The sequence below is a fragment of the Cellulosimicrobium sp. MI9406 genome (assembly GCF_040595865.1).
GTDB lineage: Bacteria > Actinomycetota > Actinomycetes > Actinomycetales > Cellulomonadaceae > Cellulosimicrobium > Cellulosimicrobium funkei.
Map to the genome: position 1 here is coordinate 511,915 of NZ_JALIZI010000003.1, position 54,472 is coordinate 566,386.

General features: G+C 74.6%; 41 protein-coding genes and 4 tRNA genes (1 of these 45 cut by a window edge). 14 read left to right on the forward strand and 31 right to left on the reverse strand.

Annotation, left to right across the window (positions count from 1 at the left end; all coding sequences use genetic code 11):
• The 3 genes from MT994_RS07920 to clpB all read right to left on the reverse strand — a co-directional run.
• Positions 1-144 carry the start of a UdgX family uracil-DNA binding protein gene (locus MT994_RS07920; protein ID WP_354805812.1) on the reverse strand. The gene continues 612 nt to the left of window position 1, outside the view, so the window shows 144 of its 756 coding nt (coding positions 1-144); the start codon lies at positions 142-144; its stop codon lies off the left edge, out of view.
• Positions 145-206: 62 nt separating this feature from the next.
• Complete coding sequence (locus tag MT994_RS07925) at positions 207-1,190, reverse strand: diacylglycerol kinase family protein (RefSeq protein ID WP_354805813.1); 984 nt, start codon at positions 1,188-1,190, stop codon at positions 207-209.
• A gap of 122 nt (positions 1,191-1,312) precedes the next feature.
• On the reverse strand, positions 1,313-3,934 hold the full coding sequence (gene clpB, locus MT994_RS07930; RefSeq protein ID WP_085386655.1) for an ATP-dependent chaperone ClpB: 2,622 nt from the start codon (positions 3,932-3,934) through the stop codon (positions 1,313-1,315).
• Positions 3,935-4,229: 295 nt separating this feature from the next.
• Here clpB and MT994_RS07935 point away from each other — a divergent pair, with 295 nt between their 5' ends.
• Complete coding sequence (locus tag MT994_RS07935; protein WP_354805814.1) at positions 4,230-5,597, forward strand: hypothetical protein; 1,368 nt, start codon at positions 4,230-4,232, stop codon at positions 5,595-5,597.
• A 73-nt stretch (positions 5,598-5,670) separates the two neighbouring features.
• Here the strand turns inward: MT994_RS07935 and MT994_RS07940 are convergent, their stop codons facing one another.
• Positions 5,671-7,002 carry an enoyl-CoA hydratase/isomerase family protein gene (locus MT994_RS07940; RefSeq protein WP_354805815.1) on the reverse strand — a complete coding sequence of 444 codons (1,332 nt, stop codon included), beginning with the start codon at positions 7,000-7,002 and terminating at the stop codon, positions 5,671-5,673.
• 106 nt (positions 7,003-7,108) lie between these two features.
• Here MT994_RS07940 and MT994_RS07945 point away from each other — a divergent pair, with 106 nt between their 5' ends.
• The 3 genes from MT994_RS07945 (at position 7,109) to MT994_RS07955 (ending at position 10,334) form a co-directional block, all read left to right on the forward strand.
• Positions 7,109-8,086, forward strand: coding sequence for an alpha/beta hydrolase (locus MT994_RS07945; protein WP_194521850.1), 978 nt, complete (start codon positions 7,109-7,111; stop codon positions 8,084-8,086).
• Positions 8,087-8,151: 65 nt separating this feature from the next.
• The gene (locus MT994_RS07950; protein WP_354805816.1) at positions 8,152-9,756 is read left to right on the forward strand and encodes an AlkA N-terminal domain-containing protein; all 1,605 of its coding nucleotides are present in this window, start codon (positions 8,152-8,154) and stop codon (positions 9,754-9,756) included.
• On the forward strand, positions 9,753-10,334 hold the full coding sequence (locus MT994_RS07955; protein ID WP_168944755.1) for a methylated-DNA--[protein]-cysteine S-methyltransferase: 582 nt from the start codon (positions 9,753-9,755) through the stop codon (positions 10,332-10,334). Before MT994_RS07950 ends, MT994_RS07955 begins: the two co-directional genes overlap by 4 nt.
• 27 nt (positions 10,335-10,361) lie before the next feature.
• Here MT994_RS07955 and MT994_RS07960 read toward each other — a convergent pair whose 3' ends face one another.
• The 12 genes from MT994_RS07960 to MT994_RS08015 all read right to left on the reverse strand — a co-directional run bounded on the left by MT994_RS07960 (position 10,362) and on the right by MT994_RS08015 (position 22,634).
• Positions 10,362-10,904 (reverse strand): DoxX family membrane protein, encoded by a 543-nt coding sequence (locus MT994_RS07960; RefSeq protein WP_354805817.1) that lies wholly within the window; start codon positions 10,902-10,904, stop codon positions 10,362-10,364.
• A gap of 135 nt (positions 10,905-11,039) precedes the next feature.
• Positions 11,040-12,065, reverse strand: coding sequence for a CAP domain-containing protein (locus MT994_RS07965; protein ID WP_354805818.1), 1,026 nt, complete (start codon positions 12,063-12,065; stop codon positions 11,040-11,042).
• A 74-nt stretch (positions 12,066-12,139) separates the two neighbouring features.
• Positions 12,140-13,132, reverse strand: coding sequence for a cation diffusion facilitator family transporter (locus MT994_RS07970; protein ID WP_354805820.1), 993 nt, complete (start codon positions 13,130-13,132; stop codon positions 12,140-12,142).
• Positions 13,133-13,190: 58 nt separating this feature from the next.
• On the reverse strand, positions 13,191-13,694 hold the full coding sequence (gene mnhG / locus MT994_RS07975) for a monovalent cation/H(+) antiporter subunit G (RefSeq protein ID WP_081895835.1): 504 nt from the start codon (positions 13,692-13,694) through the stop codon (positions 13,191-13,193).
• On the reverse strand, positions 13,694-14,101 hold the full coding sequence (locus MT994_RS07980; RefSeq protein ID WP_043653007.1) for a monovalent cation/H+ antiporter complex subunit F: 408 nt from the start codon (positions 14,099-14,101) through the stop codon (positions 13,694-13,696). Before MT994_RS07980 ends, mnhG begins: the two co-directional genes overlap by 1 nt.
• Entirely contained in the window at positions 14,098-14,697 is a 600-nt protein-coding gene (locus MT994_RS07985; RefSeq protein ID WP_021482449.1) for a Na+/H+ antiporter subunit E, read from the reverse strand. The genes MT994_RS07980 and MT994_RS07985 overlap by 4 nt, the downstream gene beginning before the upstream one ends.
• Entirely contained in the window at positions 14,694-16,322 is a 1,629-nt protein-coding gene (locus tag MT994_RS07990) for a Na+/H+ antiporter subunit D (protein WP_194521844.1), read from the reverse strand. Before MT994_RS07990 ends, MT994_RS07985 begins: the two co-directional genes overlap by 4 nt.
• Positions 16,319-16,924: a Na(+)/H(+) antiporter subunit C gene (locus MT994_RS07995; protein ID WP_081599867.1), complete on the reverse strand. Its 606-nt coding sequence runs from the start codon at positions 16,922-16,924 to the stop codon at positions 16,319-16,321. Before MT994_RS07995 ends, MT994_RS07990 begins: the two co-directional genes overlap by 4 nt.
• Positions 16,925-16,935: 11 nt before the next feature.
• Positions 16,936-19,995: a Na+/H+ antiporter subunit A gene (locus tag MT994_RS08000; protein WP_354805822.1), complete on the reverse strand. Its 3,060-nt coding sequence runs from the start codon at positions 19,993-19,995 to the stop codon at positions 16,936-16,938.
• Between the two features lie 195 nt (positions 19,996-20,190).
• Positions 20,191-21,261: a hypothetical protein gene (locus MT994_RS08005; protein ID WP_354805824.1), complete on the reverse strand. Its 1,071-nt coding sequence runs from the start codon at positions 21,259-21,261 to the stop codon at positions 20,191-20,193.
• A 65-nt stretch (positions 21,262-21,326) separates the two neighbouring features.
• Positions 21,327-21,902, reverse strand: a complete 576-nt coding sequence (gene dcd, locus MT994_RS08010) for a dCTP deaminase (protein WP_034652708.1) — start codon at positions 21,900-21,902, stop codon at positions 21,327-21,329.
• Between the two features lie 174 nt (positions 21,903-22,076).
• Positions 22,077-22,634 carry a TM2 domain-containing protein gene (locus tag MT994_RS08015; protein WP_354805825.1) on the reverse strand — a complete coding sequence of 186 codons (558 nt, stop codon included), beginning with the start codon at positions 22,632-22,634 and terminating at the stop codon, positions 22,077-22,079.
• 154 nt (positions 22,635-22,788) lie between these two features.
• Between MT994_RS08015 and MT994_RS08020 the strand changes: the two genes are divergently transcribed.
• Positions 22,789-22,859: transfer RNA gene (locus MT994_RS08020), tRNA-Gly, on the forward strand.
• Between the two features lie 318 nt (positions 22,860-23,177).
• On the opposite strand, the gene MT994_RS08025 is transcribed toward MT994_RS08020, so the two are convergent.
• The 7 genes from MT994_RS08025 to MT994_RS08055 all read right to left on the reverse strand — a co-directional run bounded on the left by MT994_RS08025 (position 23,178) and on the right by MT994_RS08055 (position 35,722).
• Positions 23,178-24,458 (reverse strand): AGE family epimerase/isomerase, encoded by a 1,281-nt coding sequence (locus tag MT994_RS08025; protein ID WP_354805826.1) that lies wholly within the window; start codon positions 24,456-24,458, stop codon positions 23,178-23,180.
• Between the two features lie 148 nt (positions 24,459-24,606).
• Complete coding sequence (locus MT994_RS08030; RefSeq protein WP_354805827.1) at positions 24,607-30,042, reverse strand: GH92 family glycosyl hydrolase; 5,436 nt, start codon at positions 30,040-30,042, stop codon at positions 24,607-24,609.
• A gap of 285 nt (positions 30,043-30,327) precedes the next feature.
• Positions 30,328-31,455, reverse strand: a complete 1,128-nt coding sequence (locus tag MT994_RS08035) for a LacI family DNA-binding transcriptional regulator (protein WP_206158449.1) — start codon at positions 31,453-31,455, stop codon at positions 30,328-30,330.
• Position 31,456: 1 nt separating this feature from the next.
• Positions 31,457-32,671, reverse strand: coding sequence for an ABC transporter permease (locus MT994_RS08040; RefSeq protein ID WP_076403700.1), 1,215 nt, complete (start codon positions 32,669-32,671; stop codon positions 31,457-31,459).
• Complete coding sequence (locus tag MT994_RS08045) at positions 32,668-33,480, reverse strand: ATP-binding cassette domain-containing protein (protein ID WP_354805829.1); 813 nt, start codon at positions 33,478-33,480, stop codon at positions 32,668-32,670. Before MT994_RS08045 ends, MT994_RS08040 begins: the two co-directional genes overlap by 4 nt.
• Positions 33,477-34,607 carry a substrate-binding domain-containing protein gene (locus MT994_RS08050; RefSeq protein ID WP_354805830.1) on the reverse strand — a complete coding sequence of 377 codons (1,131 nt, stop codon included), beginning with the start codon at positions 34,605-34,607 and terminating at the stop codon, positions 33,477-33,479. The genes MT994_RS08045 and MT994_RS08050 overlap by 4 nt, the downstream gene beginning before the upstream one ends.
• Positions 34,604-35,722 (reverse strand): ROK family transcriptional regulator, encoded by a 1,119-nt coding sequence (locus tag MT994_RS08055; protein WP_081599862.1) that lies wholly within the window; start codon positions 35,720-35,722, stop codon positions 34,604-34,606. Before MT994_RS08055 ends, MT994_RS08050 begins: the two co-directional genes overlap by 4 nt.
• 371 nt (positions 35,723-36,093) lie before the next feature.
• On the opposite strand from MT994_RS08055, the gene MT994_RS08060 reads away from it, so the two are divergent.
• The 5 genes from MT994_RS08060 (at position 36,094) to MT994_RS08080 (ending at position 44,544) form a co-directional block, all read left to right on the forward strand.
• Positions 36,094-37,395 carry an ABC transporter substrate-binding protein gene (locus tag MT994_RS08060; protein ID WP_021482622.1) on the forward strand — a complete coding sequence of 434 codons (1,302 nt, stop codon included), beginning with the start codon at positions 36,094-36,096 and terminating at the stop codon, positions 37,393-37,395.
• Positions 37,396-37,535: 140 nt separating this feature from the next.
• Positions 37,536-38,438: a sugar ABC transporter permease gene (locus MT994_RS08065; RefSeq protein ID WP_354805831.1), complete on the forward strand. Its 903-nt coding sequence runs from the start codon at positions 37,536-37,538 to the stop codon at positions 38,436-38,438.
• Entirely contained in the window at positions 38,435-39,337 is a 903-nt protein-coding gene (locus MT994_RS08070; protein WP_074805223.1) for a carbohydrate ABC transporter permease, read from the forward strand. The genes MT994_RS08065 and MT994_RS08070 overlap by 4 nt, the downstream gene beginning before the upstream one ends.
• Before the next feature lie 257 nt (positions 39,338-39,594).
• Positions 39,595-43,572: a discoidin domain-containing protein gene (locus MT994_RS08075; RefSeq protein ID WP_354805832.1), complete on the forward strand. Its 3,978-nt coding sequence runs from the start codon at positions 39,595-39,597 to the stop codon at positions 43,570-43,572.
• Positions 43,573-43,830: 258 nt separating this feature from the next.
• Positions 43,831-44,544 (forward strand): anaerobic ribonucleoside-triphosphate reductase activating protein, encoded by a 714-nt coding sequence (locus MT994_RS08080; RefSeq protein WP_043657556.1) that lies wholly within the window; start codon positions 43,831-43,833, stop codon positions 44,542-44,544.
• Between the two features lie 81 nt (positions 44,545-44,625).
• On the opposite strand, the gene MT994_RS08085 is transcribed toward MT994_RS08080, so the two are convergent.
• Positions 44,626-45,249 (reverse strand): GyrI-like domain-containing protein, encoded by a 624-nt coding sequence (locus tag MT994_RS08085; protein ID WP_354805833.1) that lies wholly within the window; start codon positions 45,247-45,249, stop codon positions 44,626-44,628.
• 86 nt (positions 45,250-45,335) lie between these two features.
• Between MT994_RS08085 and MT994_RS08090 the strand changes: the two genes are divergently transcribed.
• Entirely contained in the window at positions 45,336-45,803 is a 468-nt protein-coding gene (locus MT994_RS08090; RefSeq protein WP_354805834.1) for a hypothetical protein, read from the forward strand.
• Here MT994_RS08090 and MT994_RS08095 read toward each other — a convergent pair.
• From MT994_RS08095 to MT994_RS08105, 3 genes are all read right to left on the reverse strand, one after another.
• Entirely contained in the window at positions 45,778-46,704 is a 927-nt protein-coding gene (locus MT994_RS08095) for an alpha/beta fold hydrolase (RefSeq protein ID WP_354805835.1), read from the reverse strand. The genes MT994_RS08090 and MT994_RS08095 overlap by 26 nt on opposite strands.
• A gap of 136 nt (positions 46,705-46,840) precedes the next feature.
• A complete protein-coding gene (locus MT994_RS08100; RefSeq protein ID WP_031316900.1) occupies positions 46,841-47,443 on the reverse strand; it encodes a TetR/AcrR family transcriptional regulator in 603 nt (200 codons plus the stop codon).
• Positions 47,444-47,560: 117 nt separating this feature from the next.
• Positions 47,561-47,633 (reverse strand) — tRNA-Arg (locus tag MT994_RS08105).
• Between the two features lie 230 nt (positions 47,634-47,863).
• Here MT994_RS08105 and MT994_RS08110 point away from each other — a divergent pair.
• Together MT994_RS08110 and MT994_RS08115 are read left to right on the forward strand one after the other, a co-directional pair.
• Positions 47,864-48,631, forward strand: a complete 768-nt coding sequence (locus tag MT994_RS08110; RefSeq protein WP_168946263.1) for an ABC transporter ATP-binding protein — start codon at positions 47,864-47,866, stop codon at positions 48,629-48,631.
• Positions 48,628-50,001 carry a hypothetical protein gene (locus tag MT994_RS08115; protein WP_354805837.1) on the forward strand — a complete coding sequence of 458 codons (1,374 nt, stop codon included), beginning with the start codon at positions 48,628-48,630 and terminating at the stop codon, positions 49,999-50,001. The genes MT994_RS08110 and MT994_RS08115 overlap by 4 nt, the downstream gene beginning before the upstream one ends.
• A 179-nt stretch (positions 50,002-50,180) precedes the next feature.
• Here MT994_RS08115 and MT994_RS08120 read toward each other — a convergent pair.
• Positions 50,181-50,269 (reverse strand) — tRNA-Ser (locus MT994_RS08120).
• A gap of 86 nt (positions 50,270-50,355) precedes the next feature.
• Positions 50,356-51,633 carry a threonine/serine exporter family protein gene (locus MT994_RS08125; RefSeq protein ID WP_144681633.1) on the reverse strand — a complete coding sequence of 426 codons (1,278 nt, stop codon included), beginning with the start codon at positions 51,631-51,633 and terminating at the stop codon, positions 50,356-50,358.
• Positions 51,634-51,729: 96 nt separating this feature from the next.
• Here MT994_RS08125 and MT994_RS08130 point away from each other — a divergent pair, with 96 nt between their 5' ends.
• Entirely contained in the window at positions 51,730-53,544 is a 1,815-nt protein-coding gene (locus MT994_RS08130; protein WP_354805839.1) for a GMC family oxidoreductase, read from the forward strand.
• 9 nt (positions 53,545-53,553) lie between these two features.
• Here MT994_RS08130 and MT994_RS08135 read toward each other — a convergent pair.
• Both MT994_RS08135 and MT994_RS08140 read right to left on the reverse strand, forming a co-directional pair.
• Positions 53,554-53,641 (reverse strand) — tRNA-Ser (locus MT994_RS08135).
• Between the two features lie 100 nt (positions 53,642-53,741).
• The gene (locus MT994_RS08140; RefSeq protein WP_194522867.1) at positions 53,742-54,350 is read right to left on the reverse strand and encodes an ATP/GTP-binding protein; all 609 of its coding nucleotides are present in this window, start codon (positions 54,348-54,350) and stop codon (positions 53,742-53,744) included.
• Between the last annotated feature and the right edge of the window lie 122 nt (positions 54,351-54,472).

Sequence of the window (54,472 nt, forward strand, 5' to 3'; positions counted from 1 at the left end):
GAACACGACCTGCGTCGCGTCCGCCCAGAGCTCGCACCCGTGGCAGTCGTGCGCCGCCCGGTCGAGCGCCTCGACGTCGTGCACGGCGCGGCCGCGGGGCAGCCACTCCTGCGCGCCGGGACGCTCGGGCGGTCGTGGGCTCATGGCCCTACGGTGCTCCCGCGCGCCCGCCCTCGCACGAGGTCGGCGCACCGGTCAGAACAGGCTCAGCGGTTGCCCGGAGCGCCGCGCGTGAGGTCCTCGGACTCCTCGGGGTGGTAGACGCACACGTGCAGGGCGTCCGGCCGCACGCTGACGTCGAGGCGCTCGTCCGGATCGATGACGTCGCCGTCGAGCTGGCGGGGCTGCGGCCGGTCGGACACGACGGACACCTCACGCCCCCGCACGACCTCGCGGCTCGGCACCCGGCTCTTGCCGCGCACCACGCCCCACAGGAGCTGGACCCAGTGCTTGAGGTTCCGGGGCGCGAAGACCGCGACCTCGAGCTGGCCGTTGTCGGGTTCCGCGTCCGGGAGGAGGTTCGTCCCGGCCTGGAGCCGCCCGACGTTCCCGATGACCACGGTGCGTGCCCGGCGCCGACGCGTCCGCCCGTCGACGGTGACCTCGACGTGCATCTCGTCGTCGGCGAGGTGCTTGAGCGCGGAGAAGACGTACGCGATCGAGCCCGCGCGGGCCTTGAGCGCCGTCGGCGCGTCCTGCATCATCGCGGCGTCGAGGCCCATGCCCGCCATGATCGCGAACGTCTGCCCGTCGGCCACCCCGACGTCGATCGTGCGCCGGCCGCCGCGCAGCACGAGCCGGATGCCCTCCTCGGCGTCCGACGGGACCCCGAGGTTGGCGGCGAGCAGGTTCCCCGTGCCGCCCGGCAGGATCGCCAGCGCGGCGTCGGTGCCCGCGAGCCCCTCGACGACGGCGCGGACCGTGCCGTCGCCGCCGCTCACGAAGACCACCTCGGCGCCGTCCTCGACGGCCTGGCGCGCCTGCCCCGTCCCCGGGTCCTCGGCCGTCGTCTCGAGCCACGCGGGCTCGGGCCACCCGGCGTCCGTGAGGCGCGCGACGATGAGCTCGCGCAGCGCGTCGAGCCCCTCGACGCGGTTCGGGTTGACGATGACCGCGGAGCGGCGCGGGACGTCGTCGGGCCGCCGCTGCGCGGAGGTGGTCGCGGAAGAGGTCGTCTCGTCGGTCGGCACGGACCGAGTATGTCCCGGTCGCCGCGAGGACGCGCGGCCGAGGACCGCCGAGGCGCGAAGACGCCACGGCCCGTGCCGCGCCCGCCCGCGGGGGCAGGGCGCGGCACGGGCCGCAGGTCGCGTCAGGCCGTGAGGATCTCCGTGCCGAGAGCGAGGCCGTCGCCCTCGGGGTCGCGGTCGACCCGCACGACGTCGCCGTCGGCGACGTCGCCCGAGAGCAGCATCCGCGCGAGGCGGTCGCCGATCTCGCGCTGCACGAGGCGGCGCAGCGGGCGCGCCCCGTACGCCGGGTCGAAGCCCTCGAGCGCGAGCCACTCGCGGGCGGCCGTCGTCACGTCGAGCGTGATGCGCCGGTCCGCGAGGCGCCGGCCGAGCGCGGCGACCTGGATGTCGACGATCCGGCCGAGCTCCTCGATCGTCAGCGGCTCGAACACGATGACGTCGTCGAGCCGGTTGAGGAACTCGGGCTTGAAGGACGCCCGCACCGTGCTCATGACGGCCTCGCGCTTCTCCGCGTCGTCGAGCATCGGGTCCACGAGGAACTGCGAGCCGAGGTTCGACGTCAGCACGAGGATGACGTTGCGGAAGTCGACCGTGCGGCCCTGGCCGTCGGTGAGACGGCCGTCGTCGAGCACCTGCAGGAGGATGTCGAAGACCTCGGGGTGCGCCTTCTCGACCTCGTCGAGCAGCACGACCGAGTACGGCCGACGCCGGACGGCCTCGGTGAGCTGGCCGCCCTCCTCGTAGCCGACGTACCCCGGGGGCGCGCCGACGAGCCGGGCGACCGAGTGCTTCTCGGAGTACTCGGACATGTCGATGCGCACCATGGCGCGCTCGTCGTCGAAGAGGAAGTCGGCGAGCGACTTCGCGAGCTCCGTCTTGCCGACGCCCGTGGGGCCGAGGAAGAGGAACGAGCCCGTGGGGCGGTCCGGGTCGGCGACGCCCGCGCGCGAGCGGCGGACGGCGTCGGACACCGAGCGGACGGCGGCCTGCTGGCCGATCAGGCGCTCCCCGATGACCTCCTCCATGTGCAGGAGCTTCTCGCTCTCGCCCTGGAGCATGCGGCCGGCGGGGATGCCCGTCCACGCGGACACGACCTCCGCGATCTCGTCGGCGCCGACCTTGTCCGCGATCATCGGCGCTGCCTCGGGGCCGGACGCGGCGAACGCGTCGTCGGCCTGCTCGGCCGCCTCGGCCTCGTCGAGCTCGCGCTGCACCTGCGGGATCTCGCCGTACTGCAGGCGGCCCGCGGTCTCGAGGTCGCCCTCGCGGATCGCGCGCTCGACCTGGACGCGCAGCTCGTCGAGCTTCGCGCGCAGGTCGCCGACGCGGTTGTGGCCCGCCTTCTCGGCCTCCCACCGCGCGGTGAGGGCCGCGAGCTCCTCGCGACGGTCCGCGAGGTCGGCGCGCAGCTTCTCGAGGCGTTCGAGCGACGCGGGGTCGGTCGACTCGGACAGCACGACCTCCTCCATCTCGAGGCGCGTGACGGCGCGCTGCAGCTCGTCGATCTCGATCGGCGAGGAGTCGAGCTCCATGCGCAGGCGCGACGCCGCCTCGTCGACGAGGTCGATCGCCTTGTCCGGGAGCTGGCGCCCGGTGATGTACCGGTCGGAGAGCGACGCCGCCGCGACGAGCGCGGAGTCGGCGATCGTCACCTTGTGGTGGGCCTCGTACCGCTCCTTGAGCCCGCGCAGGATCGCGACCGTGTCCTCCACCGAGGGCTCGCCGACGAACACCTGCTGGAACCGGCGCTCGAGCGCCGGGTCCTTCTCGATGTACTCGCGGTACTCGTCGAGCGTGGTCGCGCCGACGAGGCGCAGCTCGCCGCGCGCGAGCATGGGCTTGAGCATGTTGCCCGCGTCCATGGCGCCCTCGCCGCCCGCGCCCGCCCCGACGACCGTGTGCAGCTCGTCGATGAACGTGACGACCTCGCCGTCGGAGGACTTGATCTCCTCCAGGACGGCCTTGAGGCGCTCCTCGAACTCGCCGCGGTACTTCGCGCCCGCGACCATGCTCGCGAGGTCGAGCGACACGAGGCGCTTGCCCTGGAGCGAGGTCGGGACGTCGCCCGCGACGATGCGCTGGGCGAGGCCCTCGACGACGGCGGTCTTGCCGACGCCCGGCTCGCCGATGAGCACCGGGTTGTTCTTGGTGCGGCGGCTGAGCACCTGCACGACGCGCCGGATCTCGGAGTCGCGCCCGATGACGGGGTCGAGCTTGCCCTCGGCGGCGCGCGCCGTGAGGTCGGTCCCGTACTGCTCGAGCGCCTTGTAGGTGCCCTCGGGGTTGGGGCTCGTCACGCGCGCGCTCCCGCGGACGGCGGGCAGCGCGGAGCGCAGGGCCTCGGCGGTCGCGCCGGCCTGCTGGAGGATCGTCGCGGCCTGCGACGACCCGGCGGCGATGCCGAGGAGCAGGTGCTCCGTCGAGACGTACTCGTCGCCGAGCGCCTGGGCCTCCTTCGCGGCGGCGTCGAGCGCCGCGGACGTGGCGCGCGACGGCGTCGGCTGCGCGACGGCCGAGCCGCTCGCGGTGGGCAGCGCGACGAGCGCCGCGCGCACCTTCTGCCCGACGGCCTGCTTGTCGGCGCCGACGGCGTCCAGGAGCCCGACGGCGACGCCGCCCTCCTGTGTGAGCAGCGCGGCCAGGAGGTGGGTCGGCTCGAGCTGGGGGTTGCCGGCGGCCGACGCGGTCTGGATCGCCTCGCCGATCGCCTGCTGCGACATCGTGGTGAACTTCGTTTCCATAGGTGCTCCGTGTGCTGCTCGAAAAGATGGTCTGACCAGTGGAACGACTCCTAAGTTGAGTGTATTCCGCTCAACTTCGATCGGCACCCCCGTGCGGCCTCTCCTCGCTCGCCCGCGTCCCCGGAGCGGATGAAGTCCGGCCGCATTCCGTCTCAAAACGGCATCGACCCTCGCCCCGGGCGACGATCCGCGACATGCTGGGCGGGTGAACTCCTCACCCTTGCGCAGACGACTCGGCCTCGGTGCCCTCCTCGCCACCCTCGCACTGTTCCTCACGGGGTGCATGAGGATGGACATGGCCATCACCCTCAACGAGGACGACACGTTCGACGGCAGCGTCGTCATGGCGTTCTCGGACGAGGTCGCCGAGTCGATGGGCTCGGACCCCCAGGAGCTCTGGGACCAGATGGGCTCCGAGATGGAGTCCGAGATGCCGGAGGGCGCGACGCAGGAGCCGTACGCGCAGGACGGCTACACCGGCACCAAGATCACCTACGCCGACCAGCCGATCGCGCAGCTCGACACCGGCGCCGCCGACTCGATCTCCGTCACCCGCGAGGGCGACGAGTACGTCGTGAGCGGCTCGATGGACATGACGGGCGAGGAGTTCAACCCGGACACGGGTGACGCGGCGACCGACGAGATGTCGCGGCAGATGATGGAGGGTCTCGACATCAAGATCGCCATCACGTTCCCCGGCGAGGTGGCCGAGTCCAACGGCGAGGTCGACGGCAACACCGTGACGTGGACCCCGGTGGTCGGCGAGGTCAACGAGATGACGGCGCGCGGCTCGGCCGTGCCCGGCGGCTCCGCGGGCTCGGGCTCCGACGAGGGCACGGACGAGGGGACCGACGACGGCGCGACCGCGCCCGACACCGACAGCTCCGACGGGTCCGGCTCGTCGGCGTGGATCTGGTTCCTGGTCGGCGGCCTCGTGCTGCTCGGCATCATCGGCCTCGTGCTGTGGCTCGTGCTCCGCTCGAAGCCCGGCACGCAGGACGGCCAGGGCACGGGCTTCCCGCAGGGCGGGTACCCCGGCCAGCCCGGACAGCAGGGCGTCTACGGCGCGCCGGGCCAGTACCCGGGCCAGCCCGGCCAGCAGGGTCAGTACCCCGGCCAGCAGCCGTACCCGGGCCAGCAGGGCCAGTACCCCGGGCAGGGCCAGCAGGGCCAGTACCCCGGCCAGTACGGCCAGCCCGGCGCGCACCCCGGCCAGCAGGGCCAGTACCCCGGTCAGCCCCAGCACCCCGGCCAGCAGGGCCAGTACCCCGGCCAGCCCGGCCAGTACCCCGGCCAGCAGGGCCAGTACCCGGGCCAGCCCGGTCAGCCGCAGGGCTACGGGACGCCGTCCGGCCCGGGTCAGCAGGGCGGCCCGTACGGCGGCCAGCCGCCGGCGCCGCAGCAGCAGGGCGGCTACCCGGGCGCCGCGCCGTTCGCGCCCCCCGGCGCGCCGCACCCGCAGTCGTCCCCGACGACGCCGCTGCCCGCCCAGCCGCCCGTCCCGCCGGGAGCGACCCAGCCGCTCCCGCCGCACCAGCCGCCGGCACCGACCCAGCCGCTCCCGCCGCAGCCGGGCCCCGCGGGCCAGGACGGCCCGGGCGCGCAGGCCGGTCCCGACGACGAGATCGACGACGCGACGCGCCTGCGCCCGCCGACCGACTGAGCGGTCCGCACCCCGCACGACACGACGGCCCGCCCCGGGAGACCGGGGCGGGCCGTCGTGCGTCCGGGACCGCTCAGGACTCGACGGTGACCTCGACGACGTCGCCGACGGCGTCGAGCCGCACCGCGGGCCAGTAGCCGTCGAGGAAGTGCTCGCCGCACGTGTCGGCGAGGTGCACGACGGCGCTCCCGTCCTCGCGCCGCTCCACGAGCTCGACGACGAGGTCGTCGTGCGCCGCGGCGAGCTCGTCGGGCGTCGGCTCCCCCTCGCTGAAGCGGCGCACCACGGCGTCGACCGCGCGGCGCGCGAGCCGCGGGCCGAGGGCGTCGTCCCACAGCGCCTCCGCGGGCACGTAGGCGAGCGCCTCGGCGCCGAGCGCGGGGTCGACCTCCGCGAGCGTCGCGGGGCGCCACGACGGGTCGCGGTCCTTGTCGACCACCTGCGCGCGGATCCCCTCGACGAGGTCGGACTGCGTGTCGACGAACCAGCAGACGAGCCCGTACTCCTGGGCGAGCGCTGCCCGGAGGTCGGGCAGGTCGCGCGCGCTGCGGACGGCCGCGAGCGCGACGGTGACCGCCGTGGGCGACAGCCGTTCGAGCTCGTCCGCCTCGGCGCCCCCACGCTCGTCGCCGTCCGCGGCGGCCGCGCGCAGGCGGGCCACGATCTCCGGCACCGTGTCCGCGGCGTACGCGGCGTCGATCGCGGCGCGGCGCGCGACGAGCCCGGACACCGGCGCCGGGAGGGCGTGCCGCCGCACGACGTCGCGCACGGCCTCGACGTCGAGCGGGTCGACGCCCGCGCTCGCGAGCGCGGCGAGGTCCGCGCCGAGCACGGGCAGCCGCTCGCTCGGCACGTAGTGGTCGGCGAACCCGGCGTGGATCGCGTCGGCGGCGTCCATCGTCACCGCACCGAGCGCGAGCATCTCCCCCAGCCGCCCGGGCGCGCGGGCGAGGAGCCACGACCCGCCGACGTCGGGCGTGAAGCCGATCCGCGTCTCGGGCATCGCGACGCGCGAGCGCTCGGTGACGACGCGGACCGGCGCGTGGGCCGCGAGGCCGACGCCGCCGCCCATGGTGATGCCGTCCATGATCGTCACGACGGGCACGGGCAGCTCCGCGAGCGCCGCGTCGACCGCGTACTCGCGCCGGAAGTACCGGCGCGCGTCGGCCTGCCGCCCGGCGACGACCGACGCGTGGAGCTCGCGGATGTCGCCGCCCGCGCACAGGCCGCGGTCGCCCGCGCCGTCGAGCAGCACGAGCCGCACGGTCGGGTCGACGCACCACTCGTCCAGCACGTCGGCGATCTCGCCGAGCATCGTGTACCCGAGCGCGTTGAGCGCGCGGGGCCGGTCCAGGGTGAGGTGCCCGACGCCGTCGTCGACGCGGGCGAGGATCTCGCTCGTCATCCGCGTCACGCTACCGCCCGTCGGCGGCCGCGGGCACGCACGACGTGGGACCCTGGCACGGCAGAGGGGTCGGGCCGGCGGTGCCGGCGGCAGCGAGGAGGCGGCGGTGGACGAGGCGACGCGGACGGACGGGCCCTGGCGGCCCGACGTGCTGGGCGGGGACTGGGTCGCGCGCGACCTCGATCTCCCGGACGGCGCGGTGGCGACCCTGGTGCGGCGCGACGCCGCGGCGCCGGCGGGCGACCGGCCCGCGGTGCTGTACGTGCACGGGTTCATCGACTACTTCTTCCAGACGCACGTCGCGGAGGCGGTCGAGGCGCGCGGGTACCGGTTCTACGCCGTCGACCTGCGCGGCTACGGGCGCTCGATCGGCCGCGGCTCGGGCGCGCCGTCGCGGCCCGACGACGACCCGAACTTCGTCACCGACCTCGCCGTCTACGCGCAGGACCTGGACGCGGCGGCGCGCGCGGTGCGCGCCGAGGGGCACGACCGGCTCGTGGTGCTCGGGCACTCGACCGGCGGTCTCCTCGCGAGCCTGTGGGCCGACGCGCGGCCCGGCCGGCTCGCGGCGCTCGTGCTCAACAGCCCGTGGTTCGACCTCAACAAGCCGTGGGTGTTCCGCGGCCCGGTGACGTGGGTGGTCGACGTCGTCGGGCGGGTCGCGCCGCGGCTCGTCGTGGGCGCGCTCGACCCGCACTGGGCGGAGGCGCTGCACGCGAGCACGGGCGGCGAGTGGGACTTCGACCTCGCGTGGAAGCCGATCGAGGGGTTCCCGGTGCGCGCCGGGTTCCTGCGCGCGGTGCGCCGGGGCCACGCCCGCGTCGCGCGCGGGCTGCACGTCGACTGCCCGGTGCTCGTGCTCGCGTCCGCGCGCAGCGGCCCGGCGTCGGGCTGGCACGACGCCCTGCTCACGACGGACAGCGTGCTCGACGTCGGGCACATCACGTCGCGCGCCGAGCGGCTGGGCGACGACGTCACGGTCGTCACGGTCGAGGGCGGCGCGCACGACCTCGCGCTCTCCCCCGAGCCCGCCCGGTCGACGTACCTGCGCGAGGTCCTCGACTGGCTCGACGCGCGGGTCTGACGGCGCCCACCGTCGTGTCCGAATCCCGCTAGCCAGGGCGTGCTCCGTCGGGTGAGGATCGAGTCATGACGACGACCCTCGCGACGCCCCCGGCGAACACGGACCCCGTGTTCGCCGAGCGCTACCGCGCCATCGCGTCGCGCGACCGCCGCTTCGACGGGCAGTTCATCACCGCCGTGAGCAGCACCGGCATCTACTGCCGGCCGTCGTGCCCGGCGCGCACCCCGAAGCCCGAGAACGTCACCTTCTACCTCACCTCGGCCGCCGCCCACGAGGCCGGCTACCGCGCGTGCAAGCGCTGCCTCCCGGAGGCGGTGCCGGGCACGCCGAGCTGGGACCTCGGGCACGACCTCTCCGCCCGGGCCATGCGGCTCGTCGCGGACGGCGTCGTGGACCGCGAGGGCGTCGACGGCCTCGCCGCCCGCCTCGGGTACTCGGCCCGGCACGTGCACCGCGTGCTCGTCGCGGAGCTCGGCGCCGGCCCGGTCGCGCTCGCCCGCGCGCTGCGCGCCCAGACGGCGCGGGCGCTGCTCACGGGGACGGACCTGCGGCTCGCCGACGTCGCGTTCGCCGCCGGCTTCGGGAGCGTGCGGCAGTTCAACGACACGATCACCGAGGTCTTCGACACGACGCCGGGTGAGCTGCGGCGTCGGGCCCGGCCCGACCGGGCGCCGTCGACCGGCGACCCGCGCCGCCCGCCCGCCGCAGCTCCCGCCGGGTCCACCGCGGACGACGGCGGCGCCACCGCCGCGCTCGACCTCACCCTCCCCCTGCGCGAGCCGTTCGACGCGCGCGGCGTGTTCGCGTTCCTCGCGGCGCGCGCCGTCGACGGCGTCGAGGTCGTCGACCTCGACGGCCCGCTGCTCTCCTACGCGCGGACGCTCGCGCTGCCGCACGGGCCGGGCGCGTTCCGGGCCACCTACGGGCCGCCGCCCGGGAGCCGACGGCGCGCACCGCGCTTCCACGTGGAGCTCGAGCTGACGTCCGTGGCCGACCTCCCGGCCGCGATCGCGCGCGTCCGGCGGCTGTTCGACCTCGACGCCGACCCGGCCGCCGTGGACGCGGCCCTCGCGGCGGACCCCGCGCTCGCCGCCTCGGTGCGCGCGGTGCCGGGTATCCGCGTCCCGGGGGCGGTGGACCCCGCCGAGATCCTCGTGCGCGCGCTCGTCGGGCAGCAGATCTCGGTCGCGGCCGCGCGGACGCACCTGTCGCGGCTCGCCGTCGCGCTCGGGACGCCCTTCGCGTCGCGGTTCGGGCCGACGCGCCTGTTCCCGACGCCCGCGCAGCTCGCCGCCGGGGGCGCGGACCACCTGCGCGGTCCCGCCCGGCGCACGGCCGCGGTGCTCGGCGTCGCGCACGCCCTCGCCGACGGGTCGCTCGCCCTCTCCCCGGCCGACGACCCCGCGGCCCAGCGCGCGGCGCTCGAGGCGATGCCCGGCGTCGGGCCGTGGACCTCCGGGTACGTGGCGATGCGCGTCCTGCACGACCCCGACGTCCTGCTCGACGGCGACCTCGCGCTCCGCGTCGGCGCCGCCGCGCTCGGCCTGCCCGACGACCGCCGCGCGCTCGCCGCCCGCGCCGAGCTCTGGGCGCCGTGGCGCTCGTACGGCGCGATGCACCTCTGGCGCGCCTCCGCGCCCACCCCGACCCCTGCGAAGGAGACCCCGTGACCACCGCACCCGCCCCGACCACCACCACCGCGACGGCAGGCACGAGCCCGGCCGCCACCACGACGCTCACCACGCCCGACGGCCCGTTCACGGTCGTCGTCGACGCCGCCGGCGCGGTCCTCGCGTCCGGCTGGACGGACGAGCCCGCGGACCTCGTCGCGCTCGTGCACCCCGGCCTGCGCCCGGCGACGGTCTCCCCCGTGCCCGACGGCGACCCCGCGGTCGCGACCGCCGTCGCCGCCGTCCGGGCCTACTACGCGGGCGATGTGCACGCGATCGACGCGGTCCCGGTACGGCAGGCCTCGGGCCCCTACCGCGCGCACGCGTGGGACGTGCTGCGCACGGTCGAGCCCGGCGACCCGGTGACCTACACCCGGTACGCCGAGCTGTCGGGGCGGCCCGCCGCCGTGCGCGCCGCCGCGGGCGCCTGCGCGATGAACGCGGCGGCCCTGTTCGTGCCCTGCCACCGCGTCCTGCGCACGGACGGCAGCCTCGGCGGCTTCCGCTACGGACTGGACGTCAAGCGCAGCCTCCTCGACCGCGAGGCCCGGGCGACCGTCTCTGCACCGGCGCGCTGAGCCCGGCGCGGACGGACCGGCCCGGCATCACGCCGCCGGAGCGCGCGCCGGCTCCGCGAGCGTGAACCGGGCCCCGAGCGTCGCCGCCGCCACCACCCCGGCGGCGGCGACGAGCACGACGTCCTTGAGCACGTACTGACCCATGAGGGTCATGCCGTCGCCGAACAGGTCGCCCGGGAAGAGCGCGACCGGGGAGAGGACGCCGGCCAGCGTGACGGCGAGCACGACGAGCCCGGCCCGCAGCGCACGACCGGTGAGGAGCGCGAGCCCGACCGCCGTCTCGACGACCGCCGTGAGGACCACGGCGGCGGTGCCGTCGACGAGGCCGAAGGTCAGCGCCTCGACCGTGCGGCGCACGATCTGCTCCGCCGGGCTCGCGCCCGGGAAGAACTTGAGCACCCCGAAGACGAGGAAGACGAGGCCGATGGCGACCCGCAGGGCCGGCACGGACCAGGCGGCGAGGCGCTCGCAGAGCCCCTCGCGGAGCCGCCGGGCCGCGGCGCGCCGCGGCCCCTCCGCAGCGGGGGCGAGGGTGGACGGGGTCGGTGCGGCGGGTCCGGTGGGGGCCATTCTGAACTCCTCGTCGAGCAGTAGCGTTCCACTTTCCGGCGATAAGATAGCGGACCTGCGATATTCACCGCGCGTGGGGCTGCTCCCGCGAGACGCGGGACGGGCGGTGCGCCCGCCGCCGAGAGGGGCCGGGGATCAGCCCCAGCCGAAGACCTGCGTCCAGGCCCCGTTCGCGTGCCCGACGCCGATCTCCCGCAGGCCGCAGTTGAGGATGTTCGCGCGGTGGCCCGGCGAGTCCATCCACCCGCGCACCACGTCCTGGGCGGTCCGGTAGCCCTTCGCCACGTTCTCGGCGCCCGGGTTCGGGTAGCCCTGCGCGTGCGCCCGGTCCCACGGCGAGCGGCCGTCGAGGCTCGTGTGGTCCATGTACCCCTGCGCGTCCATGTCCTCGCTGTGGAGCTGCGCCGCAGCGGTGAGCCGCTCGTCGACGGCGAGCGGCTCGCACCCGGCGGCGGCCCGCTCCGCGTTCGTCAGCTCGACGACCGCAGCACCCTCCGCCGTGATCGCCCCCGGACCGGCTCCGCCGGGCGCCGCCGCCCCGGCGGCCGAGGCGGTCCCGGCAGCCGGCGCGGCGCCGTCGGCCGTTCCGGTGCCGGGCGTCGGGCCCGACGCGGTCGCGCCGTCCGGGCCGGCCGGGTCCGCCGCGCCCTCGGCGGGCGGCACGTCCTCCGGCGTGGGCGTCGGCACCGGGTCGGCGGGAGGCTCCTCGGTCGCCGCGGGCGCGGGCGCAGTCGCCGCGGGCGGCGCGTCGTCGGCCCCGGGCGCACCGGGCGCCGTCGGGCCGTCCGCGGGGAGGTCGTCCCGCGCGTCGGCCAGGGTGCGCGACGCGCGGTCGTCGCGCGGGTCGCGCCCCGCGAGCCACTCCTGCGGCGCGCTCCCCTGCCACGGGAGCGCCGCGACGACGGGGCCGAGCGGGCCCACGTGCTCGGGCCGGATCTCGCCCGTCACCGTCGCGGCCGTGAGGCCCAGCGGAGGGCCGAGCAGAAGGGCGGCGGCGACGCCCGTCGTCACCGCGACGCGCGGACCGGACCGCAGGTGCCGGGCGAATGGGCCGCCGCGCCGTCGTGCGGGCGCGGCGGAGGACGCGGGCACAGGAGACGACTCGGGAGACGGCGCGGGCGCCGCCGCCGAGCGGTGCCGGGGCGTGCGCTGCGAGACCATCGCTCGACCCTACCCATGAGGACCGCGGATGTGTACCGCTTCGTCCGTTCTGCGCCTCTTCTGCGCCCGCCAGGTCAGACGATCGACGGCTCCTCCGGGGCGGAGACCGTGAACACCGCGCCCGCGATGAGCGGCACGGACGTCACCCGGCGCTCGAGCTCGTCGAGCCGACGGGCGACGGACGTCTCGGACTCGTCGCCGCGCAGGTCCACGCTCGCCACGAGGTACAGTGCGCGCGGCCCGACGTACTCGAGCCGCAGGTACGTGACGCGCTCGACCTCCGGCAGGTCGCGGATGCCCGCGAGCACCGCGGCGCGCGTCGCCGGCATCGCCGCCTCCCCCACGAGGAACCGCCGGTTGCGGTCGATGAGCACGACGGACACCACCGCGAGGACGAGGCCGACGACGATCGACCCGACGGCGTCGGGCACGGGCGACCCGGTGAGCTGGTGGGCCAGGACGCCCCCGAACGCGACCACGAGGCCGATCAGCGCGGCGGCGTCCTCCGCGAACACCGCGCGCAGCGTCGGGTCCGACGTGACGAGCACGTGGTGCAGGGTGTCGCGGTCCGCCGCCCGCGCCTCGGCCCGCGCCTGCCGCCGGGCGCGCAGGAACGACACGCCCTCGAGCACGAACGCCAGGGCGAGGACCGCGTAGGCGACCACGAAGTCGTCCGCCGGCTGCGGGTGCACCAGCTCCTGGATGCCGTGCGTGATCGACACCCCCGCGCCGACGGCGAACAGCCCGATCGCCGCGAACATCGACCACACGTACGCCTCGCGGCCGAACCCGAGGGGGTGCTCGGTGTCCGCCGGGCGGCGCGAGCGCCGGTCGGCGACGAGGAGGAAGATCTCGTTGCCCGTGTCCGCCCACGAGTGGACGGCCTCCGCGAGCATCGACGCCGAGCCGGTCACCGTCGCGGCGACCGTCTTCGCGCCCGCGATGAGCGCGTTCGCGAGGAACGCGACGATCACCGTGACGGTGCTGTCGCCGCCACCCTCCGGTCGCGCGACGCGCGGGTTGTGCGACTCCGGCTGCGGCGGGGCGGGCGTGGGGGCGTCGGGCATGCTGCCGGTCTACCAGCCGCGTGCGGGACCCGCGCGCGGGACCGGGCGCGCGGCGGTGTCAGCGCGCCGGGCCCTCCGCGTCGGCGGGGCGACCCGCGTCGTCGGGCCCGGGGTCGCCCGTGTCGGCGAGCTCGACGCCGCCGGTGGCACCCGGCTCGCCGTGCCGGTCCGCGTCGTCGTGCTCGCCCGTGTCCTCGCGCTCCGCCGCCTCCTGGTCGCGCGTGAGCTCGTCGACGACGAGCAGGTCCGTGCGGACCTTGCCCGTGCGGTAGCCCGCGCGGCCGACCATGTGCGCCGCGACGGGCGACGTGAGGAGCTGGAACACGACGACGAGGAACAGCGTCGCGACGGCGCCCCACGAGCGCAGCCGCAGGCTCAGGCCGGCGAGCACGAGGATCAGCCCGAGCACCTGGGGCTTGGTCGCCGCGTGCATGCGCGCCAGCAGGTCGGGGAACCGCACGACGCCCACGCCCGCGGCGAACGCGAGGAACGCGCCGCACAGGAGGAAGACTGCGGACACGACGTCGGCGATCGTGTCCCAGAGACCGGTGGTCGGGTCCATCAGCGCACCTCCCCCTCGGGCGCGCCGCCGTGGTGCTCGGCGTCGACCGCCGAGTCCCGGTCGGACTCCTCGGCCTCGCGGCGGGCGGCGTCCTCGGCGGCGATCTCCTCGGCCGTGCGGATGCGGCCCTCGTCCTCGGGCTCGACCGACGCGAACCGCGCGATCGTCACCGAGCCCACGAACCCGACGAGCGAGAGCACGACGAGGATCGGGATGGTGTCCGTGCGCCGGGAGAACGCGGCCTCGAGCGCGATCGCCCCGACGAGCGTCGTCGTGAAGACGTCGAGCGCGATCGTCCGGTCGAGCATCGACGGCCCGCGCTCGGCGCGCGCGACGGCGAAGGTGGCCCCCGCGGCGAGCAGCACGGCGCTCACCACGACGATCACGAGGTAGACGGTGTCGCTCATGCCTCGGCCACCTCTCGCGCGGACGGGACGTCGTACAGGCCGGCGGCCCGCAGCTCGTCGTTCGACGCGAACGCGTGCAGCACGCGCGCCTCGAGCGCGAGCGTGTCCTCGCGGACCTTCTCCACGCCGCCCGCGGTCTCGACGTCGAGCACGTGCAGGTAGAGCATCCCGGTGAGGCGGTGCGCCTCGACGACGATCGAGCCGGGCACGAGCGACGACAGCTCGGCCGTGATGGTCAGGTAGATGTCGGACGGGTTCCGCAGCCGCACGCCCACCACCGCGCCGCGCGGCGTGTGCCGCGGGTTCAGCGCGAGCAGGCTGACCTGGAAGGACGCGACGACGAGGTCGGAGACGAAGCGCCCGACGAGCACGAGGAACGGCCACGGCCGGAACTTCCCGCGCGCCGCGATCGACGGCAGCGGGAAGAACGTGATGACGGCGAACCCGATGAGGACGCCCGCGAGCACGTTGCCCACGGACAGGTCGCCCCAGAGCATGACCCAGACGATCGTCAGCCACAGGACGGTGCGCCACTGCGTGGTGACGCGGGCGAACCAGCCGGAGGCGAGCGCGCGGCGGCGGCGGTGCAGGCTCATCCGTCCGCACCTCCGCCCGTGCCGGCCGGTTCGGTGCCGGCAGGTTCAGTACCGGCGGGTTCCGTGCCGTCGCTCTCGCCCGTCGCGACCTCGTTCGACTCGCCCTGGCCCCGGTCGGAGTCGCCGGGGAACACGGCGTCGACGTACGTGTGGCCGTCGAGCAGCGTCGCGGCGGCGCGCTCGGTGTACGAGTAGAGCGGGCCCGCGACCACGGTGAGCGCGAGGCCGAACGCGACGAGCGCCGTCGCCGGGCCGACCATGCCGCGCGGCAGGCGCGCGTCCGCGGGGATCTCGACGGGCGCCGTCTGCCAGAAGGCCTTGTTCCACGCCTTGACGATCGCGTACAGCGTGAGCAGCGACGTCACGACGGACCCCACGACGAGCGCCCACGTGAGCGGCGTGCCCTGGGCGACGCCCTCCTCGAGGAGGCCGACCTTGCCGAGGAAGCCCGACAGCGGCGGGATGCCCGCGAGGTTCATCGCCGGGATGAAGAACAGGATGGCCAGCCCGGGCGCGAGCTTGGCGAGGCCGCCGAGGCGGTCGAGCGACGTCGACCCGCCGCGGCGTTCCACGAGGCCGACGACGAGGAACAGCGTCGTCTGCACCGTGATGTGGTGCACCACGTAGAAGATCGCGGCCGCCATGCCCGGCTCGGACGCGAGCGCGATGCCGAAGATCATGTAGCCGATGTGGCTCACGAGCGTGAACGACAGCAGTCGCTTGATGTCGTTCTGCGCGACGGCGCCGAGGATGCCGACGACCATGGTCAGCAGCGCGAGCCACATGAGGACGTCGTCGACGACGCTGTCCTCGGGGAAGAGCAGCGTCTGCGTGCGGATGATCGCGTAGACGCCCACCTTGGTGAGCAGGCCCGCGAAGACCGCGGTGACGGGGGCGGGCGCCGTCGGGTACGAGTCGGGCAGCCAGGCGGACAGGGGGAAGATCGCCGCCTTGATGCCGAACGCGAGCAGCAGCAGGAGCTGGATCGCGAGCGCCGTGCCCGGGTCGATCTCCGCGTACCGCTCCGAGAGCTGGGCGAGGTTGACCGTGCCGGTCGCGGCGTAGGTGAGCGCGATCGCGACGAGGAAGACGATCGAGGAGAGCAGCGCCACGACCACGTAGATCGACCCGGCGCGGATGCGCTCGCCCGTGCCGCCGAGCGTGAGGAGCACGTAGCTCGCGGCGAGGAAGATCTCGAACCCGACGTAGAGGTTGAACAGGTCGCCCGAGAGGAACGCGTTGAACACGCCCGCCGCGAGCACCATGAACGTCGGGTGGTAGATGGCGACCGGCGCCTCCTCGTCGCCGTCCGCCACGCCCTGCGCGAGGGAGTACAGCAGGACGCACAGCATGACGAAGCTCGACACCACGAGCATGAGCGACGAGAGCCGGTCCGCGACGAGGTCGATCCCGACCGGCGCCGCCCAGCCGCCGACGTCGACGACGATCGGCCCCGAGTCGGCCGCGACCAGGAGGCCGACGGACGCCGCGAGGACGAGCGCGAGCGCGGCGACGGTGATGATGCGCTGGGCGCGCGGGTGGCGCCAGAGCGCGAGCGCGAGGCCGGCCGCGACGAGCGGCAGGACGACGGGGAGCGGGACGAGGGCCGCGGCGGTGAGGCTCATCGCGGCTCCTTCCCGTCGGTCCGTCGGTCGTCAGGTCGTGCGTCGTCGTCCCGGGCGTCGGAGCCGCCGGTGCGGCCGTCCGTGGCGTCCCCGGCGTCCTGCCCGGCCGGGCCCGACGGCGGTTCCTCGCCGTCCGTGACGCCGTCGCCGTCGCCGTCGGTCTCGTCGCGGACCTGGGCGGCCTCGTCGTCCAGGGTGGCGCCGCTCTCCTCCGTGTCCGCGTCCTCGAACGCGGGCGCGTTGCGCGCGGCGTGCCGCGCGACGCGGCGGTCCTCGAGGTCGTCCTGCACCTCGTCGTGGCCGTGGAGCTGCCACGAGCGGTAGGCCATCGCGAGCACGAACGCCGTGATGCCGAGCGTGATGACGATGGCCGTGAGGACCATCGCCTGGACGAGCGGGTCGCTCATGTCCTCCTCGGGCGTCGTGCCGATGAGCGGCGCGCCCCCGGCGCGCCCGCCCGCGACGAGGAAGAGCAGGTTGGCGCCGTTCCCCATGAGGATGAACCCGAGCAGGACGCGGGTCAGGCTTCGCTCGAGGAGCAGGTAGACGCCCGCGGCGAACAGCACGCCGATCGCGAGGACGAGGACGACGCTGGGCGTCATGTCGATGACGTTCACCGGCGGCCACCTCCGATCGAGTCGGGCTCCATGGCCTCGAACGGCCCCGTGTCCTCGCCGGGCTCGCGGCCCGCGGCGGCGCGTTCCGCGTGCCGGTCGATCTCGGCGCCGAGCGTGCGCAGGATGTCGAGGACGAGACCCACGACGACGAGGAACACGCCGACGTCGAAGAACAGCGACGTCACGAGGTGGATCTCCCCGACGAGCGGGAGCGCGAGGTCGTAGGCCTCGCTGCCGAGCACGTTGCCGGTGAGCAGGAACGCGACGAGCCCCACGCCCGCGGACAGGAACAGGCCCGTCCCGAGGAGCAGACCGGGGTGGACGGGCGCGGCCTCGCCGAGCTCGTACCGCCCGCCCGCGAGGTAGCGCACGATGAGCGCGATGCCGACGACGAGCCCCGCCGCGAACCCGCCGCCCGGCGCGTTGTGGCCGGAGAACAGCAGGAAGAGCGCGAAGACGATCATGGCGTGGAACAGCACGCGCGTGACGACCTCGAAGATCACCGAGCGGCGTTGGGGCGCGAGGGTGCGCCCGGCGCTCAGCCACACGAGCATGCGCGGCTGGTCCTTCTCCGTGACCCCGCGGCGGCGCAGCGCGGCACCCGGGTCGTCGGTGTCGCTCCAGACGCCGGAGCCGGTGGCCGTGGTCGCGGGCCGGGCCCCCGACGCGCGCAGGATCTCGCCGCTGCGCGAGCGCAGGAACACGAGCGACGCGACGCCCGTCGCGGCGGCCAGGAGGACGGAGATCTCGCCCATCGTGTCCCACGCGCGGATGTCCACGAGGGTCACGTTGACGATGTTCTTGCCGTGCCCGAACTCGTAGGCCTCGGCCGGGAAGTCCACCGAGATGGGCGTCGCGACGCGCGCGAGCGGCGCGACGAGCGCGAAGCCCATCATGACGACGGCCACCGCGAGGCCGATCCCCAGGCGGACCCACCGGCTCGCCGCGAGCGGCCGGTTCGAGAAGTACGCGGGCAGGCGCCGCAGCACGAGCACCATGACGACGAGCGTGATCGTCTCGACGAGGACCTGCGTGAGCGCGAGGTCGGGCGCGCCGTGCAGGAGGAAGAGGACGGCGTTGCCGTACCCCGCGATCCCGACGAGGATCACGGCCTTGAGCCGGCGGCGCGAGCGCGCGGCGAGCACCGAGGCGATGCAGATCGCGGCGACGGCGACGAGCTGCGCGGGACGGTCCCATGCCCGGAGCTGCTCGGGCCACGCGGTCTGCGCGACCATGACGACGCCCGGGCCGAGCACGAGGACCACGAGGATCGCGCCGAGGTAGAACGGGAGCGAACCACGCTGCGTGACGGCCGTGACGTCGGCGGCCAGGTCGTCGAGCTTGCGCATGACCTTGCGGTACGTGACGTCGGCCTCGGGCCCCGTCCACAGCGACGCCTGGAACCGCTCGACGCGCGACCGCTGCCAGAACAGCACGACGCCGACCGCGAGCACGAGGACGGTCAGGGCGAGCGCGGGCGTGAAGCCGGCCCACAGGACGAGGTGCCCGGGCTCGCCGACGGGGTACGTGTCGGCGTAGGGGGCGAGGAGGTCCTCACCGAAGTGCGGCACGAGCGCCGTCGCGAGGCCGAGGACCGCGAGCACGACGGCCGGGCCCACGAGCAGGAACGGCTGGCGGTGGATGCGCGCCGGGTCGATCGGCGGCTCCTCGGCCTCGACAGCCGGGCGGCGCGCGGCGCCGGCGCCCCACGCCTTCTCGTGCGCGTTGGCGCGCGCGGGCGACCGGCCGAGGTGCGGCTTGGACGCGAACGCGCCCCACCAGAAGCGCAGGCCGTACGCGACCGTGAACATCGAGCCGACGACGACCGACCACAGCACGACCGTGTCGACCCACACAGGCCCCTCGCCGTGCAGGAGCGACTCGAGCGCCGCCTCCTTCGCGACGTACCCGGCGAACGGCGGCAGCCCGATCATCGACGCGGTGGCGAGCCCGCCCGCGACCGCGGTCCACGGCAGGGCCTTGCCCACGCCCGTGAGGCGGCGCAGGTCGCGCGTGCCGGCCGCGGCGTCGACCACGCCGACGACGAGGAACAGCGAGGCCTTGAACATCGCGTGCGCGCCGATCATCGCGAGCCCGGCGAGCGCGGCCCCGCGCGTCCCGAGGCCCACGAGCAGGATGATGAGGCCGAGCTGGCTCACGGTGCCGAACGCGAGGACGAGCTTGAGGTCGTACTGCCGCAGCGCGCGGTAGCCGCCCACGAGCAGGGTGCCCGCGCCGAGCACGACGACGAGCGTGCGCCAGACCGTCGTGTCCGAGTAGGCGGGCGCGAAGCGCGCGACGAGGTAGACACCGGCCTTGACCATCGCGGCCGCGTGCAGGTAGGCGCTCACGGGCGTGGGCGCCGCCATCGCGGCGGGGAGCCAGAAGTGCAGCGGGATGAGCGCGGACTTGCTCGCCGCGCCCACGAGGAGGCAGACGATCGCGGCGGTCACGGCGCCGCCCGTCGGGGGGTCCGCGATGATCTCGGACATGCGGAACGTCCCGCCCTGGACGCCGAGGATCACGACCCCCACGAGCATGGCGAGGCCGCCCGCGGTGGTGAGGATGATCGCCTGCATGGCGGCACGACGGCTCGCCTTGCGGTCGGCGTAGTGGCCGATCAGCAGGTACGAGAAGACGGTCGTGAGCTCCCAGAACACGAACAGGAGCAGCATGTCGTCCGCGGTGACGAGCCCGACCATCGCTCCCGCGAACGCGGTGAGGACGCCGCCGAACCGCCGCAGGCCCTGCGCGGTGGGCGAGAAGTAGGCCGAGCAGTAGACGAGGACGAGGGCGCCCACGCCGCCGACGAGCAGCAGCATGAGCCACGACAGCGTGTCCATGCGGAAGGCGAGCTCGAGCCCCAGCCCGGGCACCCACTCGATGACCTGCGTCGGGTGCTCCCCCGACATCACGCGGTCGGTCCAGGCGAGCGCGTAGGCCGCCGCGGACGCCGGCGCGAGCGCCATGACGAGGAACGCCCGGCGGCCGAGGAACGAGACGAGTGCAGGCGCGCCCAGTGCCATCACGAGATGGGCAAGGAGCACGTAGAGCACGGGCCGCTCCGTCCGGGTCGGGGGCGGGTGGGCGAAGTTCTTGCTGGACTTGTCATCGCCGCGCCCGGGCGGGGGGAAGCCGCAGGGCACGACAGTTCACGGCGCCGACGAGGCCGGGCCGAGAACCATTTTACCGACTCCTCAGCCGTGCGGGGCGCCCGTAGCCCCGTCCGTGACCGATTCCTCAGTCGGCCGTCACAGATCCTCGGGGTCCACGAGGAACTCCGCCTCGTCCGCGATCTCCCCGCCGACCGCCTGGTGCAGCGTGCGCGTGACCTGCGTGACCACCTCCGCGGCGCGCTTGCGCGCGATCTGGTGGTCGAGCGACGGCTGCTCCCGCTGGGACTCCGCGAGGTCCTGCGGCTCCCAGCGCACGCGGTAGCTCACCGCCCCGCCCACCGTCCACGGCAGCCCGCGCAGCAGGAGGGGCAGCGCCTCCTCGCCGCCGACCTCGACCGCGACGAGCCCGTCCATGCCCAGGTCGACGAGGAGGCCGTACCCGTCGAGCACCGCACCGGCGGTCAGCGCCTTGATGTCGACGTCGTCCGCCGCGGCGTGCAGCGCGCGCCGCAGCTCGGGGTCCATCTTCTCGCCCGGGTAGAGCGGCAGCTCCGCGATGCCCTTCGGCGGCCCCTCGTACGGCTTGCCCTCCGTCGCGAGCCGCGTGCGGGGGTGGAGCCGGCCGACGAGCGCGAGCGCGGCGTGCGGGTCGAGCCACACGTCCGAGTACAGCGTCATGTCGACCGCGACGCCCGGGTCCGGCGTGAGGACGACGCCCGCCCCCGCCGGGTTGCCGACGTCGGTCCGGACCGACCCGCCGAGGCGGCGCGCCGCCGCGACGAGGAACGCGACCACGCGCTCCTCCTCCCGGACCGGCAGGCCGCCGGGGAACGCGCGCCCGACGCCGTCCCGGTCCCCGCCGCCCGGGTAGGGGACGTCCCCGCGCTCGCGGGGGCAGACGACGTCGAACACGAGCGCGGTGCCCGGGACGCCGGAGCCGGGGCCCGCGTACGGGCCGGTGAGCGTCGTGTGGCGCGACGTGCGCAGGACCCCCGGCTCGCCCGGCCGCGCGGTGCGCGCGGGCGGCACGAGGGGCTCGGTGCCCTCCGGCGCGACGTCCCAGCGCGCCCCCGCGAACCGCGAGAGCGCGAGCGTCTCGACCTCGTCCACGAGGACGTCGGCGGGCAGCCCCAGCACGTGCCGCGCCTGGTAGGACTGCGCAGCGCCGGGCCCGGCGGGGTGCGGCAGCGGCGGGAGCGGGCTCATGCGGTGCGGTCCTCCGGTCCTCGGGTCCTGCGGGGTCGAGCGGCGTCCGACGCGGCGGGCCGCGCTCAGACGTCGGTGCGGTGGAAGTTCTGCCACGAGCGGGAGGCCGTCGGGCCGCGCTGGCCCTGGTAGCGGGAGCCGTAGACGCTGGAGCCGTACGGGTTGTCGGCGGGCGAGGACAGCCGGAAGAAGCACAGCTGGCCGATCTTCATGCCCGGCCACAGCGTGATCGGCAGCGTCGCCACGTTGCTCAGCTCGAGCGTCACGTGCCCGGAGAAGCCCGGGTCGATGAACCCCGCCGTGGAGTGCGTGAGGAGGCCCAGACGGCCCAGGCTCGACTTGCCCTCGAGGCGCGCCGCCACGTCGTCGGGCAGGGTGACCGTCTCGAACGTGGACCCGAGCACGAACTCCCCGGGGTGGAGCACGAACGGCTCGGCCGGGTCGACCTCGACGAGCCGCGTGAGGTCGGGCTGGTCCTGCGACGGGTCGATGAACGGGTACTTGTGGTTGTCGAACAGCCGGAAGAACCGGTCGAGGCGCACGTCGATGCTCGACGGCTGGAGCATCGCCGGGTCGTACGGCTCGAGCTGGACGCGGCCGGCGTCGAGCTCGGCCCGGATGTCGCGGTCGGAGAGCAGCACGGGCCCACGCTAGCCGACGCCGGAGCGTGCCCGGACCGGGCTCCGCACCGTGGATCGGTGCCCTGGACCGGCGCCCCGACCGGGCCCTGGGTCAGCGCGGGCCGAGCGCCGTCGCGCGCGGGGCCGCGCCGGCTCGTCGTCGAGGCGGCGCGGCCCCCGCCCGCGGACGGGAGGTCAGGCGCGCAGCGGGCGGCCCGTCGAGTCCACGGAGTAGTAGCCCGTCTTCGAGGTCAGGTAGAGGATGCCCTCGACCAGGCCCCAGATCGCGATGACCGGCGCCGCGAACCCGAAGGACAGCACCGACACGAGCAGCATCGTCAGGCCGATGCCGGTGTACCCGAGGTAGAAGCGGTGGATGCCGAGGCTGCCGACGAGGATGCCCAGCAGGCCCGCCGCGAGACGCGACTTCGCCTGGGGGTCGTACGCCGGGTCGTAGCCGGGCTGACCGTACGCGCCGGGCTGGCCGTAGGCGCCCGGCTGCGCGTAGCCCGGCTGCTGGGCGTAGCCCTGCTGCGGGGCGGAGCCGTAGCCCTGCTCGGGCGCCTGCTGGCCGTAGCCGGGGGCGCTCGGCGTCCCGTACGCCTGCTGGCCGTACGCGTCACCGGCCCCGGGCTGCTGGCCGTAGCCCGGCGTCGGGCCCGACGGCGTGGCGGAGCCGCCGTAGACCGGGTCACCCGGACCGGGGGTCCCCTGCGACGGGTCGGGCTGCTGCTGGTACGGGTTCTCGGACAAGGCGGCTCCTCGGGCGGCGCGCCGCTCGTCGGCGCGGGACTGGTCGTGGTGCGGGCGGTTCTGGCATCACCGGCGTCGTCCGCTATGATCGGGTCGCGCGCTGGTTCGCCGAGGATCCTCCCAGAGGGCCCGGGGCGGACGCCACCGGCGCCGCGCGGGTGTAGTTCAATGGTAGAACTTCAGCTTCCCAAGCTGATAGCGCGGGTTCGATTCCCGTCACCCGCTCAGCCTGCGAGAGCCCCGCACCGGTCCGGTGCGGGGCTCTCGTCGTCGTGGGCCACAGGCCCGACGCGCTTCGTCACGGCCACGCCGCCAGCAGATCGCCTGCCGTCCACACCCGGGACAGGCGCAGATCGCCCTCGGGGGCGACGTCACGCGCGGCGAAGGGCGTGCGGGCGTGCCACGGGACGCTCCCGACGAACACGGAACCCCCATCAAGAGAACAACTCTTGATGGGGGTGTCGTCGCCGAGCCCGAGGTCGCGCGCCACGGCGACGGTGACGTGGCGCGCGACCCCGGCCTCGACGGTCCGAGGCCCGGGCGTCAGCCCAGGATGCTGCCCGCGGCCTTGGCCGAGGCGGCGAGGGAGCCGGTGAGCGGCAGGTCGGGCAGGATCACGGCCTGCGCCGCGTGGTAGACGTCGGGCTTGCCGACCCACGTGACGCCGTCGGGCCGGTTGGCGGTGTCGAGCTCGTGGTGCCACGACCCGCGCTCGTGGTCGACGAGGTGCTCGTCGATCCACTCCCACCAGCCCGCGGCGGCCTCGGCGAACCGAGGGTCGCCCGTGACGCGGCCCAGCACGTCGGCGGCCGCGACGGCCTCCGCGGCGACCCAGTGGTAGCGCCGGGGCTCGACCGGCGCGCCCGACCAGTCGACCGTGTACACGAAGCCGCCGTCGTGCTCGCCGTCCCAGCCGTCCGCGACGGCCCGGTCGAAGAGGGCGACCGCCGCGTCGGTGCGGGCGCCGGGCGTCCCGGCCGCGACGTCGACCTGGAGCAGCAGGCGCGCCCACTCCAGGCCGTGGCCCGGCGTCGACCCGTAGGGCTTGAAGGGGTCGCGGGGGCGGTCCGCGTTGTAGTCCGGCAGGGGGTTCCAGCCGGCGTCGAAGTGCTCGGGGATGCGCCAGTCGTTCTCGCGCGCCCACCCCACGACGCGGTCCGCGACCGACGCCGCGCGCGCGAGCCACTCGGGGTCGCCCGTCGCGTCGTGCGCGGCGAGGAGCGCCTCGACGGAGTGCATGTTCGCGTTGACGCCGCGGTACTCGTCGAGCACGGTCCAGTCGCGCGACCACTCGTCGGCGTGCATCCGCGGCCCGGGCTCCCAGAACCGCTCGTCGAGCACGGCGAGCGCCGCGTCGAGCAGCTCGCGCGCGCCCTCGCGGCCCGCGATCGTGCCCGACGCCGCGGCGAGCACCACGAACGCGTGCGCGTAGGCGCTCTTCGTCCCGTCCACCGGGACGGCCTCGCCCGCCGCCGGGTCGTGGCCGTCGCCCGGGCGCCGCGCGGGGCCGCGCGACGAGACCCAGCCACCGTTCTCGGCGTCGACGAGCACCGCCCGCAGCCCGTGGAGCGCGGCGTCGGCCCGCTCCCCCGCGCCCGGCACGCCGAGGAGCGACGCGAACGCGTACACGTGCGCCATGCGCGACGTGATCCACGTGTGCACCGGCTGCGACAGGTCGGGGCGCCCGTCGTCGTCGAGCCACTGCGCGGCGCCGTCCGCGCGCAGCGACGCCTCGCCGAAGCGCAGCAGGTCGGCGAGCTGCTCGCGACGCCAGCGCCGCAGGTCGGTCGCTGGCGTGGGCTGCTCGGTCGGGTGCTCGGTCATCTCTCGGTCCTTCTCGTGCTGGGTGCGGGGCGCCGCCGGGCGCGGTGCCCGTACGGCGCGGTGCCCCGGGACGATCATCCCGGGGCACCGCCGGTGGTGCATGCCTGCCTCACCCCGGTCGGACGCGGGGCGGGGCGGGCTCAGGGGTTCAGCCGCAGGTCACGGCGGCGTAGTCGGCCTGGATCGACGCCGTCACCTCCTCGTCGCCGGTGCCGCGCGTCGCCTCGACGGTGACGGTGCCGGCCTCGACCGCCGTGGCCCGCGTCGCGAACGACTGGTAGGCGTTGGCGCCCGGCGCGACTGCCGCGACCTCCTTGGTGCCGAACGGCGTGACGAGCCGGATCGCGAGCGGCACGTCCTCGCCGTTCTCGGCGCGGACCGCGACGTACGCCTTGCCGGCGAGGCAGCGGGTGCTCACCGTGACGTCGACGGCGAGCGCCGGCTCCGCCTCGGTCACGATCACGGGGACCTCGACCACCCGGCTGGTCCAGCCGTCGTCGACCACGACGTACGCCGTGTACGTCCCGGCCGCCGTGTAGGCGTGCGAGCCGGAGACCGACCCGTCGGTCACCGTGCCGGCCGCGACGTCGGAGCCGTCGCCCCACGTGACTGCCGCCCGGAGGTCGGTGCCCTCGCGTCCGCCCGCCGCCTGCGCGAGCGCCACGTCCGTGGTCTGCCCGACGGCGAGCGTCACGCCCTCCGCGGCCGTGACCTCGAGCGCGGGGTGCTCGGCGAACGTGCCGTCGTGCGCGACCGCGACCACGTGGATGCGGCCGTCGCGCGAGAGCTCGCCCGGCTGGTCCGGGAGCGTGAGGCTCACGGGCCGCTTGCCCTCGGGGAGGGTGATCGGCGCCGTCGCGAAGAACGCGGCGGGGGTGCCGGTCTGCGGGCTGCCGCCACGCAGGCGGTTGTCCGTCACGGCGACGGGGATGTTGCCGAACACCGGGTTGCGCGCCGCGCCCGACCAGTCGCCGAAGCTCAGGTCGATGGGCTGCGACGAGCCGTCGTCGAAGGTCAGCGTGCCGGTGGCCTGCTGGTTCTTCTCCGTGCCCGTGCCGATCACCGAGAGCTGCTCCGCGTCCGCGGGGACGTCGAGCTCGATGGTCTGCCCGTCGCCCGTGGCGTTGTCCGGCTGCCCGGCGGGGACCGCCGGGACGTCGAACGCGAGGTCCGTGCCCGGCACCGTCGCGCGCTCGCCCTGGACGAAGCCCTTCGCCGCGAGCTGCGCCCGGTCGAAGAACACGCCCTGGCCGTCGCACGAGCCGACCGTCGTCCCGGCGTCGCCGATGCAGACGTTGTCGTACGCGGCGAGCAGCGAACCCTCGCGCAGGAGCGAGACGCTGACGTACGAGGAGGCCGAGACGGGCTCGATCCCCTCGCCGGAGACCGTGACGGTCACGGGGTAGACGCCGGGTGCGGTCCACGTGTGCGCGGCGTCCACCGCGTACCCGCCGAACGCGCCCGCCCGCAGCGTCCCGGCGACCGGCTCGGAGCCGTCGCCGAACGCGACCTGCACGTCGAGCGCCGCGACGTCGCCCTCGACCCCGGTGAGGGTCGCGAACGAGCCCGAGACCTCGCGGCCCGTGACGCCGTCACGGTCCGGCGCGGCCGAGAGGGTGAGCTCCTCGGCCCCCGACTCCTTCGGGTCGGCGAGGAGCTCGACCTCGGCGAGCGACAGCGCGCCGGAGCCCGACGTCGCGGTGACCGTGACCCGGTACCGCGCGAACGCCGTCGGCTCGGCGACCGTGAACGGCCGCGTCTGCAGGGCCCAGCGGAACTGCTCGCCGGACCGCTCGTCGAGCGTCGTCCACGTCTCGCCGTCGTCGGAGCCCTCGAGGGTCCACGCGGACGGCGACGCCGTCCCGCTCGCCCCGGAGGTCAGCGTGTACGACCCGACGGTCGGGCGGATGCCGTTGCCCGCCCACGTGATAGACGGCGTCGTGGTGGCGAACGTCGTGCGCGTGCCGGACGTGTTGTCCGTGAGCGCCGCGGCGCTCGTGGTCGCGTCGCCGTCGGCGACGGTCGTCGTGCCGAGGCCCGCGGTCGTCGCGTCCTGCACCGGCGTCGGGGGCTCGTCGCCCTCGGTGAGCGACGGCGGCGCGTCGTCCTCGCCCGTGCCCCAGTCCGACGGCTCCGGACCCATGACGAAGTCCAGCGTCGCGCCGCCCGAGAGGTCGGCCTGCGAGAGCGACGTCGAGGTGCGGGCCTCGCCGTCCACCGCGAGGGACTGCACGTAGACGTTGTCGACCGAGTTGTTCTCGGCGTTGACGACGAGGTCGCCGTCCGGCAGGTGCACGGTCGCCTTGTCGAACAGCGGCGAGCCGACCGCGTACTGGTCCGAGCCGACCTGGAGCGGGTAGAAGCCGAGCGAGGCGAAGATCCACCACGACGACATCTCGCCGTTGTCCTCGTCGCCCGGGTAGCCCTGGCCGATCTCGCTGCCCACGAAGAGGCGGCGGGTGACCTCGCGGACCTTCTCCTGCGCCTTCGACGGCGCGCCCGCGGCGTCGTAGAGCCATGGGATGTGGTGCGACACCTGGTTGCTCATGCCCCACTGGCCCATGCGGACGTCGCGCGCCTCGCGCTGCTCGTGGATGCCGCCGTTGCCGGCGCCCTTCTCCGGCGTGGAGAAGAACTCGTCGAGCTTGTCCTCGAGGCCCTGCTTGCCGCCGTAGAGGTTGGCGAGGCCCTGGCCGTCCTGCGGGGCGTGGAACGCGAAGTTCCAGCCGTTCGTCTCGGTGTACCCGCCGCCCCAGGCCTCCGGGTCGTACGTCTCGGGGTCGACGGCCCACGTGCCGTCCTCGTGCCGCGGCACGAAGAAGTCGACCTCGGGGTCGAACAGCTCGACGTAGTGCGTGGCCCGCTCGAGGAAGTACGCGGACTCCTCGCGCAGCGTCTCGCGGCGCTCGTCCGGCGTCGCAGGGTCCTCCGCCAGGGCGGCGGCCATCTTGCCGATGCCGAAGTCGTTGACCAGGCCCTCCAGGCCCCACGACACGGACTCGTGCGTGGACTCCGGCGTGAACCCGAGGAACGGCGACGTCTGCAGGCCCTTGCGGCCCACGGCGTTGCTCGGCGGCGCGACGGTCGCGTTGCGCAGCGCGGCGTCGTACGCCTCCAGCGCCGTGCCCGTCGGGAGCGAGCCCTTGAGGTACGCGTCGGCGAACGCCACGTCGGACGACGTGCCCGTCATGAGGTCGGCGTAGCCCGGCGAGGACCAGCGCGCGATCCACCCGCCGTCGCGGTACTGCTGGACGAACCCGTCGACCAGCTCGGCCGCGAGCTCCGGGTAGAGGAGCGAGTACGCCGGCCAGGCCGTGCGGTACGTGTCCCAGAACCCGTTGTTCACGTAGATCTTGCCGTCGACGACCTTCGCGTTGGTCTGCGTGTCCGTCGCGGAGCCCGTGGTCGCGGAGACCGGGCTCGCGTACCTGTACACCGGCTCCTGCGCCGTGCCCGTGTTCTCGAACTGCGAGTTCGGGTACAGGTTGAGGCGGTAGAGGTTGGAGTACAGCGTGACGAGCTGGTCCTCGCTCGCGCCCTCGACCTCGATGACCCCCAGCCGGTCGTTCCACGCCTGCGCGGCAGCGGCCTTGACCTCGGTGAAGGTCTTGCCGGTCACCTCCAGGTCGAGGTTCTTGCGCGCCTGGTCGAGGCTGATGAACGACGTCGCGACGCGCAGCTCGACCGTCTTGTCGGACGACGTGTCGAACGTCGCGAAGCGCGCGTCCGCACGGTTGCCCGCCGCCGTCCCGACCGCCGTCGGACTACGGTCGAAGGTGCCGGCGACGAACATGCGCGTGCGGCCCACGGACAGGCCCGAGCCGTTCTCGACCCAGCCGGAGATCGTGCCCGTGGCCTGGTCGTACGCGAGCTTGGAGGAGCCGTCCACCTTGTCCACGAGCACGTGGCCCTTGGCGCCGGGGTAGCTGAAGCGGAGCACCGCGCCGTGGTCGGTGGGCGTCGCCTCGATCGCGGAGCCGTTGGTGAACGTGACCCCGTAGTAGTCCGGCCGCGCCGTCTCGTCGGCGTGGTCGAACTCGAGGCCGCGCGTCGAGAGCGTGGCGTCGGGCGTCCCCGACGCCGTCGACGGGAGGAACGTCAGCTGGTTGCGGTCGCCCATCCACGGGCTCGGCTCGTGCGAGATCCCGAAGCCCTGGAGGACCGGCTTGTTGTTGGCGTTGTTGGCCTTGTGGTACTCGTACAGCCAGCTCTGCGAGGAGGCGTTCGTGTACGGCGTCCAGAAGTTGAACCCGTTCGGCGTCGCCGTCGCGGGGATGTTGTTCCCGCGCGAGAAGCTGCCCGACGCGAGCGTGCCGCGGCGCGTGTCCACGTAGTTGGCGAGGCTCGACCCGTCGATCGTGGCCGGCTCCGCCGTGATCTCGACGTCGTCGAGCCAGCCCGCGAACTTCGTCCCGGCGTGACCGCCCGGGTTGTCGTACCCGAGCAGCACCTGGTCCACGGTCTTGCCCGCGGCGACGTCGCCGAGGTCGACCCGCACGGAGTTCCACTGGTCGGCGTAGAGGATCTTGCCCTCGCCCTGCGCCTGCGCGGTCGCGACCGTCTCGTGCGCGTCGCGCGCGCCGAGGTCGGACAGGTAGGTCCCGTCGGTGAACAGGACGTCCACCGCCGCGTACGTCGACGGGTACTGCAGGTCGTCGAGCAGCTCGGGGAAGATCGTGTAGCTCAGGCGCGTGTCCTCGCCGACGACGACGTCCACGTCGTCGTAGAGCACGTTCGTCGCATAGGTCTCGCCGTCGGCGAGGTGCGAGCCGTCGTACCGGAGCGAGTGCAGGCCGGAGAACCCGACGCCCGCCTTGTTGGTGAAGTTCACCCGCGGCCCGGTGCCGACCTTCGTCGTCATGGGGGCGGCGGACGGGCCGGCGCTCAGGTCGGCCGAGAGGTCCCACCCGGCGAGCTGGACGATGGAGTCGCCCGAGTTCGCCGTGACGTTGAGGCGCAGGTACGTGTACGCCGCGGTGGGCGCCTCGAGCTCGAACGTGCGCGTCTGCTGGCGGTTCGGGAAGTCCTCGTCCGTCCGCCGGTCGAGCGCGGTCCACGTGGACCCGTCGTTCGAGCCCTCGACCGTCCAGGTCTTCGGGTCGCGACCGGCGGCGTCGTCGCCGGAGGTCATCGTGTACGCGACGAACGAGACGGGCTCGGCGAACTCGTACCGGACCCAGCCGGTCGACGCGAACGCGAGCCACTTGGTGCCCGAGCTGCCGTCGGCGAGGTTCGCCGCGCCCTCGTTGGGCAGGTTCTGCGCGCTCGCGGTGACGCCCTTCAGCTGCCCGAGGACGCTCCCGGGCAGGCCGGCCGTGAACGAGCCGACGTTCGCCTGCCAGGGCGCGCCGTCGCGCTCGGCCACCGTGGTGGGCAGCGCCGCCGGGTCACCGGACTCGAACGACGACGAGAAGTCGCCAGGCTCCGCGGCCGCGGCGGGGGCGGTGGCGAGGGCTCCCGCGGGGGCCGCGAGAGGCACTCCGAGCGGGACGGCGAGAGCGGCGGCGAGCACGAGGCCGAGAGGCCGGGCGCGGCCGCTGCCGGACCGCGCGACCGCGCGTCCGGACGGGAGTGGTCTGGTCATGCCGCGATCTCCTTCGATCGTCTGACAGCGCTGTCAGGCTGCAGGGGTGCCCCTGACAACGCGCAGGGGGGAAGCGTTGTCAGGGGCGACCTGAACCTATGCGTCGGTTCCAGGCTTTGTCAACGCGGTCAGGGCTCTGCCGACAGGGCGCCGACAAGAGGACCCCCTGGCGCAAAAGTCACGCTCAGTGTGACTTTCGCGCCACCCGCTCGACCGCCGAGGAGGTCGTACGCCGTCAGCACGACCGCGCTCGCACCGACACGCGCACGGGCACCGCGGCCACGCCTAGGCCGCGGGGCCGGGGACCTCCCCCGTGCCGCGGACGACGAGCCGCGTCGGCACCACGACGAGCCGCGGGGCGAGCTCCGGATTCTCGGCGCGGGACACCGCGAGCGCCGCCGCCTGCCGGCCCATCTCGACGACGTCGTACCCCACGACCGTCACGTGCAGGAGGTCCGCGAGCTCGAAGTCGTCGAAGCCGACGAGCGCGACGTCCGCCGCCCCGCCCGACGACTCGCGGTCGCGCAGGGCGTGGAGCGCGCCGACCGTGATCTTGTTGTTCGCCGTGACGAACGCCGTCGGGGGCTCGGGCAGGGCGAGGAGGTCCGCGACGAACACGCGCGCGAGGTCGGCGTCGTGCGCGCCGTCCCGCACGTACCGGCCCGGGTCCTCGACGCCCGCGGCCCGCAGCGTCGCGACGAACTCGTCGCGACGCTCCTGGAACGTCCACAGGCGCGACACGTCGCCCACGAGCGCGATCCGGCGGTGCCCGTGCGCGAGGAGGTGCGTCACGGCGTCGCGCACTCCCCCGCGGTTGTCGATGACGACCGTGTCCGCCTCGACGCCGCGCGCGGGGCGGTCGATGAACACGACCGGCAGGCCGTCCTCGAGCTCGCGGCGCAGGCCCGAGTGGTCCGTCGACGTCGGGGTGACGACGAGCGCGCCGACGCGGCGCTCGACGAGCGCCTCGGTGAGCGACCGCTCGCGCTCCGGCTCCTCGTCCGAGCTCGTGGTGATGAGCTGGAGGCCGTGGTGGCGGAGCTCGCGCTCGATGCCGCTGGCCAGCGCGGAGTAGAACGGGTTCGCGAGGTCGCCGGTGACGAAGCCGACGAGCCGCGACGAGCCGCCGCGCGCGAGGTCGGCGGCCACGGCGTTGCGCCGGAAGCCGAGCCGCTGCGCGGCCTCCTGGACCTTGGCGCGCGTCTGCGGCGCGACGTTCGGCTCGTCGTTGAGGACGCGCGACGCCGTCTTGAGGCTCACGCCGGCGACCTCCGCGACGGAGGCGAGCGTCGGGCGCCGGCCTCCGCGTCCGCCGTGCGGACGCGCCACGGCCGCCCCCGTCGGGATGTCGGGGACCACGACCCCGACCTCGCCCGGCGGGACCGTCCCCGCGCTCTCCCCCTGCATCACCATCTCAGACCTCCCGTCGACCACGAATCAGCATGTCGACGACGATAGCGAGCAGCAGGACCGCTCCGGTCACGATGTACCGCGTGGCCGTGTCGAGGTTGAGCAGCGTGAGCCCGTTCGCGATGGACTGGAGCACGAGCACGCCGAGCAGCGCCGACCACGCGCTCCCGCGCCCGCCGAACAGGCTCGTGCCGCCGATGACCGCGGCCGCGATCGCCGTCAGGTAGGTGTCCGCCGCGCCGGTCCCCTGGTTCGCCGCCGCGAGCCGCCCCGCGGCGAGGACGCCGCCGAGCGCCGCGAACGTCGAGCACGCGACGAAGCACGAGACGACCGTGCGGCGCACCGCGACGCCCGCGAGGAGCGCGGAGCGCCGGTTGCCCCCGACGGCGCGCACGGAGCGTCCCCACCGCGTGCGGCGCAGCAGCACGTCGACCACGACCACGAGCGCCACGAAGAGCACCACGGTGTAGCCGATCCCGCGCGCCGTCCCGAGGTACGCGACCGTCGCGACGAGCACCGCCGCGAGGACCGCCGTCCGGACCGCGACGCGGGCCAGGCCCGGGCTCGGCAGCTCCGCCCGGACGCGGCGCACGTGGTCGGTCACCCGCAGCGCGGCGTACCCCGCCACGACCACGACCACGAGGCCCCACGCGACCGCGGGGGCGAGGAAGCCCTGCTGGACCGTGCGCACGAGCCACGACTCGAACGGCAGGTTGATCGAACCCTTGGGACCGAGGACGCGCAGCTGCACGCCCGCGAGGATCAGGAGGCCCGCGAGCGTGAAGACGAACGACGCGAGCCCGAGGCGCGTGGAGAGCAGCCCGTACCCGAGCCCGACGACGACCCCGACGGCCAGCGCCGCGACGATCGCGATCCCGACCGGCCAGCCCAGCCCGACCGTCCCGACGGCGAGCACCGCCGCGGCGAGCCCGCTCACCGAGCCGACCGACAGGTCGATCTGGCCGACGAGCAGCACGAGCACGACGCCGAGCGCGATGATCCCCGTGGGGGCGCTCTGGAGCGTGAGGTTGACGAGGTTCTCCGCGGAGAGGAACGCGGGGTTGATCGCGCCGAGCACGACCCAGATGAGCACGAGCGCGGCGACGATCGGCAGCATGCCGAGGTGCGCGCCGCGCAGCTGCTGCACGACGGACCCGGACAGCGCGCCCGTCAGGGGCCGGTCGAGCGCCGCGCCCGAGGTGCGGCCGGGGACGCTCATCGGTGCACCGCCCCGGTGCCGCCCGTGCGCCGCTCGCGCTCGGTCCCGCCCGCGCTCCCGCTCGGTCCGCCCGGGCGCGCCGGGCGCACGGCGCCGGTCATCGCGGCGAGCAGGTCCTCGTAGGACGTGTCGCCCGGGAACTCGCCGTGCACGCGGCCGAGCCGCAGCACGAGGATGCGGTCGGCGACGGCCTGGAGGTCGCCCGCCTGGTGGCTGATGAGGACGACGGCGTGCCCGCGCTCGCGCAGCTTCTCGATGAGGTTGAGGACCTCGGCCGTCTGCCGGACGCCGAGCGCCGCCGTCGGCTCGTCGAGGACGAGCACGCGCGGCGACCCCAGGAGGGCGCGCGCGACCGCCACGACCTGCCGCTGGCCGCCCGAGAGCGTGCGCACCGGCTGCCGCACGGAGGGGACGGTCGCGGCGAGCTGGTCGAGCAGGCCCCACGCCTCGCGCTCCATCGCGATCTCGTCGAGGAACGGCCCGTGGAGGACCTCCTGCCCGAGGAACACGTTCTCGACGACGTCGAGGTCGTCGACGAGCGCGAGCTGCTGGAACACCGCCGCGATCCCGTGCTGGCGCGCGGCCGCCGGCGAGTCGAGCACGACGGGCGCGCCGTCGAGCAGCACCTCGCCCGCGTCGGGGCGGAACGCGCCCGCGACGACGCCCGCGAGCGTCGACTTGCCGGCGCCGTTGTCGCCCACGACGGCGAGGACCTCGTGCTCGCGCACCTCGACGTCGACGTCGACGAGCGCCCGGACGCCGCCGAAGCTCTTGGAGACCCCGCGCAGGGTCAGGACGGGGGCGCTCACGGTGCCGCCTCCAGGAGACCCGCGTCGACGCACGCGTCGACGTAGGACGGGGTGCAGATCTCGTCGACCGTGTAGACGCCGCCGTCGACGAGGACGCGCCGGACGTCGTCGACGCCGACCGCGCGCGGCGCGAGCAGGAGGCTCGGGACGCCGTCGATCACCACGGTCGCGCGCGGGTCCTCGCCGCGCAGCACCCGCACGGCGAGCTCGGCGGCCGTGCGCGCCTGCTCCGTCGTGGCTTTGTAGACGGTCATGTACTGGTCTCCCGAGACGACGCGCTGGACGGCCGCGAGCTCGCCGTCCTGGCCCGTCGTGGGCGGCACCGGGTCGAGGCCGGCGGCCTTCATCGCGGCGATGGCGCCGCCTGCGATGCCGTCGCTCGCCGCGAAGACGCCGTCGACGCGACCCGGGTACTGCGTGAGCTGCCCCTCGACCCACTCGGTCGCCTTGTCGGGGCTCCAGTCGGGCGTGTCGTACTCGGCGAGCACGTCGATGTCCTCTCCCTCGAGCGCGCGGTGTGCGCCGGCGGCGAGCTCCGCGGCGTTCGGGTCGGTCGGCGAGCCCTGGACGAGCAGGACGCCCGGCCGCCGGCCCTGCGCCGGCGGGTCCTGCTCCGCACGGTCGAGGACCGCGCCGACGAGCGCCTCCCCCATGAGGTACCCGATGAGCTCGTTGTCGAACGAGACGTAGTAGTCCGCGCCGTCGACGAAGCGATCGTAGGCGATGACGGGCACGCCGAGGCGCTGGGCCTCGGCGACGACGCTCACCGCGGCGACCGCGTCGACCGCGTCGAGCACGAGGACGTCCGCACCGCGGGCGAGCATCGACTCGGCCTGCTGCTGCTGGTTCGCGGCGTCCTGGGCGGCGTTCGCGTACAGCACCTCGCACGACGGGCAGCGCCGCTCGACCACCCCGACGAAGGTCGGGCGGTCGGTCGTCTCGTAGCGCGCGGTCTTGGCCTCGGGCAGCAGGAGCCCGATGGTCCCCTCCGACGGCCCGGCGGGCTCCTCCGGCGGCGCGCAGCCCGCGAGCGCGAGCAGCGCGACGACGACGGCCGCGACAGCCGTCGTCACCGCGCCCCGCGCACGACGGCGGGCGCTCCCCCGGCGAGCCCCGTCCCTGCTCATGCGCTCACCCCCAGGGAGCCGCTCACGCGCGCGAGGTCGAGCGCGACGGCGAGCGCACCGCGTACCTCGGCGGCCGACCCGAGCTCGGACGCGACGACCTCGACCGGGCCGGCCGTGCTCGGGACCGTGCGCTGCTCGAGCGCGGTGCGGAGCGGGCCGAGCAGGGCCTCGCCCGCCTCGGCGAGCTGCCCGCCGACGACGACGATCTCCGGGTCGACGAGGTTGCACAGGTTCGCGGCCGCGACACCGAGGTGCTGCCCGGCGTCGAACAGGACGCGGCGGCAGCCCGGGTCCCCCTCCTGGGCCCGCGCGATGACGTCGCGCAGCGTGAGGTGGCCGCGGCTCTCGGAGAGCATGGACAGCAGCACGCCCGCGCCGACGTACATCTCGAGGCAGCCGCGGTTGCCGCACCGGCACACCGGGCCGTTCTCGTCGATCGTCACGTGCCCGATCTCGCCCGCGACGCCCGCGCGGCCGTGCACGACGCGCCCGCCCAGGACGAGACCGCCGCCCACGCCGTGGGACACGCGCAGGTAGGCGACGGCGTCGTGCCCGACGGCCGCCCCGAACCGGGTCTCGGCGAGGGCGCCGAGGTTGGCGTCGTTGTCCACCGTCACGGGCGCGCCGAGCTCGGCCTCGAGCAGCTCGGGGACGACGACGCCGTCCCAGCCGCGCATCATGCCGACGGTCGCGATGCGCCCGGCGCGCACGTCCACAGGGGCGGGCACCCCGACCCCGACCGCGAGCAGCTCCTCGGGAGACGCGTCGACCGACGCGACCATCTCCCCCACGAGGAGCGCAGCGCGCTGGAGGCCGGTGTCGGCGCGGTGGTCCGGGGCGAGCGGCATGCGCTGGTCGGCGAGCACGCGCATGGACGCGTCCGCGAGCGCGACGCGCATCGAGCGCGTGCCGAAGTGCACCCCCGCGACGAGCCCGAGGTTGCGCGCGAGGGTCACCTGGAGCGCGCGCCGCCCGCTGCGCGTGGAGGGCGAGGTGTGCAGGACGCCCGCGCCGGTGAGCTCCTTGACGATGTTGGAGACGGTGGCCGGGGACAGCCCGGTGACGCCGGCCAGCTCGATCTGCGTGAGGGAGCCACGCTGCTGGACGGCGCTCACGATCCGGGCTCGGTTGGCCTCACGCAGTGAAGTCTGCGAGCCCGGTGTCACCCGGTCAGCGCGCACGTCGGTCAGGATACCGCCGGGACGCGCGCGCCCAGGTGGGGCGCGTCGTGCTGCCGGTGGGGGCGCAGGGCTCGACAGGAATTGGACAGCGCTGTCAGAATGATATCGGCCGCGCGGCGCTCGGCCTTGAATCCATGCCTTGACGCGAACATCACGATTCGGCGTCGCTTGTGTTCATTTCTTGACATCAAGCGTCGGCCGCCGTTGTATGGGCCTCGGGTTCGAGGGCGCACCGATGCGCCCGGCCGGTGCGACGTGGTCGTCCGCCGGTCCCCCACGACCGAAGAAGGCGTAGGGATATCACGATGCGAATCGATCGCAGGACGAGCGCGACGGTGGCGACGGCCGCCCTCGTGGGTCTCGCACTCGCCGCGTGCAGCGGCGGTGGTTCCGGTGACGGGGGCACCGGTGACGGTGGCGCTTCGGGGGGCGGCGACGAGGTCGAGGTCTTCACCTGGTGGGCTGCCGGCTCCGAGAAGGCGGGTCTCGACGCGCTGGTCGGCGTGTTCGAGGAGCAGCACCCCGACGTGGAGTTCATCAACGGCGCGGTCGCCGGCGGCGCCGGCTCGGCCGCCAAGGACCTCCTCCAGTCCCGTCTCCAGGCGCAGGACCCGCCGGACACGTTCCAGGCGCACGCCGGTGCCGAGCTCCAGGACTACATCGACGCCGCGCAGATCGAGGACGTCTCCTCGCTCTACGACGAGTTCGGCCTCACCGACGTCTTCCCGGCCGACCTCGTGGACCGCCTCAAGTCCGACGACGGCGCGATCTACTCGATCCCGTCGAACATCCACCGCGCGAACGTGGTCTGGGCGAACCCGACGGTCCTCGAGGCCAACGGCGTCGACCCGGCCGCGACCTACGCGGACCTCGACGCCTGGATGGCGGACCTCGACAAGCTCAAGGCCGCGGGCGTCACGCCGCTGTCGGTCGCGACGACCTGGACCCAGGTCAACCTCCTCGAGACCGTGCTCCTCGCGGACCTCGGGGCCGAGGGCTACAACGGCCTGTGGGACGGCTCGACCGACTGGGAGGGTGCCGAGGTCACGGCCGCCCTCGAGGACTTCGAGAAGCTCATGAGCTACACCAACACCGACCGTGACGGGCTCGACTGGCCCGAGGCGACCCAGATGGTGATCGACGGCAACGCCGCGTTCAACGTCATGGGCGACTGGGCCGTCGCGGCGTTCGAGGAGCAGGGCAAGACGCTCGGCACCGACTTCACCGCGTTCCCCGTCCCGGGCACCGACGGCGTGTTCGACTTCCTCGCCGACTCGTTCACCCTCCCGGTGGGCGCCCCGCACCCCGACGGCGCCAAGGCGTGGCTCGAGACCGTGGGCTCGCTCGACGGCCAGGTCGCGTTCAACAAGGCCAAGGGCTCCATCCCGGCTCGCACCGACGCCGACCCGGCCGACTTCTCGGAGTACCAGCAGACGGCGATCGAGTCGTTCGGCAACGACACGATCGTCTCCTCGCTCGCGCACGGCGCCGCCGCCCCGGTCGCGACGCTCAACGCGATCTCCGACGCGACGAGCAAGTTCACGTCGGGCGGGTCCGACCTCGCGACCTACCAGTCCGAGCTCGCCGCCGCCGCAGCGCAGGGCTGACACCGCTCCGCCGGAGCCGCCGCGCGTCGTCGGGCACGTCCCGACGGCGCGCGGCGGACCCGCGCGGCCGGAACACGTCCCCGGGACGCCGGCGCTCCCCCGCGCCGCGGCCCACGCCCCCACGACCGGGAAGACCCACCATGCTCAAGTCACTGCGACGCGCCGGCCCAGCGCTGCTGCTGCTCGCGCCCTCGCTGATCCTCGTCGGCGTGTTCGTCTACGGCCTGATCGGCGCGAACTTCAGGACGTCGATCACGGACAACCACACCGCGGCACAGGCCACGGGCCAGACCCCGTCGGTCGTCGTGTGGTTCGAGAACTACACGGCCCTCCTCGGCAGCGAGGCGTTCCAGCACTCGCTGAAGAACCTCGTGCTCTACACGGTGGTCTTCCTCGCCGGCACGATGCTCATGGGGTTCCTGTGGGCGTGGATGCTCGACAAGCCCGTCAAGGGCGAGGGGATCTTCCGTTCCGTCTACCTGTTCCCCATGGCCGTGTCGTTCGTCGCGTCCGGTGTCGTGTGGCGCTGGCTGCTCAACTCGAACCAGGGCGAGCAGGCGAGCGGCCTCAACCGGCTGTTCCAGATCGTCGGGCTCGACTTCCTGCAGAACAACTGGTGGAACAACGTCACGTGGGGCATCACGGCCATCGCGATCCCCGCGATCTGGCAGCTCTCCGGGTACGTCATGGCGCTGTTCCTCGCCGGGTTCCGCGGCATCCCCGACGAGCTGCGCGAGGCCGCCCGCATGGACGGCGCGAGCGAGTGGAAGCTCTACCGCCACGTGCTGTTCCCGCAGCTCTCGCCCATCGCGCTCTCGGCGCTCATCATCATCGGGCACATGTCGCTCAAGGCGTTCGACCTCATCATGTCGATCTCGAAGCCCGCGAACTACCAGACCAAGGTTCCGGCCGTCGACATGTACGTCTTCAAGTCGAGCTTCGACTACGCCAACGCGGCAGCCGTCGGCTCGATCCTGCTGATCATCGTGGCCGTCGTCATCGTGCCTTACCTGATCCGCACCAACCGTCAGGAGAAGCGATGACGACCACCTCGACGCCGGCCGTCCCCGCCCCCGACGTCGTCGGCACGCCGCGCCGGCCCGCGCGCCGCACGCCGCGCGAACGCTTCTCGGTCGGCCGCACGCTCAAGTACGCGGCGCTCGTGCTGTTCCTCGTCATCGTCCTCATCCCCGTCTACGTGCTCTTCGTGACGAGCTTCAAGGGCGCGGGCGACGCGTCGCCGGCGCGCGCGTGGTCGCTCCCGCAGACGTGGACGACGGAGAACTGGCAGACGGCGTGGACCGCGCTGTCCCCCGCCATCTGGCGCACGGTGCAGATGGTCGTGCCGTCCGCGATCATCGCGGCCTTCCTCGGGTCGCTCAACGGGTTCGTGCTCTCCCGCTGGTCGTTCAAGGGCGCGAACATCGTCTTCACGCTCATCCTCTTCGGGATGTTCATCCCGTACCAGGCCGTGATGATCCCGCTCAACCAGCTCGTGCTGGGCCTGGGCATCCCGAGCGGCGTGCCGTCGCTGATCCTGCTGCACGTCATCTACGGCATCCCCATCACGACGCTCATCTTCCGCAACTACTACATGACCGTGCCGCACGAGCTCGTCGAGGCCGCACGCGTCGACGGCGCGGGGATGCTGCGCACCTACTGGTCGATCATCCTGCCGATCTCGATCCCGAGCTTCGTGGTCGTGCTCATCTGGCAGTTCACGTCCGCGTGGAACGACTTCCTCTTCGCGGTGTTCTTCTCCTCCAGCCAGAACGGCCCCGTGACGCTCGCGCTGAACAACCTCGCGAACGGCGCGCTGCTGCAGAACTACGGGGTCTCGATGGCCGGCGCGCTCTTCGCGTCGCTCCCGACGCTGCTCGTGTACATCGTCCTCGGCAAGTACTTCGTCGGAGGGTTGATGTCCGGTTCGGTCAAGGGCTGACCCGACCGACCGCCCACCGCGGTCCCGGGGCCCGTCGGGGAGCATGGTCACCACCACGCTCCCCGACGGGCCTCCGTGCGTCCCCGCCCCCCGGCTTCACCCGCGGCAGTTTCGCCGAACCTCTGGACTCTGTCAGACAGCGCTGTCAGGATGGCGGGCACCGGCGCTCTGCACCCCCGCACCCGCACCCGCACCCCGCGCCGCACCGCCGTCCACGGCGGACCCGCTCCCGACGACGACGACGAGAGACCCCCACCATGACCCGATCACCCGCCCGGCCCCCGGCCGCGCGCCGCGCGCGGCGCCGCACCACGACCGCCGTCCTCGCCCTCGCGACGGCCGGCTCCCTCCTCCTGGCCCCCGGGACCGCCCAGGGCGCGCCGGCCGCCCCGCCCGCGGCCCCGGCGTCGACCACGGCCGATGCCACGCCCGCGTACGGCGCCCCCGACGCGACCGCCGCCGACTACTACGGCGCCCTGCTGCGGCACACCCGCTGGGTCGAGACCGTCTGGGACGAGTCCGCCGGGGTGTACCAGCTCAAGGACTTCAACTTCGCCGTCGTGCTGGGCAACGCCGTGCTCCTGACCCACGGCGAGTACGACGCCGAGCTCGCGGGCGTCTCGGAGGAGACGCTGCGCGCCCGCACGCTCGCGACGATCCGGCACTACGCGGCGACGAACCGGTTCGTCGACCCCGCGGGCACGTGGGGCAAGAAGCTGTTCTGGGACTCGACGTTCCAGTCGTACTTCCTCGCGGCCGGGACGCTGCTGTGGGACGAGCTCGATGCCACGACGCAGGCCAACCTCACGACGATCGCGACGGGCCAGTCGAAGTACACGGCCGACCTCGACTTCGGCAAGGACCCGCTCTCCGGTTCGTGGACCGCCGACTGGCCGACGGGCAAGCACGAGGGCGACACCGCGCAGGAGGAGGTCGGCGTCTACACGCAGGCCCTCGCGCCCGGCCTCGCGTGGGCGCCAGACGACCCCGACGCCGCGCGCTGGGCCGAGCAGCTCGGCGACTGGGGCCGCAACGCGGCGGGACAGCCGACGGCCGACCGGAACAACCCGGCCGTCGTGGCGGGCAAGCCCGTGTCGACGAACACCATGCAGACCATCCACGACACGTACCTCGTGGAGAACCACGGGTCGTTCGGCCCGCACTACCAGTCCGACATCTGGCGGTCCGGTGGGCGCAACGCGATCCACTTCCTCCTGCGCGACGAGCCGCTGCCGGAGATCCTCACGCACCAGCCCAACTCAGCGGAGCTGTGGGAGTCCATCAAGCTCGTCATGTCCGACGCGGGCGAGCCGTTCATGCCCATGGTCGCCGACCGCGAGTTCCTCTACGGCCGCGACGCCATCCCCATGGCGTTCCTCGGCCAGGTCCTGCGCGACCCCGACGCCGCGCGCGCCGAGGCGAACCTCGCCGCCGCGCTCGAGGACTACCAGTCGTACGCGCCGGTGTACCGGCTCGCGAAGTTCTCGGGCGAGCCCAAGTACGAGCCCGAGGCGCGCGCGGAGATCGCGATCTCCTACCTCCTGCACGTCGAGGCCGCCGAGTCGCCCGAGGGCCCCGTCGAGCCGACGCCGCAGGACGAGTTCTTCGAGCGACTCGCCGGCGTGCGCGACTTCGGCGCCGGGCCGGGCCTGACCGTCCAGCAGACGGCGGACGCGTGGGCCGCGGCGTCGAGCCGCAAGGGGTTCGTCAAGTTCCCCTGGGTCCCCGCGCACGACTCGTGGCTGTTCCACGTCTCCGGCTCGACCCCGTTCCTCTACCCCACGACCGGTGCCACGGTCGACGAGCGGCACGTGACGACGTACACCGGCCCGCGCGACGGCTTCGAGGGCACGTCGTCGGTGTTCCGGGTCGGCGGCGGGTACGCGGGCCAGGCCACGCTCCCGACCGGCGCGGCCGTCTACGCGTCGACCGGGGCGGGCACGGAGGACGCCAGCCTCTCGGTCCGCAACCTCGCCATGAACGGCTACTCGGGCCTCGACGGGTCGCGCACCTACACGACCGCCGAGGGCGAGACCACCGCGACGCTCCCCGTGACGCGTCCGGCCGACCCCGCGGACGCGAAGGCCGCGCGCGTCGACGACCTGTCGTTCGCGCCCGTCACGGCGCGGTACGTCCGGCTCCTCGGGCAGCAGGGCCACCCGCAGTACGGCTACTCGATGTTCGCGTTCCACGCCTACGGCGACGAGCGGTCGACGACCGACCTCGCCGCCGGGAAGGTCGCGACAGCGTCCAGCCAGGACACGGCGGGCGGCCGCACCGCGGCGCGCGTGACCGACGGCAACCCGTCGACCCGCTGGGCCGTCGCGGTCGGCGAGCGCACGCGTCCCGACTCGTGGATCCAGGTCGACCTCGGCGAGGAGACCACCGTGGGCGGAGTGCGGTTCGCGTGGGAGGCGAGCGCGGGCGCGCGGTACCTCGTCCAGACGTCGACCGACGGCCAGACGTGGACCACCGCGACCGCGTACGGCAAGGCCCCGGCGGACGTGAACGTCGCGCGCCTCGACACCGTCGACCTCACCCCGGAGGGCGCGGACGAGCCCGCGCCGGTCACCACGCGCTACGTCCGCATGCAGGGCGTGCGCGGCGACGCGGCCTACGGCTACTCGCTCTACCACCTGCGCGCCTTCTCGCCCACGGGGACGGACGTCGCCGCGGGCAAGCCGGCCACCGCGTCGAGCGCCAACGGGTCCAACCCCGCGAGCGCCGTCACCGACGGCTCCGCCACGACGCGCTGGGCGGTCGCGGTCGCGGACCGCACGAAGCCCGACTCGTGGGTCCAGGTCGACCTCGGCGCGCCCACCGCGGTGAGCCAGGTCCAGCTCGGCTGGGAGGTCGCCGCGGGCCAGGAGTACCGCGTCCAGACGTCGCTCGACGGGCAGACGTGGCACGACGCCGCGTCGTTCCGGTACACGGGCGACCAGGTGCTGCGCAGCGAGGGCGACTGGCTCAACGTCGAGGGCGAGGCCGGGTTCGTCGTGCGCGGCTCGGACGCCCCCGTGACCGTCTCGCGCGCGACCGACACGCGGCACGTCGTGCGGCTCACCGACGGCGCGACCGGGCCCCGGCTCGTCGAGATGGTCCCGGGCGACGCCGCGGCGACCGCCGCGCAGGCGGGCGCCCGCGTACCGACGTCCGAGGACCCCGCGGTGCTCGTGAGCGCCGTCGACGGGTACGTCGTCGCGTTCAACCTCACGGGCGCCGACGTCGCGACGACCCTCACCGTCCCGCACGACGGCGGGGCCGTCCCGGTCTACGCCGGCACCCAGACCGTCGGGGCGGACGCCTCGACGCTCGCGGTCACCGTCCCCGCGGGCGACGCCGTCGTCCTCGCGCCGCGCGCGACGGTCGCCACGCCGGCCGGGCAGGCTCCCGCGGGGGTGACGGTCGCCGTCGACGACGCGCGCTCGTTCCGAGTCACCGGCGACGGGTCGCCGGTCGAGCTGCGCCACGCCGAGACGGGCGCGACGCGCACGGTCGGGGCGACGCCGTCGGGCACGCGGGTCACCCTCCGGGACGCGACGCCGTTCCCCGTCGCGGACCGCGCGCTGAGCACCCTCACGTTCCCCGCGTCCGTGCTGCCCGAGGGCATGACGTCGCCGTCGCTCGCCGTCGACGGCGACGCCGCGACGGCGTGGGTCCCCGGGCCGGACGGCCGCATGGTCACCGACCTGGGCGCGCCGCGCGAGATCGGTACCGTCGTCGCCGCGTGGGAGCGCGGCGGGGCGCCGGAGTCGGTCGTCTCGGTGAGCGACGACGGCCTGACGTTCACCGACGTCGGCACGCTCGGCGCCGGTGACGCGCGCGGCGCGCTCGCCGTGGACCGCACGGCCCGGTACGTCGCGCTGAGCACGTCGTGGCGCGACGGCGACCCGGGGCTCACGGCGCTGCGCGTGCTCGCGCCCGGCGCCGCAGACCCGGCGGTGCACCCCGGGGTCGCCGTGACGGCGACGGCCGAGGTGCGGTGCCTCGCGGGCAAGGCGTACGTGGCGGTGCGCGTCGTGAACGACGACGACGTCCCGCTCGACGTCGACGTCGCCACCCCGTGGGGCACGAAGAGCTTCCCTGCGGTCAGCCCGGGGAAGAACGCGTACCAGTCGTTCGCCGTCCGCGGGGCCACGACCGGCCCCGTGACCGCGACGGCCGCGCCGTCCGACGACGCCGACGAGCGCGAGACCGTCGCGACACCGGAGCACGGCCAGCCGACCTGCGGCTGACCGTCCCGGTCCCCCGGACCCGGGGTCGTGCGCCCGCCCGGGGCGCGCGGCCCCGGGTCCGTCGTGTCCGGCGCCCGCGTCCCGCGTGGGCCTGCGTCGGGCCCGGGTCGGGCCCGGATCGGGCCTGGATCGGGCCCGCCAGGTCGGGACCTTCGGCCGGTCCGGTGCAGGGCCTCGCGAGGATACGTTCGAGGTCCTGACGGCACCGCCGCCGGGAGGTCCGGACCGCCGGGCCGTCGTGGTCCGAAGGAGCCGCCGATGACCCGCCCCGGCCTCGTGGTCGCCGGACTGGACCGGCTGTCCGTCACGGACTGGCCCGGCCGACGGGTCGCCACCGTCCTCACCCAGGGCTGCCCGTGGCGCTGCGGCTACTGCCACCACCCGGGGCTGTGCGCGGTCGCCGCGCTCGGCGGCCCGCCGCCGCAGGACACGGTCCCCTGGTCCGAGGTCGTCGCGTTCCTCGCGCCGCGCCGTCGCCTGCTCGACGGCGTCGTGTTCTCGGGTGGCGAGCCGACCCTGCACCCCGGGCTGCTCGGCGCGATCGACGACGTGCGGGGCCTCGGCCTCGACGTCGGGCTCCACACGGCCGGCCCGTGGCCGGCGCGGCTCGCCCGGCTGCTGCCGTTCGTCGACTGGGTCGGCCTCGACATCAAGCACCTGCCGTCCCGCTACCCCGTCGTGACGGGCACGATCCCGTCGGGTCGGCGCGCGTTCGAGGCGCTGGCCGTGATCCTGCGCTCGGGCGTCGACCACGAGGTGCGCACGACCGTCGACCCGAGCGTGCACTCGCGCACCGAGCTCCTCGCGCTCGGCACGCACCTGCGCCGCCTCGGCGTGCGCGAGTGGGTGCTCCAGGAGGCCGTGCCCGACGGCGCGTCCCCCGCCTGGGCGCGCGGCCTCGCGGGCCGTCGCCTCACCGACGTGCTCGACGCGACCGACCTCGCCTGGGCGCGGCGGCGGGTCGCCGCCTGACGTCGCGCCGCGGGTGCGCGGGCTCGGCCCCTCGCACCCGACGGCTCGATCGGGCGTGCCGGCGCCGCGCGGGCCCGCCCGTCAGACCGGGCGGACCGGCTGGCGGAGCACGGTGCGCAGCCTCGCGGGGTCGGTGCGCCGGACGTCGCTCAGGTAGATCTCGTGGTGGGGCCCGGCGAACGTGAGCCCGTGCTCGGGCAGGTAGACGTCGTGCAGCTCGGCGAGCACCGGTCCTTCGTCGTCGTACGGGCCGACGTGCAGCGTCTGCACCGACCGCCCCTCCGTGAGGCTCGTGCGGCGCACGAGGTCGAGCGCGACCGGGGGCTCCTTCTTCGCCCGGAGCGTCTCCGTGGCGGCGACCACCGTGTCCTCGTCCACCCAGTCGGGCTGGAGGACGAGGAGGGTCCACCGCCACGCGCCCTTCTCGCGGCGCACGAACGTGCCCGGGTCGTCGGCCGTCCACAGCCCCTCGAGCGGCCCGACGACGTAGTCCCGCCCCGCCCGCTTGCTCGCAAACTTCACGGCGTAGGACAGCGAGAACAGCGCTTCGACCGCCTGCGCGTAGGCCGGCGCCGTGTTGGGATCGCCCTCGCCGTCGACGGCGAGGTAGGCCAGGGTCGGCACGTCGACCTCGACGAACCGGCCGCGGGGCGGCGCGTAGAGCTCGCGGTGGAACGCCTTGAGGTCGACCTTGTCCGACGGCATGGTCCGACGCTACCGGGGTCCCCCGACACCCGAGCACGCCGCCGGACGTCCGCGCACGATCCTCGTCCGGCTGGTATCCAGGAGGGATGACCTCCCCGCCGCCCCACCCCCCGCACGACCCGCGGCGCGGTTCCCCGTACGGCGGCTTCTCGCCGGGCCCGCCGTACCGCGCGCACCCGCCGCAGCCCGCCAATCCCCCGCAGCCCACCTACCCGCCGCGTCCCGGGTACCCGCCGCCGCGGTACGCACCGACGCCCCCGCCGCCGGCGTCCGCCTTCACACCGAGGTACCGACGCACCGCCTGGGTGCTCATCTGGGTGCCGGTCGTCCTCATGGTCGCCGCGGGCGCGCTGAGCATCGGCCTGCTCGCCTACGCGGACAGCGACCCGTCGAACAACTCGGCCGCCGGTTACCTCGCCCTGATGATGTGGGCCGCGATGCTCGTCGTCGGGCCGCTCCTGCTCGGGGCGTTCGTGCCGGGCTGCGTGATGCTCGCGCGCTCGAACCGGGCACGGGCGCTCACGCAGGTCACCGGCTACCGGCCGCCGGCCTGACGACGGGCTCCGGGTCGGGCCGCGCGGCAGGCGGGGTCACGTAGTCGACGACCGCCCGCACGACCTCGGGGTCGCGCAGCAGCCGGTGGTGCCCGAGCCCGTCGGTCGTGAGCAGCTCGCCCTCGGGCCAGGCCGCCGCGAGCGCGGCACCCACGGGGTACGGGACCTCCTTGTCGGCGCGGTCGTGCACGACGAGCGCCGGCGGCACCGGGTGGGTGCGCAGCGTCTCGCGCACGTCGAGCTCGGGCAGCGGGCGCCCGGCCAGGTCGGAGAGCCGGCTCCGGAGGAGCTCGCGCGTCGGGCGCGACAGGCCCAGCAGGTCGGCGAACCCGTCGAGCTGCCCGAGGACGTCGGCGATCGCCGCGACGAGCACGAGGCGCCCCGCGGGCAGGCCGTCGCGCACCGCGAGCACGGTCGTCGCTGTACCGAGCGAGTGCGCGACGACGGCCGTCGCCTCCCCGTGCTCGCGCACCACCGCGGCGAGGGCGTCCGCGAGCTCGGGCATCGTGCTGCGCCGCGGCCCGAGGCGGCCGGGCCCGGAGTCCCCGTGGCTCGGCGCGTCGAACGCGACGACGCGGTGGCCCGCCGCGCGCAGTGGCTCGACGAACGCGCCGAGCTGGCCGCGCCGCCCGCCCCACCCGTGCGCGAGGTAGACGACGCCGGCCCCCGCCCCGTGTCCCGCGGTCCCGTCGGGCGCGTCGTCCGCGGAGGCGTGCGGGTCCCACGTCTCGACGACGACCCGCGCGCCGGACGACGTCGTCACGGTGCTCAGCGCACCGGAGACGGCGCGGTCGTCGCGGCGACGACCCGCGCCGTCGGGCGGGGTGCACCACAGGTCGAGGGCGAGCCGGGCGGCCCGCCGGGGCGACACCGTCTGGAGCACCGCGAACCGAGCGCGCACGAGCGCGAGTCGAGCCGCAGCCTTCCGACGGCGCGCAGCGCGCCGTCGTTCCAGGCGAACGGTCGTGCTTTTCTCGGCTTGCGAGGTGGTCACGAGGATCCTCTCCGTCGGGGTGGGTCGGGTGCGGGGCAGGCGCTCAGGCGACCGGCACCGGTGCGCGCGACCCGTCGAGGAGCGCCTCGAACGCGCGACGCGCCCGGTCCTCGGCCAGCGGGTCGGCCATGAAGACGTGCGCGTGGTGCAGCGCGAGCATCACCCCGTACAGCTCCGACGCGAACTGCTGAGGATCCACGTCGTCGCGGAAGCCGCTCTCGGCGACGCACGTCCGGTAGACCTGCGCGACGGCGTCGTACAGGTCCTGGTGGTCGCGCACGAGCTGGTCGCGGACCGGCCCCTCCTGGGCGGCGAGCTCGGTCGCCGCCTTGACGAACAGGCAGCCGCCGGGCTGCTGCCGCAGGTCGCACACGAGCCAGCGCTCGAACAGCTCGCGCAGTCGCCGCTCGCCGCGGGGCGTGCGCAGCGCGGGCGCCACGACCGTGTCGACGAACTCCGCGCGCGCCTGGTCGAGCACCGCGAGCTGGAGCGACTCCTTGGAGCGGAAGTGGGCGTAGAGCCCGCTCTTCGACATGCCCGTGGCACGCGCGAGCTCACCGATCGTCAGGCCCGCCAGGCCGACGCGGTACGCGGCCTCCACGCCGCGGTGCAGGATCGCCTGCCGCGTGTCGTCGCCCTTCGTCACCCGGCGAACGTAGCACGATCGTGCGGAAACCGGGAGGGCCGGTCGCCCGGACGCGGGGTCACGAGACGCGCGGGAAACGACGAACGGCCCCACCCGTCGGGTGGGGCCGTTCCGCTGTGCGCCCGGAGGGATTCGAACCCCCAACCTTCTGATCCGTAGTCAGATGCTCTATCCGTTGAGCTACGGGCGCTGGTCGTGCTGGCCGTTGATCGCTCACCGGCCGTCGAGAACACTACCGCGTCCTCGCCCTGATCCCAAACCGGATCCGGGCCCGGAGGCCGCGGCGTGACGGACGCCACGCCGTCCGACCGTCGCCGCACGAACGACGCCGCACGGTCCCCCCACGGTCGGACCCGGGCCGGGCGACGTCCCGTCCCCAGCCCGACGCGGCGGCACCGCTCCCCGGCGGACGATCGACGCATGACGTTCACCGGCCCCACTCCCGTCCCCGGCGGCTCGCCCCTCGTCGCGAGCGCGCTCACCAAGGTCTACGGCTCCGCGCAGACCGCGACGCACGCCCTCGCGGGGGTGAGCCTCACGGTCCGCCCCGGGGAGTCGCTCGCGATCATGGGCCCGTCCGGGTCCGGCAAGACGACGCTCCTGCACTGCCTCGCGGGCATCATCACGCCGACGTCCGGCTCGGTGTCGTGGCGCGGCGAGGACGTCGCGACGCTCTCGGAGGCGCGGCGCACGATCCTGCGCCGCCAGGACTTCGGCTTCGTCTTCCAGTCGGGCCAGCTCCTGCCCGAGCTGCCCGCCGTCGAGAACGCGGCGCTGCCGCTCATGCTCGCCGGCACGGCCCGCGCGGAGGCCACCGCGGTCGCCGCCCGCTGGCTCGCCCACCTCGGCCTCGCCGGGATGGAGCAGCGCCGGCCGGGCGAGCTCTCCGGCGGGCAGGCGCAGCGCGTCGCGATCGCGCGTGCCCTCGTCGGGTCGCCGGGCGTCGTGTTCGCCGACGAGCCGACGGGCGCCCTCGACCAGTCGACCGGCGCCGAGGTGCTCGACGTCCTGACGCGCGCGACCCGCGACTCGGGTGCCGCGCTCGTCGTCGTGACGCACGACGCCGGCGTCGCGCGGCACTGCTCGCGCACGGTGACGATGCGCGACGGGGTCATCTCCGGCGAGTTCTTCGCGCCCGGCCACGACGTGGCCGCCCCGGCCGTCCCCGGTCAGGAGAACGCCCGATGAGGACCGTCGACCTCTGGTGGCTCCTGCGCCGCCGCAGCGCCGACGAGCGCGACCCGCAGGGCCTGACCAACGTGCTCGCCGTCATCGCGTTCGCCACGACCACCGCGATCCTGCTCGTCGTCGTGGGCGGGTTCGGGGCGTTCCTCGGCCGCGCGGGCGGGATCGAGGGCATGCAGGAGGGCGTGGACGCGGCCGTGACGTCGTACGACACGCAGTACCCGATCTTCGCGGGCATCGCCTCGCTCCTGCTGCTCATCCCGCTCGTGACGCTCGGCGGGGCGGCCGCGCGGCTCGCCGTCGCGCGCCGCGACGCGCGCCTCGCGGCGCTCCGGCTCGCGGGCGCGACGACCGGCCAGGTCACGTCTCTCACGGTGCTCGACGCCGCCGCCCAGGCCGTCACGGGCGCGCTCGTCGGCCTGGTCGGCTACGGCGCCCTCCTGCCGCTCGTCGCGCAGCTGCGCTTCCAGGGCCGCACGTTCGACGTCGCCGAGCTGTGGGTCGGCGTGCCCGCCCTGCTGGGCGCCGTCGTCCTCGTGGTCGCGGTCGCGCTCGTGTCCGCGCTCGTCAGCCTCCGGCGCGTCGCGATCACGCCGCTCGGCGTCGCCGCGCGCGTCACTCCCCCGGGCCTCAAGGCGGTGCGCCTGCTCGCGACCGGGCTCGCGGCCGTCGCGATGATCGTCGCGACCAACCTGTCGTTCGGCTCGGCCGCGGTGGGGATCACCGTCGTCGTCGTCATCCTGCTGATCGGCTTCGCGACGCTCAACCTCGTCGGGCCGTTCGTCATCTGGGTCGTCGGCAGGATCACCGCCGGCTCCGCGCGCCGCGTGCCCACGCTGCTCGCCGGGCGGCGGATCGTGGACAACCCGAAGACCGCGTGGCGGTCCGTGGGCGGGGTCGCGCTCGCGACGTTCATCGCGGGCCTCGCGAGCATCTTCGCGCTCTTCGACCCGGGCATGGCGTCCGACCCGGCGGAGGCCCAGTTCCTCGTCGACATCAAGACGGGAGGCTTCCTCACCCTCGCCATCGCGGGCGTCCTGGCCGCCGTCTCGACGGGTGTCATGCAGGCGGGCCGGGTCATCGACCAGCGCGGCGAGTACCGCACGCTCGTCCTCGCGGGCACCGACCTGCGGACGCTCGACCGGGCGCGCTTCCGCGAGACGCTCGTGCCGCTCGTCGTGAGCGTGGGCGTCTCGACCGTGGCGGTGCTGCTGTTCATGGTGCCCGTCCTCGGCATCAACGCCTTCACGAACGCGAGCGTCGCCCTGCAGTTCCTGCTGTGCGTCCTGGGGGCGTCCGCGCTCGTGCTCGCCGGGGCGGGCGCGTCGCGGTTCGTCGTGCGGTCGGCGCTCGCGACGACCGGTACGGCGTAGGGCACGGCCCACGGCGCAGGGCCGACGCCGGGGCGTCACGCAGGGCCGGTGACGGCGCCGGGGCGGCAGGGGCTCGGCCACGAGCCCGGCCGCCCCGCCCGCGCGTCGGGCGGTGCAGGCCGCACGATCCCGGGCAACAGAAAAGGCCCCGGGTGCGTGCACACCGAGACCTTCCTGAGCGGAGACGGAGGGATTTGAACCCTCGAACGGGTTGCCCCGTTACCACCTTAGCAGGGTGGCGCACTAGACCTGACTATGCGACGTCTCCTCGCAGGACTCTGCGGAGAGCCTGCGTCGCCCAGGGTACAAGGGCGTCGCCACCAGACCAAACCGCCGGCCCGACGGCGTCCCCTCCTACCGCTCGAAGGTCCACTCCCGGTCGGTGAGCATCCGCGCGACGGCGAGCCCGATCGCGAGCGCGACGATGACCAGGCCCGCCTCGACGGCGTAGGCGAGGGCCTGCGCCGTCGCGCCGGTGTTGAACTCGTACACCGCCCGGTACGCCGTGACGCCGGGGACCATGATGACCACGGCCGGGACGGACACCGTGATGCGCGGGACGCGCAGCGCGGGCGCCACCGTCGCCGCGAGCAGCCCCACGAGCAGCGCCGCCGCCGCGGCGGCCGCCTGCGGGACGACGTCGGCGTCGACGAGGAGCAGGCGCCCCACGTTCGCCACCATGCCGATCGAGGCCGCCCCGAGCGCCATCGCCCAGGGGCTGTTGAACATCAGCGCGAACCCGAGCACCCCGAGGAAGCTCGCGACCGCGCGCAGGCCGAACAGCAGCGGCTCCGCGAGGACCGGTGCGGGCACCGGGTCCGGGGCGAGGCCCGCGGCAGCCGAGACGCCCCACACCGCCAGCGCCGCGGACGCGAGGATCATCAGCGCGTACGTCACGCGCGCGACGCCCGCCGAGAAGTCGAGCTTCGCGAGGTCGAGCGCGCCCGTCACGAGCGCGAACCCGGGCACGAGGAACAGCACCGCCGAGACGTACCCCGCCTCGTGGCCGCCCTCGACCCCGGCCAGCGCGGAGAGCCCCAGCACGAGCCCCAGGTACGCGACGCTCGCGACCGCGGCCGCGAGCATCGTCACGCCGAACTGGTTGATGCCGCGGTGCAGCATCGCGCGCCGGACGCCCTGCCCCAGCGCCGCCGCGACGAGCACGGCGCCGCACTCGACGAGACCACCGTGGTTGAGGAACGCGAACGCGGCGCACGCGATCCCCGCCCACAGGGCGTTGAGGAGCGCCCCGTAGAGCGGCGGTCGGCGCGCGATCCGGTCGAGCTCGGCGTCGACCTCGTCGAGGTCGGCCCCCGCCGGCAGCGTGGCCGAGAAGCGCTCGAGCTGCGCGAGCCGGTCCGCGTTGATCCCGATGGAGCGCACCTCGGTGAGCTCCGTGCGGAAGATCGGCCCGCGGTACGACGTCGCGGTGATCTCCGTCAGCGTCACGTGCGCCGCGATGCGGTCCAGACCCAGCGCCCGGGCCGCGCGCGTCATGTGCGACTTCACGCGGTAGCTGCCGGTGCCCGCGGACAGCGCGAGCCGACCGATCCGCAGCACGGTGCCCGACCGGCGGATGAGGTCGACGGGCTCGAGACCGGCTTCGTCGGCCGGGGAGGGCTCAGGCGTCACGACGCCATGATCCCGTACCGTCCCGCGCCCGGCACTCGCCGAAGGTCCCGGACCTCCCGGCCAGAGCCCCGCGCCGTCGTGACGTACCGTCTGCCCATGGCCGCCGACGTCCTCCACACCGCCCCCGCCGACGTACCCGGGCGCGGTGGCCCGCGCGTCCCGACCGACTTCGACGTGCTGGTGGTCGGCTCGGGGTTCGGCGGGAGCGTCACCGCCCTGCGCCTCACCGAGAAGGGCTATCGCGTCGGCGTCCTCGAGGCGGGCCGTCGCTTCACCGACGAGGAGCTCCCCCGCACGTCGTGGCGTCTCCGGTCGTTCCTGTGGGCACCCGCCCTCGGGTGCTTCGGGATCCAGCGCATCCACCGCCTCCGCGACGTGCTCGTCCTCGCCGGCGCCGGTGTCGGCGGCGGCAGCCTCGTGTACGCGAACACGCTGTACGAGCCGCTCGACGACTTCTTCACGGACCCCGCCTGGGCCGACGTCGCCGACTGGCGGACCGAGCTGGCGCCCTGGTACGACCAGGCGCGCCGGATGCTCGGCGTCACCACCTACGCCGGGCGCACCCCCGCGGACGACGTCCTGGAGGACGTGGCCCGCGAGACCGGGGTGGGCGACACCTTCGTCAAGGCGCCGGTCGGTGTGTTCTTCGGCCGAGGCGGGACGCGGGAGCCGGGGGTCACCGCCCCCGACCCCTACTTCGGCGGGGCCGGGCCCGAGCGGCGCGGCTGCACCGAGTGCGGCGCGTGCATGACGGGGTGCCGGGTCGGTGCGAAGAACACGCTCGTGAAGAACTACCTCTACCTCGCCGAGCGCGGCGGCGCCCAGGTCGTGCCGCTCACGACCGTCACCGAGGTGCGGCCCGTGCCCGACGGCGCGGGCGGCGTCGTGCACGAGGTCCTCACCCATCGCTCGGGGCGCCCCTGGGCAGGACGGCGGCGCTACACGGCACGGCACGTCGTGCTCTCCGCGGGGGCGCTGGGCACGCAGAGACTCCTCCACGCCATGCGGAACTCGGGGCGCCTGCCGGGGATCTCCGAGCGGCTGGGACACCTCACGCGCACCAACTCCGAGGCCCTGCTCGGCGCCACGGTCCGGCGTCGCGACCACCGGCGGCGGTCCGACGCGCCCGACTACTCGCGCGGCGTCGCGATCACGTCCTCGTTCTACCCGGACGCCCGGACCCACGTCGAGCCCGTGCGGTACGGGAAGGGATCGGGCGCCATGGGGCTCCTCCAGACGGTCCTCACGGACGGCGGTCCGAGCCGGTGGCGCACCTGGCTGCGCGAGCTGTGGCGCCGACGTCGGGACCTGCCGGCGATGGCCGACCTGCGCGGCTGGTCGTCGCGGACGATCATCGCGCTCGTCATGCAGAGCCACGACAACTCGCTCACCACCTCGCTGCGGCGCGGATTCCTCGGCCGCAAGGTCCTCACGTCCCGCCAGGGGCACGGCGCGCCCAACCCGACCTGGATCCCGGCCGGGAACGACACCGCACGGCGCATGGCCCGGCGCATGGGTGGCATGCCGGGAGGGACCGTCGGCGAGCCCTTCGACGTCCCGATGACGGCTCACATCCTCGGCGGGTGCGCGATCGGCACCTCGCCGCGGACTGGCGTGATCGACCCGTACCACCGCGTCCACGGCCAGCCCGGCCTGCACGTCATGGACGGGTCCGCGGTGAGCGCGAACCTCGGGGTGAACCCGTCGCTCACGATCACGGCGCTCGCGGAACGGGCCTGCGCGCTCTGGCCCAACGCGGGCGAGGAGGACGTGCGCCCGCCGCTCGGCGCTGCGTACGCGGTGCTGGGCCCGGTCGCACCGCGGCACCCGCTGGTCCCGGCGCACGCCCCGGCGGCACTGCGCCCGGCGCGCGTCAGGCCGGGACGGAGCACGGCTCCCGACCCGGCCTGACGGCACGGCTGGCGGAGGGCGAGGGATTCGAACCCCCGGTGCGTCGCCGCACAACGGTTTTCAAGACCGTCACATTAGGCCGCTCTGTCAGCCCTCCCGGCGAGCCATTGTGGCACGCCCCGCCCGTGCACGACGACGGCGGGCCGACCCGTGGAGGGCGGCCCGCCGTCGTGCGGTGGCGCGGGGTGCGGGAGCGGTCAGGCCGCGCCGCGGAGCTGGCGCATCGCGAGCTGGACGAGCGCGATGAGCGTCTGCTTCGTCGCCGCGCGCGAGCGCGCGTCCGTGTAGAGCATCGGCACGTGCGGCGGGATCTGCAGCGCCTCGCGGACGTCCTCGAGCTTGTGCTTGGCCACGCCGTCGAAGCAGTTGACGCCCACGACGAACGGGATGTTGCGCGACTCGAAGTAGTCGATCGCCGGGAAGCACTGCTCCAGGCGGTCGGTGTCGACGAGCACGACGGCGCCGATCGCGCCGCGGACCAGGTCGTCCCACATGAAGAGGAAGCGATCTTGGCCCGGCGTGCCGAACAGGTAGAGCCACAGGTTGCCCGGCAGCGAGACGCGGCCGAAGTCCATCGCGACGGTCGTCGTCGTCTTGCGGTCGGACACGCCGCCCGCGTCGTCGACGCCCACCGAGTGCTCCGTCATCGCGGCCTCGGTGTTGAGCGGCTCCACGTCCGAGATCGAGCCGATGAACGTCGTCTTGCCGACGGCGAAGCCGCCCGCGACGACGATCTTCACGACCGTCGGCGCCGTCCGGGACGCCGGCGCACCCCCGGGCTGCGCCGCCGCGGCGGGCGGGGCCACGGGCGCTGCCGCGACCGGACGCGCGGGGGCCGCCTGCTGCACCGGGGCGACCGGCTGAGCGGGCGCCTGCTGAGCGGGCGCCACGGGCTGCGGGGCGGCCAGGGGCTGCGGCGCGGTGCGCG

What these genes read in the sequence shown, in the direction of transcription:
- MT994_RS08070 (WP_074805223.1), top strand. Translation starts at nt 38,435, where the DNA reads ATGACGACCACCTCGACGCCGGCCGTCCCCGCCCCCGACGTCGTCGGC.
- MT994_RS07985 (WP_021482449.1), bottom strand. Translation starts at nt 14,697, where the DNA reads ATGAGCCTGCACCGCCGCCGCCGCGCGCTCGCCTCCGGCTGGTTCGCC.
- MT994_RS07970 (WP_354805820.1), bottom strand. Translation starts at nt 13,132, where the DNA reads ATGCCCGACGCCCCCACGCCCGCCCCGCCGCAGCCGGAGTCGCACAAC.
- MT994_RS08110 (WP_168946263.1), top strand. Translation starts at nt 47,864, where the DNA reads ATGACGTTCACCGGCCCCACTCCCGTCCCCGGCGGCTCGCCCCTCGTC.
- MT994_RS08075 (WP_354805832.1), top strand. Translation starts at nt 39,595, where the DNA reads ATGACCCGATCACCCGCCCGGCCCCCGGCCGCGCGCCGCGCGCGGCGC.
- MT994_RS08060 (WP_021482622.1), top strand. Translation starts at nt 36,094, where the DNA reads ATGCGAATCGATCGCAGGACGAGCGCGACGGTGGCGACGGCCGCCCTC.
- MT994_RS07935 (WP_354805814.1), top strand. Translation starts at nt 4,230, where the DNA reads ATGGCCATCACCCTCAACGAGGACGACACGTTCGACGGCAGCGTCGTC.
- MT994_RS07950 (WP_354805816.1), top strand. Translation starts at nt 8,152, where the DNA reads ATGACGACGACCCTCGCGACGCCCCCGGCGAACACGGACCCCGTGTTC.
- MT994_RS07960 (WP_354805817.1), bottom strand. Translation starts at nt 10,904, where the DNA reads ATGGCCCCCACCGGACCCGCCGCACCGACCCCGTCCACCCTCGCCCCC.
- MT994_RS08085 (WP_354805833.1), bottom strand. Translation starts at nt 45,249, where the DNA reads ATGCCGTCGGACAAGGTCGACCTCAAGGCGTTCCACCGCGAGCTCTAC.
- MT994_RS07940 (WP_354805815.1), bottom strand. Translation starts at nt 7,002, where the DNA reads ATGACGAGCGAGATCCTCGCCCGCGTCGACGACGGCGTCGGGCACCTC.
- MT994_RS07965 (WP_354805818.1), bottom strand. Translation starts at nt 12,065, where the DNA reads ATGGTCTCGCAGCGCACGCCCCGGCACCGCTCGGCGGCGGCGCCCGCG.
- MT994_RS08030 (WP_354805827.1), bottom strand. Translation starts at nt 30,042, where the DNA reads ATGACCAGACCACTCCCGTCCGGACGCGCGGTCGCGCGGTCCGGCAGC.
- MT994_RS07990 (WP_194521844.1), bottom strand. Translation starts at nt 16,322, where the DNA reads ATGAGCCTCACCGCCGCGGCCCTCGTCCCGCTCCCCGTCGTCCTGCCG.
- MT994_RS07980 (WP_043653007.1), bottom strand. Translation starts at nt 14,101, where the DNA reads ATGAGCGACACCGTCTACCTCGTGATCGTCGTGGTGAGCGCCGTGCTG.
- mnhG (WP_081895835.1), bottom strand. Translation starts at nt 13,694, where the DNA reads ATGGACCCGACCACCGGTCTCTGGGACACGATCGCCGACGTCGTGTCC.
- MT994_RS08080 (WP_043657556.1), top strand. Translation starts at nt 43,831, where the DNA reads ATGACCCGCCCCGGCCTCGTGGTCGCCGGACTGGACCGGCTGTCCGTC.
- MT994_RS08090 (WP_354805834.1), top strand. Translation starts at nt 45,336, where the DNA reads ATGACCTCCCCGCCGCCCCACCCCCCGCACGACCCGCGGCGCGGTTCC.
- MT994_RS08130 (WP_354805839.1), top strand. Translation starts at nt 51,730, where the DNA reads ATGGCCGCCGACGTCCTCCACACCGCCCCCGCCGACGTACCCGGGCGC.
- MT994_RS08065 (WP_354805831.1), top strand. Translation starts at nt 37,536, where the DNA reads ATGCTCAAGTCACTGCGACGCGCCGGCCCAGCGCTGCTGCTGCTCGCG.
- clpB (WP_085386655.1), bottom strand. Translation starts at nt 3,934, where the DNA reads ATGGAAACGAAGTTCACCACGATGTCGCAGCAGGCGATCGGCGAGGCG.
- MT994_RS08040 (WP_076403700.1), bottom strand. Translation starts at nt 32,671, where the DNA reads ATGAGCGTCCCCGGCCGCACCTCGGGCGCGGCGCTCGACCGGCCCCTG.
- MT994_RS07995 (WP_081599867.1), bottom strand. Translation starts at nt 16,924, where the DNA reads ATGACGCCCAGCGTCGTCCTCGTCCTCGCGATCGGCGTGCTGTTCGCC.
- MT994_RS08005 (WP_354805824.1), bottom strand. Translation starts at nt 21,261, where the DNA reads ATGAGCCCGCTCCCGCCGCTGCCGCACCCCGCCGGGCCCGGCGCTGCG.
- MT994_RS08050 (WP_354805830.1), bottom strand. Translation starts at nt 34,607, where the DNA reads ATGAGCAGGGACGGGGCTCGCCGGGGGAGCGCCCGCCGTCGTGCGCGG.
- MT994_RS08025 (WP_354805826.1), bottom strand. Translation starts at nt 24,458, where the DNA reads ATGACCGAGCACCCGACCGAGCAGCCCACGCCAGCGACCGACCTGCGG.
- MT994_RS08035 (WP_206158449.1), bottom strand. Translation starts at nt 31,455, where the DNA reads ATGGTGATGCAGGGGGAGAGCGCGGGGACGGTCCCGCCGGGCGAGGTC.
- MT994_RS08115 (WP_354805837.1), top strand. Translation starts at nt 48,628, where the DNA reads ATGAGGACCGTCGACCTCTGGTGGCTCCTGCGCCGCCGCAGCGCCGAC.